Source organism: Micromonospora sp. PRAS1, assembly GCF_059553435.1.
The window spans coordinates 1-45,566 of record NZ_JCANNB010000047.1 but is presented as its reverse complement, the minus strand read 5'-3'; the positions used below and the strand labels follow the sequence as shown (position 1 = coordinate 45,566).

Annotated in this window: 40 protein-coding genes, 2 pseudogenes and 1 riboswitch; of the genes and pseudogenes, 22 read left to right on the top strand and 20 right to left on the bottom strand. The window is 72.6% G+C overall.

Annotated elements, in window-relative coordinates:
• The 8 genes from AC507J_RS29145 to AC507J_RS29110 form a co-directional block, all read right to left on the bottom strand.
• Nucleotides 1–741, bottom strand: a 741-nt coding sequence (locus tag AC507J_RS29145) for an SAM-dependent methyltransferase (protein WP_496293178.1), incomplete at its 3' end; no start/stop codon positions are given.
• A 62-nt stretch (nucleotides 742–803) separates the two neighbouring features.
• Complete coding sequence (locus AC507J_RS29140) at nucleotides 804–1,769, bottom strand: DUF6968 family protein (RefSeq protein WP_496293176.1); 966 nt, start codon at nucleotides 1,767–1,769, stop codon at nucleotides 804–806.
• Nucleotides 1,770–1,773: 4 nt separating this feature from the next.
• Nucleotides 1,774–2,529 carry an urease accessory protein UreD gene (locus tag AC507J_RS29135; RefSeq protein ID WP_496293174.1) on the bottom strand — a complete coding sequence of 252 codons (756 nt, stop codon included), beginning with the start codon at nucleotides 2,527–2,529 and terminating at the stop codon, nucleotides 1,774–1,776.
• The gene (ureG, locus tag AC507J_RS29130) at nucleotides 2,529–3,317 is read right to left on the bottom strand and encodes an urease accessory protein UreG (protein ID WP_496293172.1); all 789 of its coding nucleotides are present in this window, start codon (nucleotides 3,315–3,317) and stop codon (nucleotides 2,529–2,531) included. Before ureG ends, AC507J_RS29135 begins: the two co-directional genes overlap by 1 nt.
• On the bottom strand, nucleotides 3,307–3,990 hold the full coding sequence (locus AC507J_RS29125; RefSeq protein ID WP_496293170.1) for an urease accessory protein UreF: 684 nt from the start codon (nucleotides 3,988–3,990) through the stop codon (nucleotides 3,307–3,309). The genes ureG and AC507J_RS29125 overlap by 11 nt, the downstream gene beginning before the upstream one ends.
• Nucleotides 3,990–5,693: an urease subunit alpha gene (locus AC507J_RS29120; RefSeq protein WP_496293168.1), complete on the bottom strand. Its 1,704-nt coding sequence runs from the start codon at nucleotides 5,691–5,693 to the stop codon at nucleotides 3,990–3,992. The genes AC507J_RS29125 and AC507J_RS29120 overlap by 1 nt, the downstream gene beginning before the upstream one ends.
• Nucleotides 5,690–6,013 (bottom strand): urease subunit beta, encoded by a 324-nt coding sequence (locus tag AC507J_RS29115; protein ID WP_496293166.1) that lies wholly within the window; start codon nucleotides 6,011–6,013, stop codon nucleotides 5,690–5,692. The genes AC507J_RS29120 and AC507J_RS29115 overlap by 4 nt, the downstream gene beginning before the upstream one ends.
• Nucleotides 6,010–6,312, bottom strand: coding sequence for an urease subunit gamma (locus AC507J_RS29110; protein WP_496293164.1), 303 nt, complete (start codon nucleotides 6,310–6,312; stop codon nucleotides 6,010–6,012). The genes AC507J_RS29115 and AC507J_RS29110 overlap by 4 nt, the downstream gene beginning before the upstream one ends.
• Nucleotides 6,313–6,621: 309 nt before the next feature.
• A riboswitch (SAM riboswitch) is annotated at nucleotides 6,622–6,734 on the top strand.
• Nucleotides 6,735–6,993: 259 nt separating this feature from the next.
• Here AC507J_RS29110 and AC507J_RS29105 point away from each other — a divergent pair.
• Genes AC507J_RS29105 through AC507J_RS29095 form a run of 3 tightly spaced genes read left to right on the top strand, consistent with a single transcriptional unit; the run spans nucleotide 6,994 to nucleotide 9,421 of the window.
• Complete coding sequence (locus AC507J_RS29105) at nucleotides 6,994–7,875, top strand: ABC transporter substrate-binding protein (RefSeq protein ID WP_496293162.1); 882 nt, start codon at nucleotides 6,994–6,996, stop codon at nucleotides 7,873–7,875.
• A gap of 35 nt (nucleotides 7,876–7,910) precedes the next feature.
• Nucleotides 7,911–8,693: an amino acid ABC transporter permease gene (locus tag AC507J_RS29100; protein WP_496293160.1), complete on the top strand. Its 783-nt coding sequence runs from the start codon at nucleotides 7,911–7,913 to the stop codon at nucleotides 8,691–8,693.
• Complete coding sequence (locus AC507J_RS29095) at nucleotides 8,690–9,421, top strand: amino acid ABC transporter ATP-binding protein (protein WP_496293158.1); 732 nt, start codon at nucleotides 8,690–8,692, stop codon at nucleotides 9,419–9,421. Before AC507J_RS29100 ends, AC507J_RS29095 begins: the two co-directional genes overlap by 4 nt.
• A gap of 69 nt (nucleotides 9,422–9,490) precedes the next feature.
• Here AC507J_RS29095 and AC507J_RS29090 read toward each other — a convergent pair whose 3' ends face one another.
• The 3 genes from AC507J_RS29090 to AC507J_RS29080 form a co-directional block, all read right to left on the bottom strand.
• Nucleotides 9,491–10,438, bottom strand: coding sequence for an endonuclease domain-containing protein (locus AC507J_RS29090; RefSeq protein WP_496293156.1), 948 nt, complete (start codon nucleotides 10,436–10,438; stop codon nucleotides 9,491–9,493).
• 188 nt (nucleotides 10,439–10,626) lie between these two features.
• On the bottom strand, nucleotides 10,627–12,252 hold the full coding sequence (locus AC507J_RS29085; RefSeq protein WP_496293154.1) for an ABC transporter permease: 1,626 nt from the start codon (nucleotides 12,250–12,252) through the stop codon (nucleotides 10,627–10,629).
• A complete protein-coding gene (locus tag AC507J_RS29080; RefSeq protein WP_496293152.1) occupies nucleotides 12,252–13,169 on the bottom strand; it encodes an ABC transporter ATP-binding protein in 918 nt (305 codons plus the stop codon). The genes AC507J_RS29085 and AC507J_RS29080 overlap by 1 nt, the downstream gene beginning before the upstream one ends.
• Nucleotides 13,170–13,274: 105 nt before the next feature.
• Here AC507J_RS29080 and AC507J_RS29075 point away from each other — a divergent pair.
• Together AC507J_RS29075 and AC507J_RS29070 are read left to right on the top strand one after the other, a co-directional pair.
• A pseudogene (locus AC507J_RS29075) lies at nucleotides 13,275–13,431 on the top strand (helix-turn-helix domain-containing protein); the annotation flags it as partial.
• 29 nt (nucleotides 13,432–13,460) lie between these two features.
• Entirely contained in the window at nucleotides 13,461–14,150 is a 690-nt protein-coding gene (locus AC507J_RS29070; RefSeq protein WP_496293184.1) for a helix-turn-helix domain-containing protein, read from the top strand.
• A 71-nt stretch (nucleotides 14,151–14,221) separates the two neighbouring features.
• Here the strand turns inward: AC507J_RS29070 and glpK are convergent, their stop codons facing one another.
• Complete coding sequence (gene glpK / locus AC507J_RS29065; protein WP_496293150.1) at nucleotides 14,222–15,739, bottom strand: glycerol kinase GlpK; 1,518 nt, start codon at nucleotides 15,737–15,739, stop codon at nucleotides 14,222–14,224.
• A gap of 775 nt (nucleotides 15,740–16,514) precedes the next feature.
• Here glpK and AC507J_RS29060 point away from each other — a divergent pair.
• From AC507J_RS29060 to AC507J_RS29045, 4 genes are all read left to right on the top strand, one after another.
• Nucleotides 16,515–17,231 carry a TetR family transcriptional regulator gene (locus AC507J_RS29060; RefSeq protein WP_496293148.1) on the top strand — a complete coding sequence of 239 codons (717 nt, stop codon included), beginning with the start codon at nucleotides 16,515–16,517 and terminating at the stop codon, nucleotides 17,229–17,231.
• Nucleotides 17,232–17,248: 17 nt separating this feature from the next.
• Entirely contained in the window at nucleotides 17,249–18,736 is a 1,488-nt protein-coding gene (locus tag AC507J_RS29055) for a flavin-containing monooxygenase (protein ID WP_496293146.1), read from the top strand.
• Nucleotides 18,726–19,679, top strand: coding sequence for an SDR family oxidoreductase (locus tag AC507J_RS29050; protein WP_496293144.1), 954 nt, complete (start codon nucleotides 18,726–18,728; stop codon nucleotides 19,677–19,679). Before AC507J_RS29055 ends, AC507J_RS29050 begins: the two co-directional genes overlap by 11 nt.
• Nucleotides 19,680–19,751: 72 nt before the next feature.
• Nucleotides 19,752–20,342, top strand: coding sequence for an ATP-binding protein (locus AC507J_RS29045; RefSeq protein ID WP_496293142.1), 591 nt, complete (start codon nucleotides 19,752–19,754; stop codon nucleotides 20,340–20,342).
• Nucleotides 20,343–20,365: 23 nt separating this feature from the next.
• Here the strand turns inward: AC507J_RS29045 and AC507J_RS29040 are convergent, their stop codons facing one another.
• Nucleotides 20,366–20,668: a TraR/DksA family transcriptional regulator gene (locus AC507J_RS29040; protein WP_496293140.1), complete on the bottom strand. Its 303-nt coding sequence runs from the start codon at nucleotides 20,666–20,668 to the stop codon at nucleotides 20,366–20,368.
• 343 nt (nucleotides 20,669–21,011) lie between these two features.
• Here AC507J_RS29040 and AC507J_RS29035 point away from each other — a divergent pair, with 343 nt between their 5' ends.
• From AC507J_RS29035 to smpB, 8 genes and pseudogenes are all read left to right on the top strand, one after another.
• Nucleotides 21,012–22,328 (top strand): flavin monoamine oxidase family protein, encoded by a 1,317-nt coding sequence (locus AC507J_RS29035; RefSeq protein WP_496293138.1) that lies wholly within the window; start codon nucleotides 21,012–21,014, stop codon nucleotides 22,326–22,328.
• Nucleotides 22,329–22,491: 163 nt separating this feature from the next.
• Nucleotides 22,492–22,881, top strand: coding sequence for an SCP2 sterol-binding domain-containing protein (locus AC507J_RS29030; RefSeq protein ID WP_496293136.1), 390 nt, complete (start codon nucleotides 22,492–22,494; stop codon nucleotides 22,879–22,881).
• Nucleotides 22,878–24,923, top strand: coding sequence for an amylo-alpha-1,6-glucosidase (locus tag AC507J_RS29025; protein WP_496293134.1), 2,046 nt, complete (start codon nucleotides 22,878–22,880; stop codon nucleotides 24,921–24,923). The genes AC507J_RS29030 and AC507J_RS29025 overlap by 4 nt, the downstream gene beginning before the upstream one ends.
• A 49-nt stretch (nucleotides 24,924–24,972) precedes the next feature.
• Nucleotides 24,973–25,367: pseudogene (locus tag AC507J_RS29020) on the top strand (ArsR/SmtB family transcription factor).
• Nucleotides 25,364–26,002, top strand: coding sequence for an SRPBCC family protein (locus AC507J_RS29015; protein WP_496293132.1), 639 nt, complete (start codon nucleotides 25,364–25,366; stop codon nucleotides 26,000–26,002). The pseudogene AC507J_RS29020 and the gene AC507J_RS29015 overlap by 4 nt, the downstream one beginning before the upstream one ends.
• A 158-nt stretch (nucleotides 26,003–26,160) precedes the next feature.
• Nucleotides 26,161–26,664, top strand: a complete 504-nt coding sequence (locus tag AC507J_RS29010; protein ID WP_496293182.1) for an NUDIX domain-containing protein — start codon at nucleotides 26,161–26,163, stop codon at nucleotides 26,662–26,664.
• Nucleotides 26,665–26,929: 265 nt separating this feature from the next.
• Nucleotides 26,930–29,260 (top strand): hypothetical protein, encoded by a 2,331-nt coding sequence (locus tag AC507J_RS29005; RefSeq protein ID WP_496293130.1) that lies wholly within the window; start codon nucleotides 26,930–26,932, stop codon nucleotides 29,258–29,260.
• 21 nt (nucleotides 29,261–29,281) lie between these two features.
• Nucleotides 29,282–29,761 (top strand): SsrA-binding protein SmpB, encoded by a 480-nt coding sequence (smpB, locus tag AC507J_RS29000; protein ID WP_496293128.1) that lies wholly within the window; start codon nucleotides 29,282–29,284, stop codon nucleotides 29,759–29,761.
• Here smpB and AC507J_RS28995 read toward each other — a convergent pair.
• The 5 genes from AC507J_RS28995 to AC507J_RS28975 form a co-directional block, all read right to left on the bottom strand.
• Nucleotides 29,748–30,797 (bottom strand): hypothetical protein, encoded by a 1,050-nt coding sequence (locus tag AC507J_RS28995; protein WP_496293126.1) that lies wholly within the window; start codon nucleotides 30,795–30,797, stop codon nucleotides 29,748–29,750. The genes smpB and AC507J_RS28995 overlap by 14 nt on opposite strands.
• Complete coding sequence (locus AC507J_RS28990; protein ID WP_496293124.1) at nucleotides 30,701–31,819, bottom strand: transporter substrate-binding domain-containing protein; 1,119 nt, start codon at nucleotides 31,817–31,819, stop codon at nucleotides 30,701–30,703. Before AC507J_RS28990 ends, AC507J_RS28995 begins: the two co-directional genes overlap by 97 nt.
• A gap of 195 nt (nucleotides 31,820–32,014) precedes the next feature.
• Complete coding sequence (locus AC507J_RS28985) at nucleotides 32,015–32,428, bottom strand: type II toxin-antitoxin system Phd/YefM family antitoxin (RefSeq protein WP_496293122.1); 414 nt, start codon at nucleotides 32,426–32,428, stop codon at nucleotides 32,015–32,017.
• Between the two features lie 83 nt (nucleotides 32,429–32,511).
• Nucleotides 32,512–33,396 (bottom strand): MHYT domain-containing protein, encoded by an 885-nt coding sequence (locus AC507J_RS28980; RefSeq protein WP_496293120.1) that lies wholly within the window; start codon nucleotides 33,394–33,396, stop codon nucleotides 32,512–32,514.
• A gap of 98 nt (nucleotides 33,397–33,494) precedes the next feature.
• A complete protein-coding gene (locus tag AC507J_RS28975; RefSeq protein WP_496293118.1) occupies nucleotides 33,495–36,275 on the bottom strand; it encodes a DEAD/DEAH box helicase in 2,781 nt (926 codons plus the stop codon).
• Nucleotides 36,276–36,361: 86 nt separating this feature from the next.
• Here AC507J_RS28975 and AC507J_RS28970 point away from each other — a divergent pair, with 86 nt between their 5' ends.
• Nucleotides 36,362–37,111: an HAD family hydrolase gene (locus tag AC507J_RS28970; protein WP_496293116.1), complete on the top strand. Its 750-nt coding sequence runs from the start codon at nucleotides 36,362–36,364 to the stop codon at nucleotides 37,109–37,111.
• A 198-nt stretch (nucleotides 37,112–37,309) separates the two neighbouring features.
• Here AC507J_RS28970 and AC507J_RS28965 read toward each other — a convergent pair whose 3' ends face one another.
• Nucleotides 37,310–38,230 (bottom strand): diacylglycerol kinase, encoded by a 921-nt coding sequence (locus AC507J_RS28965; RefSeq protein WP_496293180.1) that lies wholly within the window; start codon nucleotides 38,228–38,230, stop codon nucleotides 37,310–37,312.
• A gap of 199 nt (nucleotides 38,231–38,429) precedes the next feature.
• Here AC507J_RS28965 and lanKC point away from each other — a divergent pair, with 199 nt between their 5' ends.
• The 4 genes from lanKC to AC507J_RS28945 all read left to right on the top strand — a co-directional run bounded on the left by lanKC (nucleotide 38,430) and on the right by AC507J_RS28945 (nucleotide 44,959).
• On the top strand, nucleotides 38,430–41,192 hold the full coding sequence (gene lanKC / locus AC507J_RS28960) for a class III lanthionine synthetase LanKC (RefSeq protein WP_496293114.1): 2,763 nt from the start codon (nucleotides 38,430–38,432) through the stop codon (nucleotides 41,190–41,192).
• A 6-nt stretch (nucleotides 41,193–41,198) separates the two neighbouring features.
• Nucleotides 41,199–41,318 (top strand): SapB/AmfS family lanthipeptide, encoded by a 120-nt coding sequence (locus AC507J_RS28955; RefSeq protein WP_013734295.1) that lies wholly within the window; start codon nucleotides 41,199–41,201, stop codon nucleotides 41,316–41,318.
• Nucleotides 41,319–41,390: 72 nt separating this feature from the next.
• Nucleotides 41,391–43,118 carry an ATP-binding cassette domain-containing protein gene (locus AC507J_RS28950; protein ID WP_496293110.1) on the top strand — a complete coding sequence of 576 codons (1,728 nt, stop codon included), beginning with the start codon at nucleotides 41,391–41,393 and terminating at the stop codon, nucleotides 43,116–43,118.
• The gene (locus AC507J_RS28945) at nucleotides 43,115–44,959 is read left to right on the top strand and encodes an ATP-binding cassette domain-containing protein (protein ID WP_496293108.1); all 1,845 of its coding nucleotides are present in this window, start codon (nucleotides 43,115–43,117) and stop codon (nucleotides 44,957–44,959) included. The genes AC507J_RS28950 and AC507J_RS28945 overlap by 4 nt, the downstream gene beginning before the upstream one ends.
• Nucleotides 44,960–45,002: 43 nt before the next feature.
• On the opposite strand, the gene AC507J_RS28940 is transcribed toward AC507J_RS28945, so the two are convergent.
• The gene (locus tag AC507J_RS28940) at nucleotides 45,003–45,293 is read right to left on the bottom strand and encodes a hypothetical protein (RefSeq protein ID WP_496293106.1); all 291 of its coding nucleotides are present in this window, start codon (nucleotides 45,291–45,293) and stop codon (nucleotides 45,003–45,005) included.
• Nucleotides 45,294–45,566 lie beyond the last annotated feature (273 nt).

Here is a 45,566-nt window from a genome sequence, read left to right as displayed (position 1 = left end):
GCGGATCAGCGCGAAGACGCCCCAGCCCAGGTACTCGCGGCGGTGGCGGACGTGGCGCAGCGGATCCTCGGTCAGCTCCTGCCGCAGTTCGTCGGCGAGCGGATCCGCCGGATTGTCATCCAGCCAGCGACGTAGGTTGAGCCAGTGCGCCGCCGCGTAACGGTCCCAACTGTCCTGATCGGCCAGCACCATCTCGACCAGGTCCCAGCCCTGCTCACCGAAGAGACCGACAAGTCCGGGCAGATCCCGGAAGTCGTCACGGGTGGTGGCGTGGCAGCCCTCGACGGTTGCCTGGTCGGGCGGATCGATCCGCCAGTACGGCTCGCCGACAAGCGCCATCCCGCCCGGCCGCAGGCTCCGAGTCAGGATCTCCAGGGTGCCGGGGACACCGTCGCCGATCCAGGTCGCACCGACGCACGCCGCCACGTCGACCGGCCCGTCGGAGACGTACGTCGCGGCGTCACCGTGCACGAACCGCACCTGCTCGGCCACCCCCAACTCGGCGGCCCGCTGCCCGGCGGCGGCGGTGAAGGCGGTGCTGATGTCGACGCCGGTGCCGACCACCCCGTGGTCGCGGGCCCAGGTGCAGAGCAGCTCACCCTTGCCGCTACACAGGTCGAGGATCGACGTGCCCGGAGCGAGTTTCAGCGCCCGGCCCAGGGTGGCCAGCTTGCTGGCGTCGAACGGGTTGAGGATGCGGAGGTCGCCCTCCCGGATGACGAAACTACGCGGTAGGTCCATGAACCCGGCACGCTAGCCAGCCGTACCGCCCGGGCCAACCGATTAACCCAGATGTCGGCCGCTCAGAGCGCGCTGACGGTCTCCGGGGCACGTTCCCGCCGGGACAGCGTACGCACCACCGCGAGGGGGCCGTGCCGCCATGCGGCGATGCGGGTGAGCAGGTCGTTCGTCAGTTCGATGGCCTCCGTCGGCAGCTCGGGCGTCGGCAGGTCGAGACTGACCGCCAGATCGTCGACGTGCACCACCAGCTCCATCAGTCGGGTCAGCAGGAAGTCGTCGACGGCCAGACCCCAGTCACCGAGGTCGACGATCCGGTGCGGCGGCTCGGCGGGCACCGTGTGGCGCAGCTTCGCCAGCACCTCCTCGACCTCGGCGGCGAGCCGATCGGCGGTGGTCTCGGCGGCGGCCCGCTCACCCCGGTCCCGGATGTCGGTGTTATCGGCGTCGTCGGCGCTTGTGGTCACCCAGTCGCTGCCGGTGAAGTGCGCCAGCACCTCGATCGCGCGATGTCCCGGTGGCGCGTCGAGCAGCTCCGCCGGCTGGGTGACCTGGTTGGCGAGGTGCCGGGCCAGCCCGCCGACGGAGTAGTACGGCAGCGCGCTCGGCGTCGTCCAGCGCTCGGCCAGCACCGGCGTACGCAGCAGCGTGGCGACGATGCCGGCGGCGGCGAGGTAGGCGTGCCGGGTGGTGACCTCGCGGGACGACAAACCCGGATCGACGCGCAGGCCCCAGTCGGGCTGCCCAAACCAGTCCAACCGGGCCGCGGTCTGCTCGGCGTGCTCGGTCAGCAGCAGCCGCACACTGTGCACCGCCAGCAGCATCGCCTGGAGGGAGTCCACTCCGAACGCGGCGTCGACCGCACCCTCGCCCAGTCCCTCGATCTGGAACGGGCAGCACCAGTCACCGCCCGGCAACGGGTCGGGGTGCGGCTTGCCGAACCGGACGACCACCTCCGACGTGGCACCGTCCGGAGCGACGATCGCGATCCGCCGCTCGGCGACGACCTCACCCAGCTCGTACAACGCCACGCTCCTATGCCCCGGCCGGAACCGCGATGATATCCAACCCGTTCGCCGGTTCGAGATACCCGCGCAGGGTGTGCGCGTCGGGGGCGGTGGCGGTCCACAGTGTCGCCGGGCCACCGGCCAGCGGCAGCCGCGCGACGGTCCCCCGCACCGCCGGCGCCTCGGCGGGCCGGGCCGGGTCGACCACCAGCAGCGAGCCGGTGGCCGGTGCGTCGCCGAGCACCGCCGGACCGGACCAGCCGGGGGCGTCCGGCCCGACCGTCAGGGACTGCCGCAGCAGGGGCCGGCCGGCCAGGTCGACCCAGGTGTTGATCTCGGCGTGGCCGGGCTGCTCGCCGTGCCGGCCGCAGATCAGCTCGTCGCGCCAGTGCAGGGTGCCGCCCTCGGCGACCTCCACCTGGGCGTCGGCGACGTGCGCGCAGTCGGCCGCCGCGACCAGTTGCTCAGGCAGCCAGTGCAGGGTGGCTCCCGCCGCGACGGTGACCCGGACCAGCATCCGGGACACCGCGCCGGGGCGGCCCGGCAGCGCGATGGAGGCGGCGACCGTCCGCACGCGTACCACCGCAGCCGGGCCGACCTCGACGTCCAGCCGCAGTTCGTCGCCGGCGAGCGGACCGGCCGCGCCGCCGACGACGTACACCGTGACACCACCGCCCGCGCCCGGGACCTGGCGCAGCAGCAGCGGGCTCTCGCCGCGCAGCTCGGCCAGCGTGGTTCGGCCGTGCCGGTCGGCCCGGGCCACCAGCCGGGCGGTGGCCCGCATCAGGCCGGCCCGGCGGGAATCGTGACGGCCGGCTCGGGGCGGTCGATGCCGGCCGGCGGTACGGCGGCATGGTCCGCCGTGACCAGCGCCGTCGCGGCGCGGTGGTGGGCCAACTCGTGGCGGATCCAGGCGGCGACCCGGGTGGCGAGGGGGTCCTCGGTGATGGACTGGAAGACCGTCGGCAGCTCGCCCCGGCGGGCGCGGGCGTCGCGGTCCATCACGGACAGGTCGGCGCCGACCATGGGGGCCAGGTCGGTCTTGTTGATGACCAGCAGGTCGGCGGCGGTCACCCCGGGACCACCCTTGCGTGGCACCTTGTCCCCGCCGGCCACGTCGACCACGAAGATCTGCCGGTCGACCAGGCCCCGGCTGAAGGTGGCGGTCAGGTTGTCGCCGCCGCTCTCCACAAGCACCAGGTCCAGCGGGCCCAGCGCCTCGGCCAACTCGTCGACCGCGTCGAGGTTGGCGCCGATGTCGTCGCGGATCGCCGTGTGCGGGCAGCAACCGGTCTCCACCGCGCGGATCCGGGCCGGGTCGAGCACCCCGGCGCGCTTGAGGAAGTCGGCGTCCTCAGTGGTGTAGATGTCGTTGGTCACCACGCCGAGGCGCAGTTCGTCGGCGAACGCCCGGCAGAGGGCGGCGACCAGGGCGGTCTTGCCGGAGCCGACCGGTCCGCCGATGCCGACCCGCAACGCCCGCCCGGCGGCCGGCAGCGGGGCGTGCGGGTCGACCCCCGGTTCGGGGTGGGTGTGTGGAACGGACTCGTCGTGCTCGAATTCAGGACGCAAAGAGACGCACCTCCCAGGTGGCGTGGGCTTCGGCATGGATGTCGGCGAGCGGAGCAGCGGCGGCCGGCAGCCGCTGCGGTGGTGCCTCGGCGGCCCGAGCCGCCCGCGCCGCGACGGCGTCGCAGGCGCCGGCGAGCCGCACCAGCAGGGACTGGACCTGATACGGATCGAGGCCGAGCAGGCGTACGGCGGCGCTGGCCGAGCCGGACACCGTGGCGTGGGCGGCGACCGTGGCGACCTGCGCCGGGTCGAGGCCGGCGGCGGCGCCGACCAGTCCCAGCACCAGCGGCTGGTGCGGCCCGCCCGGCTCGGCCGGCAGGTCGTCGAAGGTGGCGGTCGGCCAGATCCGGCGGCCCGCCCGCAGCAGCGCCCGGCCCTGCCGGCGGGAGACCGAACGCTGGGCGGGCGAGGCGGTACGGGCGTCCAGTTCGGCGTCCAGCCGGACCAGCACGGCCGGCCGCCCCGCCGACCAGGCCGCCCGCCGGGCCGCCGCCGCGAAGGCCGCCGCGACCAGTCCGGCGGTGGCCAGCCGACCGCGCAGGTACGCGTCCAGCGTGGCCAGGTCGGTCACCCGGCCGCCCGCCACGGCCGCCTCCAGCCCGGTCGAGTGGGCGTGCGCCCCGGCCGGGAAGCGCCCGTCGGCGAGGAGCAGCAGCATCGTCGAGATACCCATCAGAACAGGAAGTACCGCTGAGCCATGGGCAGCTCGGTCACCGGATCCGGGTCGACCGTCTCGCCGTCGATCCGGACCGTGAAGGTGTCCGGGTCGACCTCGATGCGCGGCAGGGCTCCGTTCTCCGGCAGGTCGGTCTTGCCGCGCGACCGCACGTCGGCCACCGGCGCCACCCGGCGCCGCACGTCCAGCCGCAGTCCGGCGTCCAGCGCCGCCGGGGCGACGAAGGCCAGGCTGGTGGCGGCCGCCGCGCCGCCGTACGCGCCGAACATCGGCCGTGGCAGCATCGGCTGCGGGGTCGGGATGGAGGCGTTCGCATCACCCAGCTGGGCGTACGCGATCATGCCGCCCTTGATCACCAGGTGTGGACGTACGCCGAAGAAGGCCGGCTCCCAGAGCACCAGGTCGGCGAGCTTGCCCGGCGCCACCGACCCGATCTCGTGGTCGAGGCCGTTGGCCATGGCCGCGCAGATCGTGTACTTCGCGACGTACCGCCGGGCCCGGTGGTTGTCGGCGCGACCGTCGCCGGGCAGCGCGCCCACCCGGGCCTTCATCACGTGCGCGCTCTGCCAGGTCCGCAGCACGATCTCACCGACCCGGCCCATCGCCTGCGAGTCCGAGCCGATTATGGAGATCGCCCCGAGATCGTGCAGCAGATCCTCGGCGGCCATTGTGGACGGCCGGATCCGGCTCTCGGCGAACGCCAGGTCCTCGGGCACGGCGGGGTTCAGGTGATGGCAGACCATCAGCATGTCGAGGTGCTCGGCGAGGGTGTTGCGGGTGTACGGGCGGGTCGGGTTGGTCGACGAAGGCAGCACGTTCGGCTCGCCGGCGACGGTGATGATGTCCGGCGCGTGCCCGCCCCCCGCCCCCTCGGTGTGGTACGAGTGGATCGCCCGGCCGCCGATCGCGCGCAGCGTGTCGGCGACGAACCCGGCCTCGTTGAGCGTGTCGGTGTGGATGGAGACCTGCACCCCCGAGGCGTCGGCGACCCGCAGGCAGGCGTCGATCGCCGCCGGGGTGGTCCCCCAGTCCTCGTGCAGCTTGAACCCGCCGGCACCGGCCCGCAACTGCTCCCAGAGCGCCTCCGTGGAGACCGTGTTGCCCTTGCCGAGCAGCAGCACGTTCACCGGGAACGCGTCGAGCGCCTCGTGCATCCGGGCCAGGTGCCAGCCGTTCGGGGTGACCGTGGTGGCCCGGGTGCCCTCGGCCGGGCCGGTGCCGCCACCGACCAGGGTGGTGACCCCGCTGGCCAGCGCCTCGGTGACGATCTGCGGGCAGATGAAGTGCACGTGCGTGTCGACCGCCCCGGCGGTCAGGATCCGGCCGTTGCCGGCGATCACCTCGGTGGCCGGGCCGATGACCAGGTCGGGGTGGACGCCGTCCATGGTGTCCGGGTTGCCGGCCCGGCCCAGCGCGACGATCCGCCCGTCCCGCAGCCCGACGTCGGCCTTGACCACGCCCCAGTGGTCGAGCACCACGGCGCCGGTGATGACGGTGTCCAGGGCACCCTCGGCACGGGTCGCCCGGGACTGGCCCATCGACTCGCGGATCACCTTGCCACCGCCGAAGACCGCCTCGTCGCCGCCGGCGCAGTGATCGTGTTCGACCTCGATGAGCAGGTTCGTGTCGGCCAGCCGGATCCGGTCGCCGGTGGTCGGCCCGTACAGGGCGACGTACCGGTCACGCTCCACGGCGCTCACGCGTCCCGCCTCCCGTCCAGCGCGCCGCCGCACTCGCCGCGCAGGCCCGGTACGACCCGGGTACCGGCGAGCGGCACCAGGTCGACGCTGCGGCTCACCCCCGGTTCGAAGCGCACCGCCGTGCCGGCCGGTACGGCGAGCCGCTGCCCCCACGCGGCGTCCCGGTCGAAGTCCAGGGCCGGGTTGGCCTCGGCGAAGTGGTAGTGCGAGCCGACCTGCACCGGCCGGTCGCCGGTGTTCACCACCAGCAGCGTGGTCACCGGCCGACCGGCGTTGATCTCCACCGGGCCGTCGGCCGGCAGGATCTCCCCGGGGATCACGGGATCGGGTGGTGCACCGTCACCAGCTTGGTGCCGTCCGGGAACGTCGCCTCCACCTGCACCTCCCCCAGCAACTCGGGGATGCCGTCCTGCACGTCGTCCCGGCTCAGCACGGTGCGACCGGAGGACATCAGGTCGACCACGGACCTGCCGTCGCGCGCCCCTTCGAGCAGGAAGGCGGTGATCACCGCGACGGCTTCCGGATAGTTGAGGCGCAGGCCGCGCTCGCGGCGACGCCTGGCGACGTCGGCCGCCACGTGGACGAGCAGGCGGTCCTGCTCGTGCGGGGTGAGGTACAACTGGGGCTCCCGGTGGGTGTCCGCGCCCCCATGTAACCGCCGGGCCGGCGCCTCGACGCGCCACCGCACGGTTCGGGGTTCGCCCGCCGGCACACCACCACGCGCCTGGGGCCCGGGAGTGCCACCCTCCCGGCCCGCGTGCTGGACCACCGACGGTGTCGTCTCGGATGCGGACCGCACCGCCCACCGCTGACCAGACCGTAAGGGATCACGCGCCTCCGGGCAACACCCCCGTACCCCGGCCATCCGCGTGAGGGGCGTCATAACGGGTGGACGCTCCCCCGTCACCTGCTGCTAGCCTCGTCGGCAGGTCATGAGCGCCAGCGTCAAGCCCCGGCTCGCTGGCCGGCAACCCTCGTCCGCGCAGGGGTGCCCCGGGTGAGGACCAGGCATCGGAGCAGCCTCCGGTGCAAGCGTGGCCTGGTTGCCCAGGTCATCACGACCTGAAGGAGAGCCATGCCGTACGACCCTCGATCCGCTCCTGTCATCCCCGGTGCCGGCCTGACCCAACGCCGGCACGTCGACATGATGCGGGTGTGCAGCGCCGCGTGTAGCTGACCGCGCCGGTCGGGTCGGCCGACCAATCTCTCGCTTTCCCACGATCCGTTCCAGCGGTCCGTCCTGCGACGGACCGTCGGTGTGGCACGTCCGTGCCCGCCGTAGCTCAATCAGGAGACACCTGTGCGATTCCTTCCTGCCCTGACCCGGGCCGCCGCCGTCGGCACCGCCGCCATCCTCGCTGCCGCCACCCTGACCGCCTGCGGCTCCGACTCCGCCGGTGGCACCGCCGACAACCCGTACAACCTGCTCCAACCCGGGGTGCTGCGGGCCGGCACGCTCACCGACGCCCCGCCGAACGTGTACCTCTCCGACGGCAAGTTCACCGGCTTCGACAACGACCTGCTGGTCGCCGCCGCCGACAAACTCGGGCTGACTGTGGAGTTCGTCGGCACCGACTTCTCGGCGCTGCTGTCGCAGGTGAACACCCGCAAGTTCGACATCGGCAGCTCCTCGATCACCATCACCGAGGCGCGGAAGAAGACCGTCGACTTCGGCAACGGGTACGACTTCGGCTACTTCGGCCTGGACGTACCCGCCGGATCGACGCTGAGCAGCTTCGACGAACTGCCCGGCAAGCGGGTGGTGGTCGTGCAGGGCACCGTCCAGGACGACTACGCCACCAACAAGGGCCTCGACCCGGTACGTGTGCCCGACTACAACGGCGCGATCAACCAGCTCAAGGCCGGCACCGCCGATGCCTGGATCGCCCCGGCCGAAATCGGTGAGAAGACCGCGGCGGACAGCGGCGGCAAGATCAAGGTGGCCGCCACCGAACTCAGCCCCGCCCCGACCGCGTACGCCTTCGCCAAGGGCAACGACGCGCTGCGCGAGGCGCTGAACAAGGCGCTCGACGAGGTGATCGCCGACGGCACCTGGACCCGGCTCCAGGAGCAGTACTACCCGGGCCGGCCCATCCCGGACGACTTCACCCCGGGCAGCGGCGAGGTTTCGGTGCCCTCGGCGGCAGGTTCGGCGGCGCCCTCGGCGTCGGCCGCTTCCTGAAGTAGGACGACGAGCGAGCCGGGCGGAGGTTGACCGTGGATCCGTTGCGCACCCTGTGGGAGACGTTCTTCGACTGGGAGTCGATGCGCGAGGCACTACCCGAGATGCTCACCGTCGGGTTGCCGAACACGCTGATCCTGGCGGTCACCGCCGCCCTGCTCGGCTCGGCGCTGGGCATCCTGCTGGCCGTGGCGGGCATCTCGCGTACCCGATGGTTGCGCTGGCCGGCCCGGGTCTGGACCGACGTGTTCCGCGGTCTGCCGGCGGCGGCGACGATCCTGCTGATCGGCGTCGGCCTGGCGCCGCTCGGCATGCAGGTGTGGGGGCCCAACCCGTACCCGCTTGGCATCCTGGCGCTGTCGCTGATCGCCTCCGCGTACATCGGGGAGATCTTCCGCTCCGGCATCCAGTCGGTGGAGGCGACCCAGCTGGAGGCGGCTCGCGCACTGGGCTTCTCCTGGTGGGAGGCGATGCGGATGGTGATCATCCCGCAGGGCATCCGCCGGATCCTGCCGGCCTGGGTGAACCAGCTGATCGCCCTGATCAAGGACTCCAGCCTGGTCTACTTCCTCGGCCTGCTGGCCAGCCAGCGGGAGCTGTTCCGGATCGGGCAGGACTACGCGGCCAACACCGGCAACCAGTCCGCGCTGCTGCTGGCCGGGCTCTTCTACCTGGCGCTGACCGTGCCGCTGACCCACGTGGTCAACTGGATCGACCGGCGGCTGCGGCACGGCCGACCGGCGACCGGACCGGCCGGCGACGACCCCGACGACCTGGACCTGGCGCTGCCCGGCGCCGCCGGAGGCAACCAGCGATGAGCAAATCGGTAAGTCTCAGCCTGCGCGACGTGCACCTGGCCTTCGGGCAGCACCAGGTGCTGCGCGGAGTCGACCTGGACGTGGCCCGGGGCGCCACCGCCTGCGTGATCGGCCCGTCCGGGTCGGGCAAGTCGACCCTGTTGCGTACGGTCAACCGGCTGCTCGAACCCGACCGCGGCGACGTGCTGCTTGACGACCGCAGCGTGCTGCGCGACGACCCGGACGCCCTGCGACAGCGGATCGGCATGGTGTTCCAGCAGTTCAACCTCTTTCCGCACATGAGCGTGCTGCGCAACATCACCCTCGCCCTGCGCCGGATCCGCAAGCTCGGCGAGGACGAGGCGGCGGCGCTCGCCCGCGAGCACCTGGACCGGGTGGGGCTGGCCGCAAAGGCCGACGCCCGGCCGGCGCACCTCTCCGGCGGGCAGCAGCAACGGGTCGCCATCGCCCGCGCGCTGGCCATGCAGCCGGAGGTGATGCTCTTCGACGAGGCCACCTCGGCGCTGGACCCGGAACTGGTCAAGGGCGTGCTGGCGCTGATGGCGGACCTCTCCGCGCAGGGCATGACCATGGTGGTGGTGACCCACGAGATGGGCTTCGCCCGCCAGGTCGCGGACACCGTCGCCTTCATGGACGCCGGAGTGGTGCTGGAGGCCGGCGAACCGGAAACGATCTTCGAGTCCGCCCGGCACCCCCGCCTACGCCGCTTCCTCTCCCAGGTGCTCTAGCGCTCACCAGCGAATGGTGGTGGGAATTACGGCTGAGGTTGAGACCTGGCCTGCCACTCGTCACGGACATCAACATTGCCGGCGGCGGCTGGCCAGGATGGCCAACGTTTCCCGGCGTACCTCACCGGGCTCGCGGATGAGGCGACGATGGGCAAACCGGACCACCAGGATGCCGACGGTGGCGAGCAGCGCGTCACGTCGCAGGTCGACCTCGCGCTGGCGCGGATCACCGTGCGAGGCCGTGCCGTCCAACTCGATGTCGACCCGCTCCCGCTCGGCATACAGGTCGAGGTACATCGTCCGTCCCGCCACCCGGACACGTACCTGTCGCCGCAGCGCCGGCATTCCGGGACCGGTGAATACCCGATCATGCCCCCAGATCTCGAGCGGACTACGGCAGCCGACGGCGAGCCGGTGCACGAGGCCGCGGAGTTCACCGCGGCCGGCAAGCTTCGGCACGAGCGCCAGCGCAGCGCCGAGCCGTTGTGGCGTGGTCCGGCGATCGTTTACCGCCTGGATGACCGATCCGGCTCGATCGTCCGCCGACAGCACCGGCCACGCCGTCACCAGCGCGTCCTCGATCGGAGTGACCGGTACACCGCGACGCGTCACGACCTGCGGTGGTCGCGGCGTGAACGCCGTGCGGTGGTGCACCACCAGGTGCGGTCTGCTCCGCAACCCCGTGGTGAGAGGGACGTCGAGATGCAGCGGTTCGCCAGGTGACTGTGGACGCAGCCCGTGCACGTCCAGCGCGGTAAGCGAGCTGAACGCCGCGGGTCCGTCGGCGTACGCCAGCACCGCCCGCCGAGCGACCTCGGGTGGCACCGCGGCCAGCGGTACCGGCGGAAGCGCTCCGGCCAACAGTCTCCCGTCGACGTAAACCGCTGGCAGCACCCGACACAGCAGGCCATTGCGGTACCCGCTTCGCAACGTCCACGGCGGCACGACCTCGAGCGCTTGTGCCCGGGTCACCACCCCGCCACGGGCATCGAGCAGGCCACGGAGTACGGCATCCATGGCCGCAGAGCGTGCTGCGCCCGAGCACCGCCCGCCGCCCCCTGTGGACAGCCACCGCTGCTGTGCACAGTCCCCGCGCGGTGGGTCGGTTGTGCTATGAGGGTGGCTGATCGTCTGTCGTTGAGTGACTACTTTCGCGGCGTGTCGAGTCACTCGGCGACAGACGATCACGTGGGCTAGCTGTACTGCTAGCGCGGGGTGTCGCGGTGGCGGAAGGTGGTCAGGCCGGCCGCCAGCAGCAGCACCGCCGCGACGGTGAGGGTGAGCAGCGGCAGCACGGTGAGGTCGGCGGCGGGTACCGAGGGGATGTGGGTGTAGGGCGACAGGTTGAGGGCGGCCTGCGGCAGGTCGAGCACGACGCCCAACTGGCCGAGCAGCAGGAAGACGATCAGCACCGTCCAGCTCAGCGCGACCGACAAGCGCGGCAGCGCGCCGAACAGGGCGGTCACCACGCCGGCGACCACCAGCAGGGCCGGCAGCCGCAGCAACGCCGCCCCGGCCAACTCGACGGTCCACCCGAGCGGGTCGCCGGCGGCTAGGCCGTAGCCGAGTCCGGTGGTGACGCCGGCCAGCAGCATCAGCGCCAACGCGCCGAGAACCGCGCCGAGCACCTGCGTACCGAGCCATCGGGTGCGGCCGACCGCCGTGGCGAGCAGCGCCTCCAGCACACCGTCGGACTCGTCGTTGCGGGTGCGCAGCAGGGCCTGGACGACGTACGCCCCGATGGTCAGCGCGAACAGGCCGAGCATCGCGGCCAGGTACGAATCGACCAGCTCCGCCCCGCCACCGAGTTGGGCGATCGCCTCGGCGGCCTGCGGATTCTCGGCGATCATGGCGTCGACCTCGTTTCCGGCCACCCCCATGGAGAGTCCGAGCACCGCCACCGCGACCGCCCAACCGGCAAGCGAGCCGCGGTGCAGCCGCCAGGTCAGTCCGGCCGGGCTGAGCAGCCCGGCGGCGGCCCGTGCCGGCCCGCGCCGCGCCGCGAACAGGCCGGCGCCGACGTCCCGGCGTTCGGCCAGCGCGAAGGCCACGGCGACACTGACGAGGAGCAGGGCGACGGGCAGCGCGAGAACCCACAAGCGTTCCGTGCCGAAGGCCCGGACCTGGGTGCCCCAGCCCAACGGCGAGAGCCAGGTGGGCCAGGCGCTCTCCAGCCGGACTCCACCTGCCGCGCTCTCGCCGAGCACGTCGCCGGCCGCCCGCAGCAGGAACGCGACCCCCACCGCGGCGGCGGCGAGCGCGTTGCCGCCCCGGGAGGTGACGGTCAGTTGGGCGGTGACGGCGGCGACACCGGTGAAGGCGACGCCGATGCCGCCGATCGCCGCGGCGGCGGACGCCGATCCGGCAACCGGCAGCCCCGCGCCGACGAACGCCAGCGCGAGCAGGCCGGCGGCCAGCACGTTGGCCCCGACCACGACCACCAGGGCGGCGGTGAGCAGGGCGTACCGGCCGACGGCGGCGGCACCGAGCAGTTCGGCCCGGCCGGTCTCCTCGTTCTGCCGGGTGTGCCGGATCACCGCGAAGGTGCTGAGCAGCGCGGCGAGCAGGGCCAGGGTGAGGTACGTCTCGGTGACCACCACTGCACCGAGTTCGATGCTGGCGATCGGACCGTTGAAGGCGCGGGCGACCACGCTCGTGACGACCGTTTCGGCGTAGCCGACGCGGGTCTGCTCGTCCGGGTAGAGGCCGGCGACGCTCTCGGCGAGGGCGTACCCGATCAGCGGCGTGCCGAGCACCCAGATCGCCAGCCGGATCCGGTCCCGGCGCAGCGCGAGTCGGACCAGTCGGAACGTACCGGTGAAGGCGCTCATCAGGCACCACCCGCGGTGGCGGCCCGACCGCCGTTGGCGCTGTCGCCGTAGTGCCGCAGGAACAGTTCCTCCAGGGTGGGCGGTGCGCTGGTCAGCGCCTGCACCTCGAAGCGGACCAGGTGAGCGAGGAGGGTGTCGAGGTGCGCGGGCTCGACCTCCAGCCGGACCCGGCCGTCGATCGGGCGCACCTCGTGCACCCCGGGCAGCGTCTCCAGGCCGGTAAGCGGGCGGCCGGTCTGGACGGTCACCGTGGTGCGGGCGAGGTGCCGCAGTTCGGCAAGGGTGCCGGCCTCCACCACCCGGCCCTCGCGGATGATGCTCACCCGGTCGCAGAGCGCCTCGACCTCGGCCAGCACGTGGCTGGAGAGCAGCACGCTCGCACCGGCACCGGTCAGCTCCCGAACCTCCTCCTGGAACACCGCCTCCATCAGCGGGTCCAGCCCTGAGGTCGGCTCGTCCAGCACGTACAGCTCGACGTCGGAGGCGAAGGCCGCGACGATGGCGACCTTCTGTCGGTTGCCCTTGGAGTAGGTGCGGCACTTCTTCGTCGGGTCCAGGTCGAAACGGTCCAGCAACTCGTCGCGACGGCGCTGGTCCAGCCCGCCGCGCAACGCGCCGAACAGGTCGATCGCCTCGCCACCGGAGAGGTTGGGCCAGAGGTTGACGTCGCCCGGCACGTAGGCCAGCCGCCGGTGCAGCGCGACCGCGTCGCGCCACGGATCGCCGTCGAGCAGCCGTACCTGCCCGGAGTCGCGACGCAGCAGACCGAGCAGGATCCGGATGGTGGTCGACTTGCCGGAGCCGTTGGGCCCGAGGAAGCCGTGCACCTCCCCCGGTTCCACCCGCAGGTCGAGCCCGTCGAGTGCGCGTACCCCACCGAAGGTCTTGACGAGGTTCTCAATCGAGATCACTGACATGGACGCCCTCCCGCCGTACCGGTGTCGATCCCACTCTACTGACCGATGGTAAGGGAGTGGCGCAGCCATGCTTTCCGACGGTCAAAGCCGACTACGCTGTCCTCCATGACCTGGGCGGAAACCGACGACACGCGCAGCCGGATCCTGCGCGCCGCGCTCGACCTCTTCGCCGAGCAGGGCTACCAGCGCACCTCGCTACGCCAGATCGCCGAGCGACTCCGGCTGACCAAGGCCGCGATCCTCTACCACTTTCCCAGCAAGGGAGACCTGCTCACCGCCCTGGCCGAGCCCATGGTCCGTGGCCTGGAGACGCTGGTGGAGACCGCCGGGGCACTGCCGCCCGAGCAGGCGAGGTGGACCCTGCTGGAGGGCTGGGTGGACCTCATGCTCGAACACCGCGCCCCGCTCGGCATGCTCTTCCACGATCTCGCGCTGGTCGACCGGGGCAACACGTACCACCGGCTGGTGCGGATCGCCATGCGGGCCAACGAGATAGTCGCCGGGCCGGAGGGGCAGCGCCGCGACCGGGTCCGGGCGGTACAGGCGATCGCGATGTGCAGTGATCCGGTGGTGTTCCTCCTGGACGTACCCGCACCGGTGCTGCGGGCCGACATGCTCGACGGCGTCCGCCGCCTGCTGAGTGTCGGGGCAGCCGACCACTGTGGCCCGGGCGACGGCGCAGCCGCGGACGGCACCCGGATCGACGGTGCGACGCCGGACGGCCCGGTCGCCGGTGCGACGCCGGACGGCGTCCCGGACCTCGCGCCGAGTCGCACCCAGGTCCCGGCAACGCGGGTCACCGGGCGGCGACGGCCGGGACGTCCGCCGGCGATGACCGCGGAGCAGGTGCTGGCCGCCCGCCGGATGCATGCGGCCGGCACCCATTCGGCCGACGAGATCGCCGCCGAGTTCGGCGTCTCCCGGGCCACCCTCTACCGGTATCTCGAATCATCATCGAGTACTGAGACGATTTCCGGATAGTTTTGAGACGGGATGTTAATAGGGGGCCCTTCCTCTACACGAGGCGTTAACAGGGGGCCCCTCCTTCGTGGTCAGTCGATGTCGACCCAGTCGAGGGTGCGCTGGACGGCCTTGCGCCAGCCGCCGTAGCCGGCCTCGCGCTGCTCCGGCGACCAGGTCGGTTGCCAGCGCCGACTCTCGTTCCAGTTCTCCCGCAACTCATCGGTGTCCCGCCAGAAACCGACGGCCAGGCCGGCGGCGTACGCCGCGCCGAGGGCGGTGGTCTCGCCGACCACCGGCCGGCTGACCGGCACGCCGAGGATGTCCGCCTGCAACTGCATGCAGAGGTCGTTGACGGTGACCCCGCCGTCGACCTTGAGGCACTCCAGGGATACGCCGGAATCCTGCGCCATCGCCTCGGCCACGTCCCGGCTCTGGTAGCAGATCGCCTCCAGGGTGGCCCGGGCGATGTGGGCGTCGGTGTTGTAGCGGGACAGCCCGACGATGGCGCCCCGGGCGTCGGCGCGCCAGTACGGGGCGAACAGGCCGGAGAAGGCGGGCACGAAGTAGACCCCGCCGTTGTCCTCGACCTGGCGGGCCAGGTTCTCGCTCTGCGCGGCACTGCTGATGATTTTCAGCTGGTCGCGGAGCCACTGCACCGCCGAGCCGGTGACGGCGATCGAGCCCTCCAGCGCGTAGACCGGCGCCGCACCGGCGAACTGGTAGCAGACGGTGGTGAGCAGCCCGGCCTTCGACCGGACGATCTCGGTGCCGGTGTTGAGCAGCATGAAGTTGCCCGTACCGTAGGTGTTCTTCGCCTCGCCCGGCGCGAAGCAGACCTGTCCGACGGTGGCGGCCTGCTGGTCGCCCAGGTCACCGGCGATCCGGACCGGACCGCCGAACGGCCCGGTCGGCAGGGTGCTGCCGTAGGCGTGCGGGTCTGCGGAGGGGACGATCCGGGGCAGCATGGCGCGGGGGATGTCGAAGAACGACAGCAACTCGTCGTCCCAGTCCAGCGTCTCCAGGTTCATGAGCATGGTGCGGCTGGCGTTTGTGGGGTCGGTGACGTGCGCACCGCCGTCGGTGCCGCCGGTGAGGTGCCACAGCAGCCAGGTGTCGGTGTTGCCGAAGACGGCCTCGCCGCGTTCGGCCGCCGCCCGGACACCCTCGACGTTCTCCAGGATCCACTGGATCTTGCCACCGGAGAAGTAGGTGGCCGGCGGCAGGCCGGCCTTGCGGCGGATCACCTCACCCCGGCCGTCCCGCTCCAGGGCGGCAGCGATCCGGTCGGTACGCGTGTCCTGCCAGACGATGGCGTTGTAGTACGGCCGGCCGGTGCGCCGGTTCCACACCACAGTGGTTTCCCGCTGGTTGGTGATGCCGAGCGCGACCAGGTCCGCCGCGGCCAGGTTGTGTGTGTTCAGGGCCGTCCGCACGACCGTCTGGGTCCGCTCCCAGATCTCCAGCGGATTGTGCTCGACCCAGCCGGCACGCGGCAGGATCTGCTGATGTTCGAGCTGGTGGCGGCCGACCTCGTTACCGCTACGGTCGAAGATCATGAATCGGGTGCTGGTGGTGCCCTGGTCCACGGCGCCGACGAAATCGGTCACGCACGCTCCCCCTTCTCGTCCCGGGTCGTCACGTCCCGCACTCTGGCGGTGGCCGCCGCGGGCGCTCTGCTCTGCCTCAACCAACGCGATGCCCCACGCCGGAAACCGGTGCGCGGCTCGAAGCAGAGCAAAGCATGCCCCGGGGACCCTGGCCACCGCAGCGGCGCGCGACGGCCAGCGGGCCTCGAAAGTGCCGGCCGGGCACCCAACGTCGCCGCGCAGCTGGCATTGACGGACAGTAGTCGCGTGATTGTGTTGTCCGCGGCCGCTCCGCGATACTGATCAGGTGTCTGAAGAGCAATCCTCGGCGGCAGGTTCACCACCCCGCATATCTTGCCCTCAACCCCCGCTCCGCGCCCGATGTGGACAACGCAACGCTCTGCCGCCAGAAGCACCCGGATGCCCGGGAGGTGTCAGCCGAGGCGGAGCCCCGCTCCCAACTCCAGTTCTCTGGTTGCGTGTGGCCCCCGGTCCTCGGCACGGACCCGGACGGCTACTGGACCGTCCAGGTCCAGGAATTCGAGATACCCGGCAGTTACGCGGCCCAGAAATTCACCGCGATACAGGTCTTCTCGACCTCGTGCTTCGCCCTGACATTGGACTACCGCTTCCTTTCGGAAGGAACAGTCGCCCACTCCCGGTTCACGGTGGACAGCGTCCAGACGGTCTCGGGTTACGACGGTGAGGTGGTGAAACCTGTAGCCGGTCGACGCCACGCCAGGGTGGCAGCACCCTGGGATTGACGTTACTTCCAGTAACTGTTACGAGTAGTAGCATGCAATTGCCGTCCACTGGTGCCGACGGACCCCGCACCGCACCGGCCGGCCCACCGACCGCCCGCACCGGGCGCAAGGATCGCTGGGCCGACCACCGCGAGCAGCGGCGCCGCGCGCTGATCGCCGCCGCGGTGCAGGCCCTGCTGCGGTACGGCCCGGAGGTCGACATGGACCAGGTGGCGAGCACCGCCGGGGTGAGCAAGCCGGTGCTCTACCGCTACTTCACCGACAAGTCGCAGCTCTGGCTCGCCGTCGGCGAACACGTGGCGGCCCGGGTGGTCGCGGCGGTCGCCCCCGCCATCGAGCAGGTACGCGAGGAGCGCGATCTGGTCGAGGCGACCATCGACGCGTACCTCGCGGTGATCGAGTCCCAGCCCCGGCTCTACGAGTTCCTCGTCCACTCCTCCGGCGTACCGGGCATCCAGCAGCTGCTCGCCGGCACCAGCCGGCAGGTGGCCGCCGGGCTGGCCCGGGTCATCGGTGACCGGTTGCGCGCGCTCGGCCTGGACGCGGGCCCGGCGGAGCCGTGGGCGTACGGCCTGGTCGGCTTCGTGCAGGCGGTCGGTGACTGGTGGACCGGGCACGGCCAGCCGATCGGCCGGGCCGTGCTCACCGAGTACCTGACCACGCTGCTGTGGAGCGGGATCGAGGGCGTCCAGCGCAGCGCCGACCTGCCCCGCGAGCTGACCCGCGCGCACGAGCGGATCGCACCGTGAGTCACCACAGCGGGACGATGGAGCTCGACATCGCGATCGTCGGGGCCGGCTTCGGCGGCCTGGGCGCGGCCATCCAGTTGCAGCGGGCCGGTTTCACCGACTTTCTCGTCTTCGAGCGGGGCGACGACGTCGGCGGCACCTGGCGGGACAACACCTATCCCGGGTGCGCCTGCGACGTGCCGTCGCACCTGTACTCGTTCTCGTTCGCGCCCAACCCGTACTGGTCGGAGACCTTCTCCGGGCAGCGGGAGATCTGGGACTACCTGCGCGGCTGCGTGGACCGCTTCGGCGTACGCCCGAAGTTGCGGCTGCGCCACGAGCTGCGCAGGGCCGACTGGGACACCCGACGCGGACGCTGGCGGCTGGACACCTCCGGCGGTGCGTACTGGGCCCGGGTGTTGATCTGCGCCACCGGCCCGCTCAGCGAACCGGCCGTGCCCGACCTGCCCGGCCTCGACAGCTTCGCCGGCACCGTCTTCCACTCCGCCCGCTGGCGACCCGACCACGACCTGACCGGCCGCCGGGTCGCGGTGATCGGCACCGGTGCCTCCGCCGTGCAGTTCGTGCCCCGCATCCAGCCCGTCGTGGCCCGGCTGACCCTGTTCCAGCGCACCCCCGCGTGGCTCATGTCCCGCCGGTCACGTCGGATCAGCCGCCTGGAGCAGGCCGTGTTCCGGCGGATGCCGGTGACGCAGCGGGCCGTACGGGCCGCCGGCTACCTGGCGCGCGAGGCGATGGCCGTCGGTTTCCTGCATCCCACGGTGAATCGGATCGCCGCCCGGCGGTCGCTGCGCAAGCTGCGCCGCGAGGTCGACGATCCGGGACTGCGCGCCACCCTCACCCCCGGCTACACGATGGGCTGCAAGCGGGTGCTCATCTCCGACGACTACTGGCCGGCCCTGACCCGCGACAACGTCGACGTGGTCGACGCCGGCATCCGGCGGATCACCGCCGACGGTCTGGTCACCGCCGACGGCGGGCATCACCCGGCCGACACGATCATCTTCGGCACCGGCTTCCACGTCACCGACCCGCCGGTCGTCTCCCGCATCCACGGCCGGGACGGGCGCAGCCTCGCCGAGGAGTGGACGCCGAGCATGCGGGCGTACCAGGGCACCACCGTGGCCGGCTTCCCCAACCTGTTCTTCCTGCTCGGCCCGAACACCGGGCTCGGGCACACCTCGGTGGTGCTGATGATCGAGGCACAACTACGCTTGATCATGGGTGCCCTGCGGCACCTGCGGACCACCGGCGTACCCGCCATCGAACCCACCATCGAGGCGCAGCGGCGCTGGACCGAGCGGGTGGACCGGCGGATGCGCGGCACCGTCTGGCAGACCGGCTGCGCGAGCTGGTACCTCGACGCGACCGGTCGCAACAGCACCATCTGGCCGGGCTACGCCACCGGCTACCGGTGGCGGCTGCGCCGCTTCCGCCCCGCCGACCACCAGGCCGTCGAGATCGGCGGCGCAGACCGGGACCTGGAGCACTCAGATGCGGTATGACCTTCGCGATCGGACCATCCTGATCACGGGTGCGGCCCGCGGCATCGGTGCCGCCCTGGCCCGGGCCGCCGCCGCCCGGGGCGCCCGCGTCGCCCTGGTCGGTCTGGAGCCGGCGCTGCTGCGCGAGGTGGCCCGGGAGTTGAACGGTCACTGGTACGAGTGCGACGTGACCGACCAGGCGGGGCTCGACGACGCGGTCACCTCCACCGTGCAGCGCTACGGCGGCATCGACGTGGTGGTGGCAAACGCCGGCATCGCCAATCTCGGCACCGTGGCGACCGGGCCGGTGGACGCGCTGGTACGCACCATCGACGTGAACCTCTCCGGCGTGGTCCGTACGGTAAGCGCGGCGCTGCCACACGTGCTGGCCGCCCGGGGCCACGTGCTGATGGTCTCGTCGGCGGCGGCCTTCGCCGCGATGCCGGGGATGGCCGCCTACTGTGCGTCGAAGGCCGGGGTGGAGCAGTTCGGCAACGTGCTGCGGTTGGAGAACCGCCGGGCTGGGCTGACCGTCGGCACCGCCCACCCGATCTGGATCGACACCGACCTGGTCCGGGACATCCGCGCGGACTTCCCGTCGTTCCGGGACGCGCAACGCCGGCTGCCCTGGCCACTCTCCAGCGTGGTAAGCGCCGAGCGCTGTGCCGAGGCGTTTCTGCGCGGCATCGAACGTCGCCGACGCAAGGTCTACGTGCCCCGCTCGATCTGGCTCGCCCAGGCGCTGCGGCCGGTGGTGCTCAGCGGGTTCTCCGACGCGCTGATCACCCGGTTCGGCGGCGGCGAGCTGGCCGAGCAGATGGCCGCCGAGGTGCGCCGCAGCGGTCGGGCGTTCGGCCGCACCTCGGTGGGCGACGGCCGATCATCAGCATCCACTGACGGTTGCGGTCGCCACCCTGATCCGGCAGCCACCGGAGCCCTGCCCGGACCGGACCGGGGGCACTGACCGGGGCGGACGCGAGGATCCTTGCCCTGCCGCAACGGTCGCGGTCGCGGCCCGACGACGTACTCTGCCAGCATGAGCAACCTCGGTCGGCCGGACGCCAGTGGGCCGGGTGGTCCGTCTCCGGACGAGGACGAGGCGACGTCCCTGCTGTCCGTGCCGTTCACCGCCCAGACGGTGACCGCGCTGCGGCACCAGCTCGCCACCCGGATAGCCGCGGCGGGTCTCACCGGGGACATGGCCGAGGATCTTGTGCTGGCCATCCACGAACTGGTCACCAACGCCGTGCTGCACGGCGGCGGTGGGGGGCGGCTCGACCTGTTCCGGCACGCCGACCGGCTCGTCTGCGAGGTGACCGACCACGGCCGCGGCGGCGACCTGACGGTGAACCTGCCGGCGGCGAACACCCCCGGCGGCCGGGGACTCTGGCTGGCCCATCACCTCACCGGAGCGTTGACCCTCACCCACCGGCCCGACGGGGTGACCGCCACCGTCGTCGCCAGCCTGGATCCGGAGCGGACCGCGCCGCCCGACGTGATCGCCACCCAGGGACTGCCGGAGACCGTCACCGGCAACCGGCCGCTCGGCGGCGCTGCCCCGGGCCCCTTCGGTCCCGGCGGCGCGGAGGGTCCCCTCGGCGGCGACGGCGGGCTGCCGCACCGGTAGCCGATGCGGCAGCCGTCGCCGGGTCAGCCGTTGAGCTTCTGCTGGCAGGGCACGCAGAACCGGGCGTGCGGCAGGATCTCCAGACGCTCCCGGGCGATCGCCGTGCCACACCTCTCGCAGCTGCCGTAGCTACCGGCGGCCATCCGGCGCAGCGCGGCGGAGATCTGCTCCAGGCTGTGCCGGGTCGCCGCGATCAGGGCGGCGTTGGTGTGCGCCTCCGACGGGTCGCCGGTGTCGGCCGTCAACTGGGTCAGCCGGGCCGTCTGCGTCTCGTGTTCCTGGGTCAGTGTCGCCTCGAGTTCGGTGAGCCACGTCCGGTCGTTCATGTCGAATCCCTTTCTCCGGAAAATGAAAAAGGGCCGAAGCTTGAGCTTCGCCCCTGGCCGTCCTGATGGTTGGACGGTTTCCGGAGGGCTCCGGCCGGCGGGGCTCGGCTGGCCGTCACCGGCCTGGGCGGAGGGCCGACCCGAGCGGATCACCGCCGCGCTCTGCCCGCAGCGGGCAGCCGACACCGACGCAGCCGTGGCGACGGCGGCGTGGCGCAGCGGGATGACCGGGTACATCGAACCACCATAGCCCCCGCGCCAGAGCGGGCCAACGGAGATAGCGGGTCGGGACCCGGCATCCGGTAACGCGCCATATGGGTCCCGGATGCGGGTAGTACCCGGCATGACCGACGTCCTCGTCGTCGGGGCCGGCTTCTCCGGGCTCGCCGCCGCGCTGCGCCTGCTGCGGGCCGGCGTACGGGTCCGGGTGCTGGAGGCCCGTGACCGGGTGGGTGGGCGGGCCCTGACCCGCTGGCTGGCCGACGGCACGCAGCTCGATCTGGGCGCCCAGTGGATCGGCCCCACCCAGCGCCGGGTCGACGAGTTGGTGCACCGGTACGCGCTGACCACCTTCCCGTCCGCCGCGTACGGCGCGTCGGTGGTGGTGTGGGAGGGCGCGCGTCGGAGCGCCGCACCGCAGGACGCGGCCCGGGTCCTCGACCTGCTGGACGGTTATGCCGCGCGCCTGGATCCGGCCGCGCTGTGGGCCGCGCCCGAGGCGGACCGGTGGGACCGGACCACCCTTGGCGCCTGGCTGACGGCCACCGCGCCCGATCCGGTGACCGCCCGGTATCTCGGCCGGCTGCTCGCCGGTGGCCTGCTGGCCGTCTCGCCCGACCAGGTCTCCCTGCTCCAGTTGGCCGGCTACCTGCGCAGCGGCGGCGGGGCGTCGATGTTGCTGGCGATGGCCGGCGGCGCGCAGCAGGACCGGATCGTCGGTGGCCCGGCCGCCCTGGCCGAGGCGATGGCCGCCGCGCTGGGCCCGGAGGTGCTCCGGTTGGCCGAGCCGGTGGTCGCCATCGAACAGGACGAGGCGCGTGTGGTGGCCCAGACCGACGCCGGGCGCTTCGCGGCCGAGGCGGTGGTGGTGGCGGTGCCCCCGGCGCTTGCCGGTCGGATCCGGTACGTGCCGGCGCTGCCCGCGCTGCGCGACGGGCTGACCCAGCGGATGCCGATGGGATCGGCGCTCAAGACGCACGTCGTCTACCCGGAGCCGTTCTGGCGGGCCGACGGCATCTCCGGCGTCGCCACCTGCACCGACGGGCCGGTCACCGAGACCGTCGACGGCGGTACGCCGGGCACGTCGCGCGGGGTGCTGACCGCCTTCAGCTACGGGGCGGAGGCGAACGCGCTGCGCCGGATGGCGGCACCGGCCCGCCGCGCCGCGCTGCTCGACGCGCTGACCACGATCGTCGGCCCCGCCGCACGGCACGCCGAGGAGGTCGTCGAGTACGACTGGTCGGCCGACCCGTGGACCCGCGGCTGCTTCTGTGGCGTACTGACGCCCGGCTCGGCGCGGGAGTACGGGCCGAGCCTGCGTACCCCGGTGGGCCGAATCCACTGGGCGGGTACGGAGACCGCGACCCGATGGCTCGGTTACCTCGACGGGGCGTTGGAGGCGGGCGAACGTGCGGCCGTCGAGGTCCTGGCGCGGCTGTGACCGCACCGGGCCGGGGCCGACCGAAGACCAGTCCTGAAGCGGACTAAAGCCGCTAAAGTTGCAGGTGGCGGCGCAGTTGGACGGTGAGCACCGGGTGCGGTCGGGCCGGGTGGGTCGGCCGGAAGCAGCCGCCTCAGGCTGGGTACGCCCCTGGAGGTGAGCTGTGTCGGAGGCGGTACGCGACTTCTTCGACCACCTCGCCCACGGTGGCGGACGGATGCTGCGACAGATCTCCGGCAGCGTCCGCTTCGACCTGACCTCGCACGACGGTGTGGACCGCTGGCTGATCGTCATCGAGCGGGGCCGGATCGTGGTGTCCCACGGCGGCGAGGAGGAAGCCGACACCGTGATCCACACCGACGAGACGACCTTCGTCCGGTTGGCGCGGGGCGAGATCAAGCCACTGCCGGCGTTCCTGCGCAACGACCTCGTCGCCGACGGGCAGTTCCGCATGGTGGTCCTGCTGGAGCGCCTGTTCCCGCCGCCGCCGGATGCCCGTCATCCCCGCACCCTGGCCGGGGCGGACCGGTCGCCGGAACGGGAGGCGCGGTGAAGAGGCTCGTCCGCATCCTCGACGGCAACATCTTCGTCCTCAGCGAGGACAACGGGGACATGGTCTTCAGCCCCACCGGTCCGAGCGGCTTCTTCGCCTTCGACACCCGGTTCCTCTCCACCTGGCGGCTGAGCCTGAACGGGGAGCGACTGCACCCGCTCGCGGTGCACGAGCCGAACTACTACGAGATCCGGTTCTTCCTGGTCCCCGGCCATCCGACCCACTATGTCGACGCCAAGGTGTCGATCATCCGCGACCGGTGGATGTCGGACAGCAGCTTCCGCGAACGTCTCACCGTGCTCAACCACACCGGCGCGCCGGTCAGCTACGTGGTGCGGATCGACGTCGACAGCGACTTCGCGCCGATCTACAACGTGGTCTGGCCGCAGGCCTCCGCGTTGCGCGGCTACCGGGAGGTGTTCGACCACGGGCTGCGGCTGGGGTGCCGGCGGGAACGGTTCCACCGGGTGACCGAGGTCGTCTCCAGCGAGCCCGCCGAGTTCGACGAGCACGGCATGACCTTCCGGGTCCACCTCGACCGGCAGGGTAGGTGGAGCACGACGTTCCATGTGCAGAGCATGATGCTGCGCCCGGACGGGGTGAACGCCCAGAGCCGGTTGCGGCTCCCGTCGGACCGGACGGGACCACGGTTGCGCCGCGAGCTGAGCCGGTGGGTGGCCGCCGCGCCCCGGCTGCGCTGCGACTGGGAACCGCTGGTCATGACCTATCGGCGCGGCCTGGAGGACCTGGCCGGCCTGCGCTTCTCCCCGCTGGCGCTGCCGCACGAGACGATGCTCGCGGCCGGGTTGCCCTGGTCGGCCGCGGTCATCGGCCGGGACGCCATCATCACCTGTTTCCAGACCCTTCCCTTCGTACCCCGGCTGACCTTCACCACCCTGCGGCTGCTCGCCCTGCTTCAGGGCACGGTCCTCGACGACTTCCGGGACGAGGAACCCGGCAAGATCCTCAACGAGTTCCGCTACGGCGAACTGGCCGCATTCGAGGAGCGACCGCAGTCGCCGTACTACGGGGGCGCGGACGTCACTCCCCTATTCGTCGTGCTGCTCGACGAGTACCAGCGCTGGACCGGCGACGCCGAGCTGGTCCGGGATCTCGAGGACGCGGCTCGCGCGGCGCTGCACTGGATCGACGAGTACGGCGATCTGCGCGGCGACGGCTACATCTGGTACCGGACCCGCAACGAGCAGACCGGGGCGCAGAACCACTGCTGGAAGGATTCCCCCGAGGCGATCTGTTACGCCGACGGCCGACTGCCCGGCCTGCCCCGCGCCACCTGCGAGTTGCAGGGGTACGCGTACGACGCCAAGCGGCGCGGCGCACGGTTGGCCCGCGAGTTCTGGGGCGACCCGACGTACGCCGACCGGCTGGAACGGGAGGCGGAGGAGCTCAAGCAGCGGTTCAACCGGGACTACTGGATCAGCGCCGGCGGCTACTTCGCGCTCGCGCTCGGGCCCGACGGCGACCAGGTCGACGCGCTGGCCTCGAACATGGGCCATCTGCTGTGGAGCGGCATCGTCGAGGACTCCCGGGCCGGCGCGGTCGCCGAGCAGCTGCTCGGCCCGCGACTCTTCTCCGGCTGGGGGGTGCGGACCCTGGCCACCGGGCAGTTCCGCTACAACCCGCTCGGCTACCACGTCGGCACCGTGTGGCCGTTCGACAACTCGCTGATCGCGGCGGGGCTGCGCCGGTACGGCTTCAGCGCCGAGGCGGGACGCATCGCCGAGAGCGTCATCGATGCCGCGCAACACTTCGCCGGGCGGATGCCGGAGTCGTTCGCCGGTTACGACCGGGAACTGACCCGCTATCCGGTGCCGTACCCGGCGGCGAACAGCCCGCAGGCCGCCGCCACGGGCGCCACCTTCCTGCTGCTGCGTACCCTGCTCGGCCTGGAACCGGATGGTGACCACATGGTGGTGCATCCGGAGATCCCGGAGCGGATCGGCCGCATCGAACTGCTCGACATCGCGGGACGGTGGGGCCTGATGGACGCGATAGGCAACGCCCGCGCCGGCCGCTCCTGACCTTTATTACGCGCTTGCTTATATAAGGCGGCCCTGATAGAAAGATCAGGTGCATGCGTTCGAGGTGCTCGGGGATCCCGTCCGGCGGCGGATCCTGGAGCTGCTCGCCGACGGTGAACTGACCGCCGGCGGAATCTGCGAGGTGATCCGGGCCGAGTTCGGCATCTCGCAGCCCGCTGTCTCGCAACATCTCCGGGTGCTGCGGGAGACGGGCTTCGCCACGGTCCGACCGGAAGGGACGCGACGCCTGTACGCGGTCGACCCGCGCCCGCTGCGGGAGGTCGATCAGTGGCTGGAGGGCTTCCGCAGTTCTGGACGCCGCCGCTGACCGCACTCGCCACCGAACTCGCCAGAGGTCGCCGCGCTGCCCGCGAGGCGGGGGTCCACCAGCCCTCCGTCCCTAGCCGGCACCGCGACGAGGAAAACGACAGGAGGACAACATGATCGACACAACCGCTCAGATCAGCGCCGTCCGGCGCCAGGTCGGCACCCGCACGTTGGCGGCGGGCGAGGCCCGGGTGATGACCATCAGCCAGACGTACGACGCGCCCATGGCCGATGTCTGGGACGCCTGCACCAACCCCGAGCGGCTGCCCCGATGGTTCGCGCCGGTCTCCGGCGAGTTACGGCTGCACGGCCGCTTCCAGGTGGAGGGCAACGCCAGCGGCACCGTCGAGCAGTGCGACCCACCGAAGTCGTTCGCCGCCACCTGGGAGTTCGGCGGTGAGATCAGCTGGATCGAGGTTCGTCTGAACCCGACCGACGACGGTCGCACCCGGCTTCTGATCGAGCACGTGGGTCACGTCAAGGACGAGTTCTGGCTCCAGTTCGGTCCCGGCGCGACCGGTGTCGGCTGGGACCTCGCGCTCCTCGGCCTCGCCACCCATCTCGCCGGTGCGGGCGACGCACCGCCGGAACAGGATGCGGCCTGGATGGGCTCCGCCGCCGGGCGGGCCTTCGTGGCGGCCAGTAGCGAAGGCTGGCACGAGGCGAGCGTCGCGGCCGGCACCAGCCCGGACGAGGCACGGGCCGCCGCCGACCGCACCACGGCCTTCTACACCGGCACCCCGCAGCCCTGACCTGCCGGCAGCGCCGGGGGCCGGACCGGACCCGGCGGGTTGGGGTGACCGGGCAGCATCTCGGCCCGACCCTGACCCCGTCCCGCCAGGCTGCGCAGCCGCCTCGCGGGACGGGCCGCACCGGGCGTGGTGCGGTAACGTGCAGCCGCGTGACCCCGATGGCGTACTCGCACTGTTCCTACTGCGGCACGCCCTACCCGGCGGCGGCCGGCTGGCCGCGGATCTGCGCGGCCTGCGGCGAGACGGTCTGGCGCAACCCGCTGCCCGTCGCGGTGGCGCTACTGCCGGTGCGTACCCCCGGCGGGCTCGGTGTGGTGGTGGTCCGCCGCGACATCGAGCCCGCGCGCGGGCTGCTCGCGCTGCCCGGCGGCTTCATCGAGTACGGCGAGCAGTGGCGGGACGCACTGGTGCGCGAACTGCGGGAAGAGACCGGACTGCTGGCCGACCCGGCCGGCGCGGAACTGGTCGCGGTGCTGAGCGCACCGGCCGGCGGCACCATGATGGTCTTCGGGGAGTTGCCGGCGCGTCCGGTGGAGGAGCTGCCGCCCTCGGCGCCGACGGCCGAGGCCACCGAGTGGCTGGTGTTGACCGAGCCCGTCGAGCTGGCCTTCTCCACCCACACCCAGGTGCTCGCCGACTTCTTCGCCCGCCGAGCGGCCTGACCGGTGAGCTGACGCTGGTCGGCTTCGGGCTGTGGCGTCTGCTGTCGGGGTGGCACTTCCGCTGGGCCGGCACGCGGCGCATCCGGCCGGGGCCCCGCTGGGCGCGCTGGCCGGGCTGGTCACCCTGATCCACGCCTGACAGCCAGGCGTGGCCACCGGCGAGACGGGTAGTCGGGCCGGGCCGCGACAGCGCGGCCCGGTCGGTCGACCCACGCCGATCCGCCGGTGTTGACCTTCCGGGGGGCCGATGACCAGCGGACCAGGGATGTCGGACGACATCGTGGAGTTGCGGGTGCACGGCGTGTCGGGTGCCCATGCCGAGCAGATCCTCGGCCGCCCGCACAGCCACCAGGTCGCCGGGGACAACAACGGCGGATTCTTCCGACCCCGCGCCGACTACCCCGACGCCAAGGGACCGGCGGGGGTGACGCTGGAGGCGTACCGCTGGAGCGACCTGCCCTCGGGCACCGTCGTACGGACCGTGTCGCTGGTGTTCCTGCTGCCCTTCATGCTCTGCAACGTCGCGATCTGGATGCAACCGGCCCATCCTGGCCGCACCGGGGCGGGACTCAAGGCGGTGTGCCGGCTGCTCGCCCTCTCGCTGACCATGCTGTACGTGCTCGCGGCGATGGGAGTGGCGCTGGACCTAGTCGCCTGGCGATGTTTGCCGAAGCCGGAATGCCTGGCCGGCCGCCCGTGGCTGTCCTGGCTGGGCGGCCGTCCCACCGGGCTGACGCTGGCGGTGTTGGCACTGCTTCCGGCCGCCGCGCTCGGCCTGGTCTGGTGGCTCAGCGTCCGCCCGGGAGGCAAGTTCGACGCCTTCCATACGCCCACCGCGAGCAGCGGTCGGCATCAGCTCAGCGCGGTGGCCCAGTGGGACAGCGCTCCGATGGTGGGGCGGCTGCGTTCGCTGCACGTCGCCGTCGGTTTCACCACCCTGAACCTGGGCCTGCTCACGGCCCGGGTCTCCGCAGGCGCGTCGGCCGTCAGCGTCGCACTGACCGTGCTGACCGGGCTGGTCCTCGCCGCCTGCGTCGCCCTGATCTGCGCGCACCCCTTGATCGACACGCGGGCGACCGAGCGGATCGTCGACCGGGTGCCCGGGTGGTTGCGCATCACCGCCTGCATCCTGACCCCGCTGACGCTGATCGCGGTGGCGGCCGACCCGACACCATGGCGGCCGGGCGAGGGCCTGCCGGGCTACGCCCGGATGGTCGGCCTGGTCATCCTCACCCAGTCGATCCTGCTCTTCGCGCTCGGGGCGGTGGCGCTGGCCGGACGCCGCCGGTCGCGCACCGCCGCCGGCCGCGGCGAGGCGGCAACGTCGGTCGGCAGAAGCCCGGACGCCGGTAGCGGGAAGATCGGGTCGGTCGACGGAGTCGAGCGCGACGAGATGCGCCGTGGCTTCGGCTGCAACGGGCTCGGCGCCGGGTCGCTCCAGGGGCTGGGCGCCCCGGTGATCGCCGCCGTGGCGACCGGGCTGGCCGTCGCGATCTCGGCCGACCTCGTCTACCGGGTCGCCGACCTGCTCAACCGCCAGGCCTCGGCCGACATGGAACGGGGAATCGGTCCGCCCCTGGGCTTCAAATGGTCGCTCTTCGTGTTCCTGGTGGCCGCGGCGGCGGTGCTGCTCGGTGCCGGGGTGGTGACCCTGGCCAGCCGGCGCGCGCGGAGGCGTACCGCCGGGGCCACCGTGGCCCGCGACTTCCCCGACGCTCCCCCGGCCGCCGACTTCCGGTTGGGTCAGGTCAAACAGGCAATCGCCCGGGCCCGGTTCACCGAACGCCTGGAGCTGCTCACCGTGGTCTACGCAGGCGTCGTCATCGTCGGCATGCCAACGAGCCTGCTCGGCATGCTGGGACTCGCGCCGGGCGAGGTGGTCGAACGCCTCATCCGGCTGCCGGCGGAGGCGACCGACTTCGCCATCCAGATGGGCAGCCTGGTCATCTCGGCGGTGGTGTTCGCCCTGTTCATCGGCGGAATCTTCGCCTACCGTACGGCCGAGTTCCGCCGCTACGTCGGCGTGCTGTGGGATCTGGGCACCTTCTGGCCCCGGGCGGCGCACCCGTTCGCGCCGCCCTGTTACGCGGAACGGGCGGTGCCGGAACTGGGCCGGCGGATCACCTACCTCGCCGAACAGGGCCGGGGCGTGCTGCTGGCCGGGCACAGCCACGGCTCGGTGCTGCTCGCCGCGACGCTGCTCCAGTTGCCGCCCCAGGTCTGCGGCCACCTCGCCCTGCTGACGTACGGGTCGCCGCTGCGCCGGCTCTACGCGCGGCTTTTTCCCGCCTTCGTCGACGACCAGGTGCTTCACGAGGTCGGCGAACGGGTCAACTGGCGGTGGGTGAACCTGTGGCGCGACACCGATCCGATCGGCGGCTGGATCTTCTCGCCGCACCGGCCGGGCCGGCAACCGGCCGCACCCGGCCCGGCCGGCGACGTCGACCACCGGCTACGCGACCCGTGGGACGTCGTGCCACCACCGGGCGACAGTGTCCCGCCACCGATCATCGGGCACTGGCCCGGCGAGGAGGACCCCCGGTTGGCCGCCGCCGTGGCGGACCTGGCGCGCCGGCTCCGCGAGCGACCACGGTGACCGGGTCGATATCCTTCGCCGGTGAGCGCCTCCCGGAGCACGGAGCGGACGTTTGTCGCGTCGAACCGCAAGGCCCGACACGACTACACCATCCTGAAGACGTACGAGGCCGGGATCGTGCTGGCCGGCACCGAGGTCAAGTCCCTGCGTGCGGGTCGGGTCTCGCTGGTCGACGCATTCGCCCAGGAGCATGCCGGGGAGATCATGCTGCACGGCCTGCACATCGCGGAGTACGGCTACGGCAGCTGGACCAATCACGCGCCCCGCCGGACCCGCAAACTGCTGCTACGTCGGGTGGAGATCGCCCGGATCCTGGACCGGATCCGCGAGGGTGGCATCACCCTGGTGCCGCTGTCGATGTACTTCTCCGGCGGCTGGGCAAAGGTCGAGCTGGCCCTGGCCAGGGGCCGCAGATCGTACGACAAGCGGCAGGCGCTCGCCGCCCGCGACGCCGACCGGGAGATCGCCCGCGAGCTGGGCCGCCGGCTCAAGGGCCGATAGGCACCAGGCCGGCGCAGCGCGGATCCGGTACGCCGACCGGACGGCGGGGCATCATCCAGTTCAGGGCGGCGTCCTCCACCGGCCAACCCGCCACGGCCACCCGGCTGGCCGGCGTCCGGACGGCGTTCGGGCAGAGCACCTGGCCCCGCACCTCGTCGTTGATCAGGAAGCGGATCTCACCGGAGCGGTCCAGCACGATTGTCATCCGGTCGGTCACCGTCACCGCCTCACCCAGGACCACCTCCCGGGTGACCGGATCACCGACCTCGACGGCCACCGCGGGCAGCAGCGGCACCCGCAGGAAGACCACTCCCGTCAGTACCGGCAGCAGCGCACCGACCGTGTAGGTGAGCGTACGGGTCAATGCCGGGGCGGCCCGCGCCGGCACTGGCCCGGTCAGCACCAGCGTGCCGGCCGGCGGCAGCGCCAGCAGCGCGGCGGTGGCCAGCTCACCGTGCCGCAACGCCGCCCCGATGGCCGGGCCGAGCCAGGCGTAGCAGGCCGCGGCCACCACCACCGGCAGAACCAGACCGGTGGCGACAAGCGTCCGGGGCCGGTCGGGGAACCGGTTACGGGCCCGGAGGGCGACCAGCCACACCAAGAGCATCACCAGCGCCGGCAGGAACCGCAGCTGCCAGGTGAGGGCGGCCAGCGCGCCCGTCACCACCAGCACCCAGTCCGGCGTGCGGGAGCTGGCGTACGCCACCAGCGACCGCTCCGGATCGAACCGCTCTGGAGCGCTGACCTGCAACAACTCGCCGAGCACGGCGAGCACCAGGACGACCAGCGGCGCTGCCCAGACCAGGGCGATGAGCAGGGCGCTGAGCAGCCCCAACGGGCTGACGTACTGCACGAGCAACAGCATCGTCGACATGTCCTGCCGGCTGAGCCGCCACAGCCGCAGCACCAGCAGCAGCACCGGGAAGGCGGGCAGCAGGGTCAGCAGCCACTGCTGCGCCTGCCGCGCGCCCGAGCGACGCCGGTTGACGGGGCCGGGCGTGGTCGATGCGGGGCCGGCAGTGCGAACCTCTCCCACGGCCACTGCCGTACCTCCACTCTGTCCTCCAGCCCGGGTTCCGGTTGCCGGTCAACCGCGACCTGCTGCGGGTTGTTGTACTGCTGCTCGGACCTGAGGTACCGGTCGAAGGCCGCCCGCCACCGGTCCCCGTCGGGGCCGTCCGCCGACTCCTGGAGCGAGAGGTTGACCAGGTCACGAAGCGCCGGGTTCGGGCCGGTGTTCACGCCGTACATCTCCGAGGTGTCGGCACCGATGTCCCAGTGGCGCAGCTTCTTGACCCGCTCCAGTTTGTTTCTCGGCGGCAGCTCGCCGGAGGGCCGGGGGCCCACGAAACCGGCCAGGATCGCCGCGTCGGTGGTGACCGCGTCGACCTTGCCGTCGTGCAGCTCCTGGACGCACTGACTGATCCGGTTGCGGCCGTGCGCCACCGCCTCCAACTGTTCCAGGTTCTGTTCCGAGGTCGACGTGGCGAGGGTGCACACCCGCTTGCCGGCGAGGTCGCGCAGGCTGGTCACCTCCCCGGCGTACGAGTCCAGGGTGATCACCGACTGTTCGGTCTCCAGGTACGGCGCGGAGAAGATCACGCCCTGCTGCCGGCGCTGTTCGGTGATGCTGTACGAGGCGACCACCAGGTCGACCGTGACGAAGCTGCCGTCAGCGGTGCGGGCCTGCCGGCGGGCGCGGTCCTCGCTCTCGATGGCCAGGAACGTCACCCGCGGCGCGTCGAAGCCGAGATCCTCAGCGATCATGTAGGCGATCTCGATGTCGAAGCCCTCGAAGGCGCCGTTCTCCAGTTGCTGCGAAATCCCGGGCTGGTCGTCCTTGACGCCGATGTAGAGGGTCTGCTTGCCGGTCAGCCCGGCCCGCTCCCGCAACTGCTCCCGGGTGGGCGGACCGGCTGCGGCGACCACCCTGATCACCGCGACGACGACCACCACAAGCAGCAGGAGCAGCGCGGCAAGGCGCAGCCGGCGGCCACGCGACGACCCTGCACCGCCGGTCAGGGGCCGCTCCCCGACAGTGTCGTCCGGCTCGGTCATCGTCACCCCCCGTGAAGCGCGAGCCTCCATTGTGGCGGCCCAGCAGCAACAGGTGACCCACGGTTACCCAAGTGTGACCGACCCGCGTCGGCCGGGACGACCCGTGGGGTCACGAGCCAGCCCGCACCGGGCTGGCCGGGTCGACACCGCCTGGCCAGCGACCGAACGCCTTGGAGCGGATGCCCGGTAGCTGGGTCAGCGGGCGAGCAGGTGCGCGTGGGCCGCGCGCAGCCGGGCAAGCGCGGGGTCGCCGGCCGGCGCCGCCCGTCGGTCCAACTCGGCCCACGCCTCGGCCAGTGCCGCGCTGAGCGTCTGCAACTCGGCGGCGTGTCGGCGGGCGCTCTGCTCCCGCTGGGCCTCGAGTCGCCGGGACCAGCCGGCGGTGACCTCGGCGAGCCGCTCGGCATCGGCGCGGGCCTGGGCGGCGGTGCGGGCGGCACCCGCGGGCACGATCGCGGCGACCGGGCGCGGGTCGCCGTCGCGGGTGATCACGGTGACGGTGTCCGTCAGCTCCGCCATCGCGACGAGCTGACTCAGCCTGGTGCGCGCCTCGCGCAGCGGCAACGAGCGCCGGGGGGCGTTTCGTGGGGTGAGGGCGGGGACAGCCATGAATGCATTCTCGGTACCGGGTACGACACTTTCCGCGACCGTGCCCTCCGGGGAACGGGTGCGGCCGGTGGCGGTGGCGCCGGTCAGCGCAGCGGGCGGTCCCGACGGGACGGGAACTGGGCACCGGGCCGGGCCAGCGTGGACCGGGCCCGCAGCCCGACCGGGTCCGGCTCGACGGCGTCCCCGGCCGGGGCGGCCGTCGGCACCCGCCGGGCGTCCAGGTAGGCCGCGGCGGCGCGGTCCTCGTCGGTCGGGGCGGCCAGCAACGCGTAGACCAGCCCGACCACCCCGAAGATCACCAGCAGGATGATGGGGATCAGCAGCGTGCCCACCTCCGCACCGGACACCTCGCCGCGCCGCTCGTGCAGGTGCACCGAGAGCGCGCTCATCCCGGTGAAGTGCATGCCGTTGACCGCCACCCCCATCACCAGCGCCGAGGCGAAGATCGCCAACCCGCGCCGTACGGTCACCGCGAGCCAGAGCGCGACGGTGGCCGCCACCACCGCGATCAGCACGGAGAGCGCGACCCGGAGTTCGTCGTAGCCCAGCCGGCCGTCCAACCGCATCGCGGCCATGCCCGTGTAGTGCATCGCCGCCACGCCGCTGCCAGCGAAGACGCCACCGGCGAGGATGCGGGCCACCGACAGCCGACCGGTGCCCACGATCGCCAGCCCGATGCCGACCGCCGCGACCGCGATCAGCGCGCTGGCGACCGTGATCGGCACGTCGTACCTGATCCGTGCGCCGGTCACGGCGAAGCCCAGCATCGCCATGAAGTGCATGGTCCAGATCGCGGTGCCGCCGAGCGCCCAGGCCGCCAGACTGCCCCACCAAAGCTTCTGACCGGTGCTGCTCGCGTCCCGGATCCGGGTGGCGCAGACCAGCCCGAGGATGGAACCGAGCACCGACAACGCGTAACTGAGCGCGGGTGTGATCCACCCGTACTCAAAATGGTTGATGTCCGCCATGACGGCTCCCCCCAGAGCTGTTACCGCCGTGTAGCCACACGCCGTCACATGATCCAGGAGGGATTAACCAGGCACAATAGCCTTACGGAGGAGCCAACTCAGGCCGGCGAGTGGTAGGCGAGCACCCCCCGGTTCACCGCGCCGATCGCCTGGCGGGCGGTGGCCCGCAGTTCGGTGGAGGCGCCACCCGAGTCGGCCAGTTGACCGAGCAGGTCCACCACCTGCCGGGCCCACCGGACGAAGTCGCCGGCCGGCATCTCGCCGTCGAACTCGTGCCCGCTGGACAGCACCTTCGCCAGCGCCTCGCCCCGGGCCCAGCGGTAGATCGGCCACGCGAAGCCGAGGTCCGGTTCGCGCGTGACGGTTAGCCCTCGGGACGCCTCGTCGGCCTCGATCTCGCTCCACAGCTTCAGCGTCGCGTCCACCGCCTCGGCCACCGCGCCACGCGGCAGCGACGCCCGTTCGTCGACGTCGCGGCGGGCCTCGAAGACCACCACGGAGACCGCCGCAGCCAGCTCGGCCGGGGACAATCCGTCCCAGACGCCCCGGCGCAGGCACTCTGCCACGAGCAGGTCGGCCTCCGTCCAGATCCGCCCGAGCATCCGCCCGGCGTCGGTAACCGCGCCCTCGGCGGTGAGGTAGCCGCGGGCGGTGAGCAGCGCGACGATCCGGTCGAAGGTACGGGCCAGCGACCCCGTCCGACCGGACACCCGCTGGCGCAGTTCCTCGGTGTCGCGTTCCAGCCGGCGACGGCGCTCCGCCCACCGGGCGTGTTCCTCCCGCTCCGGGCAGGCGTGACACGGATGCCGCCGCAGCTCGGCGCGGAGCTGGGTGAGCTGGTGGTCCTCCCCCGCCTGCCGGCCCCGGGCGCCCCGGCGGCTGTGCCGGTCCAGCCCGGTGCCGCTGACCTGCGCCGCCAGGTCGCGGCGGGCAGCCGGGTTACGGGGGTTGAAGTGCTTCGGCACCCGGATGCGGGCCAGCACCTCGGCCGGTGCGGTGAAATCGCCGGGGCTGATCCGCCCGGCCCAGCGGTCCTGGGTCAGCACCAGCGGCCGGGGCTCGCTGAAGCCGCCGGCGGCCGGGTCGAGCACCACGGCCAGTCCGGCCCGCCGCCCGGACGGCACCCGGATCACGTCGCCCACCCGCAGCCGCTCCAGCGACGCCACCGCCGCCGCCCGGCGCTGGCTCTGCCCCTGCCGGGCGAGCGCCCGCTCCCGGTCGGCGATGGCCACCCGCAGGGCGAAGTACTCGTCGAAGTCACCGTGGTGGCAGTCCGCCTCCATGGCGTACGCCTCGATGGTTTCGGTGTTGCGCTGCACCTGCCGGGCCAGGCCGACCACCGACCGGTCCGCCTGGAACTGCGCGAACGAGGACTCCAGCAGCTCCCGGGCGGGTTCCGCGCCGACGCTGCCGACCAGGTTGACCGCCATGTTGTACGAGGGGCGGAAGCTGGAGCGCAGCGGGTACGTGCGGGTGGAGGCGAGACCGGCCACGTGCCGGGGATCGGTCTCCGGGGACCACACCACCACGGCGTGCCCCTCGACGTCGATGCCACGGCGCCCGGCCCGGCCGGTGAGCTGGGTGTACTCCCCCGGCGTCAGGTCGACATGCGCCTCGCCGTTGTACTTGACCAGGCGCTCCAGCACCACGCAACGGGCCGGCATGTTGATGCCCAGGGCGAGTGTCTCGGTGGCGAAGACCGCCTTGACCAGCCCACGGACGAACAGCTCCTCCACGACCTCCTTGAAGGCCGGCAGCATTCCGGCGTGGTGCGCGGCCAGGCCACGCTCCAGCCCGTCAAGCCATTCCCAGTAGCCCAGCACCGAGAGGTCCTCGCCGGGGATGGCGGTCACCCGGGACTCCACCACCCGGCGGATCTCCGTGCGCTCCTCGGGCGAGGTCAGCCGCAACCCGGCCGCCAGGCACTGCTGCACTGCCGCGTCGCAACCTGCCCTACTGAAGATGAACAGGATCGCCGGCAGCAGCCCCTCGCGGTCCAGCCGGTCAACGATGTCCGGCCGCGCCGGTCCGCGCCAGCGCGGCCCCCGACGCCCGCCACCCCACCCGGCGGAGCGCCCCTCGCCGAGATCGAGGCGGCGCATCGTCTCCCGGGTGTAGCGCAACAACTCCGGGTGCACGTCGTGCTTGCGCGCGGCGGCGGCGTCGTGGAACAGGTCGAACATCCGCTTGCCGACAAGCATGTGCTGCCACAGCGGTACCGGCCGGTGCTCGCTGACCACCACGGTGGTCTCGCCGCGCACCGTGATCAGCCAGTCGGCGAACTCCTCGGCGTTGGAGACCGTCGCCGACAGCGACACCAGGGTGACCGAGGCGGGCAGGTGGATGATGACCTCCTCCCACACCCCGCCCCGGAACCGGTCGGCCAGGTAGTGCACCTCGTCCATCACCACGTACGCCAGGCCCTCGAGGGTGGCCGAGCCGGCGTAGAGCATGTTGCGCAGCACCTCGGTGGTCATCACCACCACCGGGGCGTCGCCGTTTATGGCGTTGTCGCCGGTGAGCAACCCCACCTGGTCGGCACCGTACCGGTCGACCAGGTCGTGGTACTTCTGGTTCGACAGCGCCTTGATCGGGGTGGTGTAGAAGCACTTGCGGCGGGCACCATCGACCGGCACCGGCCGCCCGGGCGCCCCGCGCAGCGCCAGGTGCACGGCGAACTCACCGACCACGGTCTTACCGGCGCCGGTCGGCGCGCAGACCAGCACGCCGCTGCCCCGCTCCAGGGCCTGGCACGCCTCCCGCTGGAAGTCGTCGAGGTCGAACCCCAGGTCGGAGGTGAACTCTTCGAGGGCCGGAAACTCTGCGGCCTGGGCGGCCCGGCGGCGCGCCGCGGCATACCGCTCGGCGGGGCTCGACATGTCCCCAAGATTAGTCCGTACGCCTGGCGGGCACCCGGCAAGGCCGACCGGCAGCGGGGTCGGAGCGGGTCGGTAGGGTGCAGCACGTGCCGGATCATGCCGAACCGACCGACCCCGTACGCGATGTCCAGCCGAGTCCGTCCCGCCGTGCGGTGGAGGCGGTCCTGCTCGACTTCCACGGCACGCTCGCCCAGGTGGAGGAGCCCCGCGAGTGGGTCATGGCCGCTGCGGCGACGTGCGGCGTGGAACTTGACCGGGTCCGGGCCACCGCGCTGGCCGACCGGCTGCTCACCGCAGGTCGGGCCGGCGGGCCACTGCCGGCCCGGGTTCCTCCGCACCTGGCCGAACTCTGGGCCGACCGGGATCTCTACGAGTACGCCCATCGGGGCGCGTACACCGGGCTGGCCGCCACGGTCGACGCCGGCATCGACGGCTTCGCCGATGCGCTCTACGAGCGGTTGCTGGGACCGCAGGGTTGGGTGCCGTACCCGGACACCGCTCCCACCCTGGCCGCGCTGCGGGCGGCCGGCATACGGGTGGCGGTGGTCAGCAACATCGGCTTCGACATCCGTCCCCACTTCGCCGCCTGGGGCCTCGCCGACCTGGTCGACGCCTTCGTACTCTCATACGAGGTGGGCCGTTGCAAGCCGGACCCGGCGATCTTCTGGCGGGCCTGCGGCATGCTCGGCGTCGACCCGGAGCGTGCCCTCATGGTCGGCGACACCCCCGCCGACGCGGGAGCCGTGGCGGCCGGCTGCGCGGTGCTGGTGCTCCCCACCGCAGACGTCGGCCGCCCCAACGGCCTAGGCTCCATCCTCCCCCTAACCCACCCCTAACCCCCCACCCCCACCCGCTCCCACCCCCACCCCCGCCCACTCCCGCTCCCGCTCCCGCTCCCGCTCCCGCTCCCGCGATCTTGCAGTTTTGGTCGCCGTTATGCCGCTTATGCGCCTTATTTCCCGACCGAAAGTGCAAGATCGCGCGGGGCTGGGGTGGGAGGGAGGGGAGGGAGGGGAGGGTGGGGTGGGTGGGTGTTAGTGGAGGAGGTGGAGGGCGGCGGGGGTGGCGGTGATGGTCAGGGGTAGGGGGAGGCAGCGTTCGCCGTCGGCGTAGGTGGTGATGCCGTGGGCGGCGATGGTGACGGTACGGGCCTGGTAGGTGTGGACCAGGGGATGGGTGACATGGGTGCCGGCATAGATGCGCGGCTTGACCCGGATCAGGGTTCTGCGGGCGAACCGGCCACCGACCACCACGTCGAGCAGTCCGTCAGTCGGGTCGGCGGCTGGGCAGATCCGCATGCCGCCGCCGTAGCTGGCCCCGTTGCCGACGGCCACCAGCACCGCCTCCACCTCGATCCGCTCACCATCGAGGGTGAGGGTGTAGCGGCGCGGGCGCAGTCGGGCCAACTCCACCAGGATCGCCAGGTCGTAGCGACGTGGGCCACGCGGCCAGCGCATCCGGTTGGCGCGTTCGTTGACGATCGCGTCGAAGCCGGCCGCGAGCACCGCACCGTACCAACGGTGTCCGCCGTCCGCCGTGGTGATCCTGGCCAGGTCGACCGGGCGCGACCGGCCGTCCCGCAGTGCCGCCGCGATCGTGTCCACGGCGGTCAGCGGATCGGCCGGAAAGCCGGTGTCGACGGCGAAGTCGTTGCCGGTGCCCGCCGGCACCGCGCCGAACGGCACCGAGGTGCCCGCCACCGCCTGTAGGGCCAGGTGCACGGTGCCGTCGCCGCCCACCGCGACCAGCGCCGCCGCGCCGTCGGCCATCGCCTCGTGGCAGGCGGCCTCGGCCTGCTCGCGGGTACGGGCGTCCAGCACCCGCAGCGGGTGCCCGCCGGCCGCCAGGCGGTCCAGCACCTGCGGCAGCAGCCCACGGTGGCGCCCCCGCCCGGCGGTGGGGTTGGCCAGCACGGCGACCGGCTGATCGGCCGGCGCCGGATGATCGTCTGCCATCACGGCGTGCACCGTACCCGGCCGGACCGCCGCCGGCACACCACCGCCCGAGCCCCACCTGACATTTGTCACGGCCGATCGTGCGGCACGCACCTCACGTCATGACTGATCGCACTGGATCCGCCATAGGACGAATAGACAAACTCATATCAGCCAGCAGGGCCGAGGGCTCAGCCGATCAGGGGAGGGAGTGGTCACGGTGGACGATCGCTACGACAGCTACTGCGCCGCCGACCGGCTCTTCTACGACTCGCTCGGCAACGCCGTCGAAGAGCCTACCTTCGCGGCGGCCCGGCGGCGGGTGCCCGACGGCTGGCGCACCGAGCCGCTCGACGACTGGCTGATCTACGCCCCGGACGGCGGCTCGCTGCCGCAGCAGGGTTGGAAGATCCACGTGGCGGCGACGCTGAACAGCGCCGAGCGGGTGCTGGACACCATCTGGGACTACTGCGTCCCGCGCGGACTGTCGTTCAAGTTCCTCCGCGGGCCCCGCACCCTGCTGTTGCGCAACTCCAAGTACGCCTCCCGGGCGGCCAGCGGCAAGTTCGTCACCGTCTACCCGGGCGACGAAGCCGAGCTGGAACTGGTCTGCAAGGAGCTCGACGAGCTGCTCGCCGGCGAACCCGGCCCGTACATCCTCAGCGACCTGCGCTACGGCGCCGGCCCGGTGTACGTACGCTACGGCGGCTTCGCCGCCCGGTACTGCCACTCCCCTGACGGGCAGGTCGTCCCGGCGATCGAGGACGACAACGGCACCCTGGTGCCCGACCGGCGCGACCCGGTCTTCCACGTACCGTCCTGGGTGACGCTGCCGGACTTCCTCGAACCGCACCTGGCCGCCCGCAACGCCACAAGCACCGACGAGGTGCCGTACCGAATTGAGAAGGTCATCCACTTCTCCAACGGTGGCGGCCTCTACGTCGGCCGGGACCTGCGCACCGACACCCAGGTGGTACTCAAGGAGGCACGGCCGTACGCCGGCCTCGACGCCGACGGCACCGACGCGGTGGCCCGCCTGGCCCGCGAGGCCGAGGCGCTGCGTCGACTCGCCGACCTGCCGCAGGTGCCCCGGGTGCACGACGAGTTCACCCTCGGCGAGCACCGGTTCCTGGCGCTGGAGTTCATCGAGGGCCGCGCGTTGAACAAGGTGCTGGTCGACCGGTATCCACTTATCGACGCCGACGCCACCGACGCCGACCGCGCCGATTACACCAGGTGGGCGCTGGACGTCCACCGGCAGGTCGAGCAGGTCGTCCGGGCCATCCACGAGCGCGGTCTCGTCTATGGCGACCTGCACCTGTTCAACGTCATGGTCCGCCCGGACGACCGGATCGCGCTTGTCGACTTCGAAGTCGCGGCCCCGATCGACGGACACCGCCGGCCCGGCCTGCGCAATCAGGGCTTTGCCGCCCCCCGGGACCGCAGCGGTCCCGCCGTCGACCACTATGCCCTGGCCTGCCTGCGGTTGGCGCTGCTCCTGCCGCTGACCCAGCTGGTCCGGCTGGCGCCGACCAAGGTCGCGCACCTCGCGGGCGTGATCGCGGAGCGGTTCCCGGTGCCGAGAGATCTCCTCGACGCCGCCGTCGAGGAGATCACCGGCAGCCGCCCGGCCGCCGACCGCCCGGCCGCCGACCGCCCGGCCGCCGACCGCCCGGCTGACCTCAGCATCGGCGTCGGGCCCACCCACCGCGACCGGCTGGCCCGGGCGATCCTCGCCAGCGCAACGCCCGAGCGGGATGACCGGCTCTTCCCCGGCGACATCGAGCAGTTCCGCAGCGGCGGGCTCAACCTCGCCCACGGCGCCGCCGGGGTCCTGTACGCCCTGCACGTCAGCGGCGCCGGGCGTTGGCCGGAGCACGAACGGTGGCTGGTACGCCGGGCCACCTCGCCCGCCTCCGGTACCCGCTGCGGCTTCTACGACGGCCTGCACGGCGTCGCGTACGCCCTGGAGCTGCTGGGTCGCCGGCAGGATGCCCTGGACGTACTCGACATCTGCCTGCGGCAACCCTGGGACGGGTTGGATCACAGCCTGGCCGGCGGCCTGTCGGGCATCGCGCTCAACCTGGCCGAGCTGGCCGGACGCACCGGCGAGCCGACCCTGCGCGAAGCCGCCTGGCGGGCCGCCGAACGGGTCGTCGCCCAGCTCGCCGACGATCCGGGGCCGGAGATCAGCGGAGGCCGGCACCCGTACGCGGGGCTGCTGCGCGGCCGTACCGGGCCGGCGCTGATGCTGGTGCGACTGCACGAGCTGACCGGCGAGCCGGACCTGCTGGACCATGCCGCCACCGCGCTGCGGCAGGACCTGCGCCGCTGTGTCGTCCGCCCCGACGGCGCGCTGGAGGTCAACGAGGGCTGGCGCACCATGCCCTATCTGGGGCAGGGCAGCGTCGGCATCGGGCTGGTGCTCGACCAGTACCTGCGGCACCGCGCCGACGAGCGGTTCGCCGAGGCGAGCGCCGGGGTGCGCCGCGCCGCCAGGTCCCCGTTCTACGCCCAGTCCGGCCTGTTCGCCGGGCGGGCGGGCATCGTCGCCTACCTCGCGGCGTACCGGGACGATCCGGTGCTGGCGGCAGAGCTGGCGGCGCAGGTGGAACGCCTCGCCTGGCACGCCCTGCCGTACGCCGACGGGACCGCGTTCCCCGGCGAGCAGTTGCTGCGGCTCTCCATGGACCTCGGCACCGGCACCGCCGGCGTGCTGCTGGCGCTGGCCGCAGCCCGGCCCGACACCCTGCCGGCCGCAGCCCGGCCCGACACCCTGCCGGCCGCAGCCCGGCCCGACACCCTGCCGGCCGCAGCCCGGCCCGACACCCTGCCGGCCGCAGCCCGGCCCGACACGCTGCCGGCCGCCGCCCGGCCCGGCGCGGTCGTGACGCTGCCGTTTCTCGCGCCGCTGACAGGCGCCCCCGACACCCTCGCCGATGCGAGGGCGACCGACCAGACCGACAAGCACGGAAGGAGGTGACACGACATGGCGCTTCTGGACCTCCAGGGCCTGGAGATGGCCCCCGCCGACCGCACCGGCGGCGGCAGCCGGGCGAGCCTGCTGCTCTGCGGCGACAGCTCGCTGTCCGTCACGACCTGCAACTGACAGGTCGGCACGCGAGGCCCTGGGCGGGACGAGTTACCCGCCCAGGGCCGCACGTCTTTGCGGGAGGTGGCGATGCCGACGCCCACCGGCGCCGACCGGCTACTGCGCCGGGTGGTGCGCGACGGCGGCGGTTGGACCGTCCTGCTCGGGGTGGTGGCGCTCACCGGCGCCGCCGCCGAACTGGCGCTGCCGGCGACCCTCGGGCTCGCGGTCGACGCCGCAGTCGCCGGCACCACCTCCTGGTGGCCGGCCGTCGCCTGCGCGTTGGTCGCCGTCCTCATGGTCACCGACATCCTCGGTGACCTCGCCGCCGGCTACGGCGCGGCCCGGGCCACCGCCCTGCTGCGTCGACGGCTGTTGCGCCACCTGTTCGCCTGCGATGTCCGCACCGTCCGCCGGTACCCGGTGGGCGACCTGGTCGGCCGCCTCGTCGGCCAGGGCGCCGACGCCGGGCAGGCCGGGACCGCCGTGGTGCTCGGCGCCATCGCGCTGCTCCCACCGGTCGGCAGCGTCGTGGCGCTCACCCTGATCGAGCCGCTGCTGGGGATCACCCTCCTCGGCGGGCTGGTGCTGCTCACGGTACTCATGCGTGCCTTCGTCACCGACGCCTCCGCCGCCGTGGCCGGCTACCAGCGGGTGCTGGGCGCCACCGCCGGCCGGCTGCTGGAGGCGCTCGGCGGCGCCCGGACCATCGCCGCCGCGGCGACCGTGGACCGGGAACGCGACCGGGTGCTGGCCGCGCTGCCGGAACTGCGCGGGTACGGGCTGCTCGGCTGGCGGCTGCTGGCCCGCGCGAGCGCCCGCACCGCGGCCGTGGGCCCGCTGCTACAGGCGGCCGTGGTGGCCGTCGGCGGGTACGCGCTCACCGTCGGCTGGCTCACCCCGGGGCAACTGGTCGCCGCGGTGCAGTACGCGGCGCTCGGCGCCGGACTGGGCGCGGTGCTGGCCACCCTCAACCGGCTGGTACGCGCCCGCGCGGCGGCCGGACGGATCGCCGAACCGCTGGCCCACCCGGTCCGCCGGTACGGCGACGAACCGCTGCCCTCCGGCCGCGGGGAGCTGCGGCTGCGCGGTGTCGGCGTGAACAGCGAAGCCGGGCGACCGGTCCTGCGTGGGGTCGATCTGCTCGTGCCGGCCGGCACCACCCTGGCCGTCGTCGGGCGCTCCGGCGTCGGCAAGTCCACCCTCGCCGCGCTGGCCGGCCGGTTGCACGACCCGGACGCCGGTGAGGTGCTGCTGGACGGGGTGCCGTTGCACCTTTTGAACCCGGCCGCATTGCGCCGCGGCGTCGGACACGCCTTCGACCGGCCGGTCCTGGTCGGCGAGACGGTGCACGACGCGATCGGTCTCGCCCTGCCCGAACGGTCGGCGGCACCACCCGCCGGGGACACCCCGGCCGGCGCTGCGGTGCTGACCATGGCGCGAGCCGCCCAGGTGGCCGACGTCGTCGCCCGCCTGCCCGACGGATTCCGCACCCGGCTGGCCGACGCGCCCTTCTCCGGCGGCGAGGCACAGCGCCTCGGGCTGGCCCGCGCGTTTGCGGCCGAGCGGCTGCTGATCCTCGACGACGCCACGTCCAGCCTGGACACCGCCACCGAACACCGGATCAGCCGGGCGGTGGCCGAAGGGGTCGGCGGTCGTACCCGACTGGTGGTCACCCACCGCGCGGCGACGGCTGCCGCCGCCGACCTGGTCGCCTGGCTCGACGGCGGCCGGGTGCGGGCGGTGGGGCCACACCGGCAGCTCTGGGCCGATCCGGACTACCGGGCCGTTTTCGGGTCCGGCGGTGACCCCCGATGACCGGCGTACGCCGCACCACCTGGGCCGCGTTGCGGGCCCGCCGTCGTCCGCTGGGCCGGCTCGCCGCCTGGTCGGTGGCGGAGGCACTGCCGGCGCTGCTCAGCGGCCTGCTGGTGGCCCGTGCGGTCGACAAGGGTTTCCTGGCCGGCGAGTTCACCACCGGCCTGGCCTGGCTGGCCGGGCTGGCCGCCGCGGTCCTGGCCGGCGCGGCCGCCACCGGGCGGGTGTACCGCAGCCTCGGCGCCGTGGTGGAGCCGTACCGCGATGAACTGGCCGCCCGGGTGGTCGACGGCGCGCTGCGCGACGCCACCCGCGCCGGCGCGCGGCCGGACAGCGCCGCCGTGGCCCGACTGACCCATCAGGTGGAGGTGGTCCGGGACACCTTCGGCGGGCTGCTGTTGGTGGTCCGCGGCTTTCTGTTCACCGCCGGCGCGGCGCTGCTCGGCCTGCTCGCCCTGTCGCCGCCGCTGGCCGCGGCGGTGGCCGCGCCGCTGCTGCTCGGGCTGGCCGTGTTCGCGGCGGCGCTGCCGGCGATGGTCACCCACCAGCGCGCCCAGGTGACGGCCGGCGAGGAACTTGGCCGGTCGGCGGCCGCCGCGCTGACCGGACACCGCGACGTGGTCGCCTGCGGCGGGCAGGACCGGGTCGTGGCCACGGTCGACCGGCGGGTCGTCGCGCAGGCCGACACCGAACGGACGCTGGCCCGGATGGCGGCGCTGCGCAGCCTCAGCCTCGGGCTGGGTGGCTGGCTGCCGGTGGTGGTCCTGCTGCTGGCCGCGCCGTGGCTGGTGCGGCAAGGGCTGAGCACCGGTGCCGTGCTGGGCGCGCTTGTCTACGTCACCACCGGCCTGCAACCCGCCCTGCACGCACTGGTGCAGGGCGTCGGCGGCGGCGGCCTGCGCTACGCCGTCACGCTCGACCGGATCCTGCGCAGTTGCCCGCCGGTCGAGCGGGGTACCGCCCCGGCCACCGCTGCGCCGCCATGCCCTACCGGTGCCGCACTACCGCCGCCGGCCGCCGCAGCATCGCCATGTCCTACCGACGCCCTGCCAGCGCAGCCGGCCGCCGCGGCACCGCGCCCGGCTGGCCCGGTGCCGCCGGCGGTGCGGGCGTGCGGGCTGACCTTCCGGTACGGCCCGCACGCGCGGCCGGTCCTCGCCGATTTCAGCCTGACCGTGGCCGCCGGTGAGCACCTGGCCGTAGTCGGGCCCAGCGGCGCCGGCAAGTCCACCCTGGCCGCCCTGATCGCCGGGCTGGTGCCACCGAACTCCGGCACAGTGCACCTGGCCGGCACGCCGGTCGCCGCCCGCACGCCGGAGAAGCTGGCCCGGCTACGGGTACTGGTGCCGCAGGAGGCGTACGTGCGCACCGGCACCCTGGCCGACAACCTGAGGTACCTGTGCCCGGACGCGGACGACACCCGGGTGGCGACGGCCCTGGCCATCCTCGGGGCCGAGCCGCTTGTGAACCGCCTCGGCGGCCTGACGGCCGAGGTCGAGCCGGGCACCCTCTCCGCCGGGGAACGACAGCTCATCGCCGCGGTCCGGGCCTACCTCGCCCCGGCCCCGTTGGTCATTCTCGACGAGGCGACCTGTCACCTCGACCCGATGCTGGAGGCAACTGTCGAAAAGGGCTTCGCCCGTCGTCCGGGCACGCTCGTGGTGATCGCGCACCGGATCAGCTCGGCGACCCGCGCCCGCCGGGTCCTGGTGTTCGACGGCGACCGGCCGCAGGTCGGCAGCCACCAGGAACTGTTGCTTCGCTCCTCCACCTACCGGGAGCTGGTGGGTCACTGGCAGGACCACGCACCGCAAGCCCGTCGGCCGCTGAGCCGGGCCTGACGTCCACGCCGGTCAAACGGCCAGCGGACCGGCTCAGCCGGGCTCAGCTGGGTGGTCGGAACAGCAGCATGCTCACCCTGGTCAGGTCGCCGTGGGAAAGGCGCCGGGTGGTGTCGCCGTCGCCGGCCCGCACGGCCACCTGGATCCGGATCTCGGACCTGGCCGGCAACTCGACGTTGATGTTTGGTGTGTTCACGACGAAGACGCCGCCGGCCGTGTCCGGATTGACCGAGACGAGTTCCTGCGTCAGCAGGGGCGTTTCGGCCTCGGAATGGCCCGGCTCGGTGTACTCCGCGCGCACCCGGACTTGAGCGGTTTGCGGAATCGGTGACATGACATTGGGAGCACTCCTTCCGAATCGACGGAGGAGAATGTGGAGGGTTTTCCCGCGGTCGCCCGTCCGGCATGAGGACCATCGGCGGCCCCACACCGAAGAGAATTGTCGACTCGCAAAAAGGGGCCCGCCCGGTCGATGTTACCGCTCGCCGGGAGAACGCAACACAAGGCGGCAAAGGTCGATTTCCGCAAAGAAATTCGCCATCGGGCCGGACGCCACCACCGAATCTCGCCGGCACCGCCCCCGCTGTGGCGTCGCCGGTCGCCCCTC

Bases quoted from the DNA above. Each gene is read 5' to 3' on its own strand.
- AC507J_RS29135 (WP_496293174.1), bottom strand. From the start codon at position 2,529: ATGCGGGCCACCGCCCGGCTGGTGGCCCGGGCCGACCGGCACGGCCGA.
- AC507J_RS29125 (WP_496293170.1), bottom strand. From the start codon at position 3,990: ATGGGTATCTCGACGATGCTGCTGCTCCTCGCCGACGGGCGCTTCCCG.
- AC507J_RS29095 (WP_496293158.1), top strand. From the start codon at position 8,690: ATGAGCAAATCGGTAAGTCTCAGCCTGCGCGACGTGCACCTGGCCTTC.
- AC507J_RS29090 (WP_496293156.1), bottom strand. From the start codon at position 10,438: ATGGATGCCGTACTCCGTGGCCTGCTCGATGCCCGTGGCGGGGTGGTG.
- AC507J_RS29085 (WP_496293154.1), bottom strand. From the start codon at position 12,252: ATGAGCGCCTTCACCGGTACGTTCCGACTGGTCCGACTCGCGCTGCGC.
- AC507J_RS29080 (WP_496293152.1), bottom strand. From the start codon at position 13,169: ATGTCAGTGATCTCGATTGAGAACCTCGTCAAGACCTTCGGTGGGGTA.
- AC507J_RS29070 (WP_496293184.1), top strand. From the start codon at position 13,461: ATGGTCCGTGGCCTGGAGACGCTGGTGGAGACCGCCGGGGCACTGCCG.
- AC507J_RS29060 (WP_496293148.1), top strand. From the start codon at position 16,515: ATGCAATTGCCGTCCACTGGTGCCGACGGACCCCGCACCGCACCGGCC.
- AC507J_RS29055 (WP_496293146.1), top strand. From the start codon at position 17,249: ATGGAGCTCGACATCGCGATCGTCGGGGCCGGCTTCGGCGGCCTGGGC.
- AC507J_RS29050 (WP_496293144.1), top strand. From the start codon at position 18,726: ATGCGGTATGACCTTCGCGATCGGACCATCCTGATCACGGGTGCGGCC.
- AC507J_RS29045 (WP_496293142.1), top strand. From the start codon at position 19,752: ATGAGCAACCTCGGTCGGCCGGACGCCAGTGGGCCGGGTGGTCCGTCT.
- AC507J_RS29040 (WP_496293140.1), bottom strand. From the start codon at position 20,668: ATGAACGACCGGACGTGGCTCACCGAACTCGAGGCGACACTGACCCAG.
- AC507J_RS29035 (WP_496293138.1), top strand. From the start codon at position 21,012: ATGACCGACGTCCTCGTCGTCGGGGCCGGCTTCTCCGGGCTCGCCGCC.
- AC507J_RS29015 (WP_496293132.1), top strand. From the start codon at position 25,364: ATGATCGACACAACCGCTCAGATCAGCGCCGTCCGGCGCCAGGTCGGC.
- AC507J_RS29010 (WP_496293182.1), top strand. From the start codon at position 26,161: ATGGCGTACTCGCACTGTTCCTACTGCGGCACGCCCTACCCGGCGGCG.
- AC507J_RS29005 (WP_496293130.1), top strand. From the start codon at position 26,930: ATGTCGGACGACATCGTGGAGTTGCGGGTGCACGGCGTGTCGGGTGCC.
- AC507J_RS28990 (WP_496293124.1), bottom strand. From the start codon at position 31,819: ATGACCGAGCCGGACGACACTGTCGGGGAGCGGCCCCTGACCGGCGGT.
- AC507J_RS28985 (WP_496293122.1), bottom strand. From the start codon at position 32,428: ATGGCTGTCCCCGCCCTCACCCCACGAAACGCCCCCCGGCGCTCGTTG.
- AC507J_RS28980 (WP_496293120.1), bottom strand. From the start codon at position 33,396: ATGGCGGACATCAACCATTTTGAGTACGGGTGGATCACACCCGCGCTC.
- AC507J_RS28975 (WP_496293118.1), bottom strand. From the start codon at position 36,275: ATGTCGAGCCCCGCCGAGCGGTATGCCGCGGCGCGCCGCCGGGCCGCC.
- AC507J_RS28965 (WP_496293180.1), bottom strand. From the start codon at position 38,230: ATGGCAGACGATCATCCGGCGCCGGCCGATCAGCCGGTCGCCGTGCTG.
- AC507J_RS28955 (WP_013734295.1), top strand. From the start codon at position 41,199: ATGGCGCTTCTGGACCTCCAGGGCCTGGAGATGGCCCCCGCCGACCGC.
- AC507J_RS28950 (WP_496293110.1), top strand. From the start codon at position 41,391: ATGCCGACGCCCACCGGCGCCGACCGGCTACTGCGCCGGGTGGTGCGC.
- AC507J_RS28945 (WP_496293108.1), top strand. From the start codon at position 43,115: ATGACCGGCGTACGCCGCACCACCTGGGCCGCGTTGCGGGCCCGCCGT.
- AC507J_RS28940 (WP_496293106.1), bottom strand. From the start codon at position 45,293: ATGTCACCGATTCCGCAAACCGCTCAAGTCCGGGTGCGCGCGGAGTAC.